This window comes from Paenibacillus sp. NEAU-GSW1, from assembly GCF_009737085.1.
Lineage (GTDB): Bacteria > Bacillota > Bacilli > Paenibacillales > Paenibacillaceae > Pristimantibacillus.
This window is the reverse complement of the sequence record NZ_WOVL01000001.1, coordinates 1-57,671: the sequence shown is the minus strand read 5'-3', so window position 1 is coordinate 57,671 and position 57,671 is coordinate 1. Positions and strand designations below refer to the sequence as shown.

The 57,671-nt window shown below is 49.7% G+C and carries 51 protein-coding genes and 2 riboswitches (1 of these 53 running past the window's edge); of the genes, 12 read left to right on the top strand and 39 right to left on the bottom strand.

Features of this window, described 5'->3' with window-relative positions:
- A protein-coding gene (locus GOM71_RS00250; RefSeq protein ID WP_156277185.1) for a sensor histidine kinase crosses the window boundary here: on the bottom strand, positions 1 to 770 show its 5' portion. It extends 241 nt beyond the left edge of the window; 770 of the gene's 1,011 nt are visible here — the first part of the coding sequence; it begins with the start codon at positions 768 to 770; its stop codon lies beyond the left edge, outside the window.
- Between the two features lie 6 nt (positions 771 to 776).
- Positions 777 to 1,802, bottom strand: a complete 1,026-nt coding sequence (liaF, locus tag GOM71_RS00245; protein ID WP_156277183.1) for a cell wall-active antibiotics response protein LiaF — start codon at positions 1,800 to 1,802, stop codon at positions 777 to 779.
- 268 nt (positions 1,803 to 2,070) lie between these two features.
- Between liaF and GOM71_RS00240 the strand changes: the two genes are divergently transcribed.
- On the top strand, positions 2,071 to 3,366 hold the full coding sequence (locus GOM71_RS00240) for an ammonium transporter (protein WP_156277181.1): 1,296 nt from the start codon (positions 2,071 to 2,073) through the stop codon (positions 3,364 to 3,366).
- A 116-nt stretch (positions 3,367 to 3,482) separates the two neighbouring features.
- Here the strand turns inward: GOM71_RS00240 and GOM71_RS00235 are convergent, their stop codons facing one another.
- From GOM71_RS00235 to metA, 10 genes are all read right to left on the bottom strand, one after another.
- Complete coding sequence (locus GOM71_RS00235) at positions 3,483 to 3,860, bottom strand: hypothetical protein (protein WP_156277179.1); 378 nt, start codon at positions 3,858 to 3,860, stop codon at positions 3,483 to 3,485.
- A gap of 91 nt (positions 3,861 to 3,951) precedes the next feature.
- Positions 3,952 to 5,370 (bottom strand): methyl-accepting chemotaxis protein, encoded by a 1,419-nt coding sequence (locus GOM71_RS00230; protein ID WP_156277177.1) that lies wholly within the window; start codon positions 5,368 to 5,370, stop codon positions 3,952 to 3,954.
- A 158-nt stretch (positions 5,371 to 5,528) separates the two neighbouring features.
- Complete coding sequence (locus tag GOM71_RS24635) at positions 5,529 to 5,654, bottom strand: hypothetical protein (protein ID WP_301539590.1); 126 nt, start codon at positions 5,652 to 5,654, stop codon at positions 5,529 to 5,531.
- Positions 5,655 to 5,718: 64 nt separating this feature from the next.
- Complete coding sequence (locus tag GOM71_RS00225) at positions 5,719 to 6,270, bottom strand: 3D domain-containing protein (RefSeq protein WP_156277175.1); 552 nt, start codon at positions 6,268 to 6,270, stop codon at positions 5,719 to 5,721.
- 63 nt (positions 6,271 to 6,333) lie between these two features.
- Positions 6,334 to 8,271, bottom strand: coding sequence for a threonine--tRNA ligase (gene thrS, locus GOM71_RS00220; protein WP_156277173.1), 1,938 nt, complete (start codon positions 8,269 to 8,271; stop codon positions 6,334 to 6,336).
- Positions 8,272 to 8,738: 467 nt separating this feature from the next.
- Positions 8,739 to 9,692: a putative sporulation protein YtxC gene (locus GOM71_RS00215; protein ID WP_173275013.1), complete on the bottom strand. Its 954-nt coding sequence runs from the start codon at positions 9,690 to 9,692 to the stop codon at positions 8,739 to 8,741.
- Between the two features lie 380 nt (positions 9,693 to 10,072).
- On the bottom strand, positions 10,073 to 11,209 hold the full coding sequence (mqnC, locus tag GOM71_RS00210) for a cyclic dehypoxanthinyl futalosine synthase (protein WP_156277169.1): 1,137 nt from the start codon (positions 11,207 to 11,209) through the stop codon (positions 10,073 to 10,075).
- 567 nt (positions 11,210 to 11,776) lie between these two features.
- Positions 11,777 to 12,949 carry a trans-sulfuration enzyme family protein gene (locus tag GOM71_RS00205; protein WP_156277167.1) on the bottom strand — a complete coding sequence of 391 codons (1,173 nt, stop codon included), beginning with the start codon at positions 12,947 to 12,949 and terminating at the stop codon, positions 11,777 to 11,779.
- Positions 12,950 to 12,953: 4 nt separating this feature from the next.
- The gene (locus tag GOM71_RS00200; RefSeq protein ID WP_156277165.1) at positions 12,954 to 14,114 is read right to left on the bottom strand and encodes an aminotransferase class I/II-fold pyridoxal phosphate-dependent enzyme; all 1,161 of its coding nucleotides are present in this window, start codon (positions 14,112 to 14,114) and stop codon (positions 12,954 to 12,956) included.
- A 46-nt stretch (positions 14,115 to 14,160) separates the two neighbouring features.
- The gene (gene metA, locus GOM71_RS00195) at positions 14,161 to 15,078 is read right to left on the bottom strand and encodes a homoserine O-acetyltransferase MetA (RefSeq protein ID WP_156277163.1); all 918 of its coding nucleotides are present in this window, start codon (positions 15,076 to 15,078) and stop codon (positions 14,161 to 14,163) included.
- 268 nt (positions 15,079 to 15,346) lie between these two features.
- A riboswitch (SAM riboswitch) is annotated at positions 15,347 to 15,451 on the bottom strand.
- A gap of 427 nt (positions 15,452 to 15,878) precedes the next feature.
- On the opposite strand from metA, the gene corA reads away from it, so the two are divergent.
- Positions 15,879 to 16,814, top strand: coding sequence for a magnesium/cobalt transporter CorA (gene corA, locus GOM71_RS00190; RefSeq protein WP_156277161.1), 936 nt, complete (start codon positions 15,879 to 15,881; stop codon positions 16,812 to 16,814).
- 61 nt (positions 16,815 to 16,875) lie between these two features.
- Here the strand turns inward: corA and GOM71_RS00185 are convergent, their stop codons facing one another.
- On the bottom strand, positions 16,876 to 17,235 hold the full coding sequence (locus GOM71_RS00185; protein ID WP_156277159.1) for a DUF3139 domain-containing protein: 360 nt from the start codon (positions 17,233 to 17,235) through the stop codon (positions 16,876 to 16,878).
- Between the two features lie 130 nt (positions 17,236 to 17,365).
- On the bottom strand, positions 17,366 to 18,301 hold the full coding sequence (gene cysK, locus GOM71_RS00180) for a cysteine synthase A (protein WP_156277157.1): 936 nt from the start codon (positions 18,299 to 18,301) through the stop codon (positions 17,366 to 17,368).
- Positions 18,302 to 18,679: 378 nt separating this feature from the next.
- Between cysK and GOM71_RS00175 the strand changes: the two genes are divergently transcribed.
- The 3 genes from GOM71_RS00175 (at position 18,680) to GOM71_RS00165 (ending at position 21,511) form a co-directional block, all read left to right on the top strand.
- Positions 18,680 to 19,582, top strand: a complete 903-nt coding sequence (locus GOM71_RS00175; RefSeq protein ID WP_156277155.1) for a LysR family transcriptional regulator — start codon at positions 18,680 to 18,682, stop codon at positions 19,580 to 19,582.
- 39 nt (positions 19,583 to 19,621) lie between these two features.
- The gene (locus GOM71_RS00170) at positions 19,622 to 20,431 is read left to right on the top strand and encodes a histidinol-phosphatase (RefSeq protein ID WP_156277153.1); all 810 of its coding nucleotides are present in this window, start codon (positions 19,622 to 19,624) and stop codon (positions 20,429 to 20,431) included.
- A 228-nt stretch (positions 20,432 to 20,659) separates the two neighbouring features.
- Entirely contained in the window at positions 20,660 to 21,511 is an 852-nt protein-coding gene (locus GOM71_RS00165; RefSeq protein ID WP_156277151.1) for an EamA family transporter, read from the top strand.
- Between the two features lie 62 nt (positions 21,512 to 21,573).
- On the opposite strand, the gene GOM71_RS00160 is transcribed toward GOM71_RS00165, so the two are convergent.
- Positions 21,574 to 21,975 (bottom strand): DoxX family protein, encoded by a 402-nt coding sequence (locus GOM71_RS00160; RefSeq protein WP_156277149.1) that lies wholly within the window; start codon positions 21,973 to 21,975, stop codon positions 21,574 to 21,576.
- A gap of 221 nt (positions 21,976 to 22,196) precedes the next feature.
- Here GOM71_RS00160 and GOM71_RS00155 point away from each other — a divergent pair, with 221 nt between their 5' ends.
- Complete coding sequence (locus tag GOM71_RS00155) at positions 22,197 to 22,490, top strand: winged helix-turn-helix transcriptional regulator (RefSeq protein WP_156277524.1); 294 nt, start codon at positions 22,197 to 22,199, stop codon at positions 22,488 to 22,490.
- A 227-nt stretch (positions 22,491 to 22,717) separates the two neighbouring features.
- Here GOM71_RS00155 and sdhB read toward each other — a convergent pair whose 3' ends face one another.
- The 3 genes from sdhB to GOM71_RS00140 are packed head-to-tail and all read right to left on the bottom strand — an operon-like array spanning position 22,718 to position 25,959.
- Complete coding sequence (sdhB, locus tag GOM71_RS00150; protein WP_156277147.1) at positions 22,718 to 23,479, bottom strand: succinate dehydrogenase iron-sulfur subunit; 762 nt, start codon at positions 23,477 to 23,479, stop codon at positions 22,718 to 22,720.
- A gap of 26 nt (positions 23,480 to 23,505) precedes the next feature.
- Positions 23,506 to 25,254: a succinate dehydrogenase flavoprotein subunit gene (sdhA, locus tag GOM71_RS00145; RefSeq protein WP_156277145.1), complete on the bottom strand. Its 1,749-nt coding sequence runs from the start codon at positions 25,252 to 25,254 to the stop codon at positions 23,506 to 23,508.
- A 33-nt stretch (positions 25,255 to 25,287) separates the two neighbouring features.
- A complete protein-coding gene (locus tag GOM71_RS00140) occupies positions 25,288 to 25,959 on the bottom strand; it encodes a succinate dehydrogenase cytochrome b558 subunit (protein WP_156277142.1) in 672 nt (223 codons plus the stop codon).
- Positions 25,960 to 26,175: 216 nt separating this feature from the next.
- Between GOM71_RS00140 and GOM71_RS00135 the strand changes: the two genes are divergently transcribed.
- Complete coding sequence (locus tag GOM71_RS00135) at positions 26,176 to 27,060, top strand: LysR family transcriptional regulator (RefSeq protein ID WP_156277140.1); 885 nt, start codon at positions 26,176 to 26,178, stop codon at positions 27,058 to 27,060.
- Positions 27,061 to 27,120: 60 nt separating this feature from the next.
- Here GOM71_RS00135 and GOM71_RS00130 read toward each other — a convergent pair whose 3' ends face one another.
- Positions 27,121 to 27,783, bottom strand: a complete 663-nt coding sequence (locus GOM71_RS00130) for a potassium channel family protein (RefSeq protein WP_156277138.1) — start codon at positions 27,781 to 27,783, stop codon at positions 27,121 to 27,123.
- A 17-nt stretch (positions 27,784 to 27,800) separates the two neighbouring features.
- Positions 27,801 to 29,141, bottom strand: coding sequence for a TrkH family potassium uptake protein (locus GOM71_RS00125; protein WP_156277136.1), 1,341 nt, complete (start codon positions 29,139 to 29,141; stop codon positions 27,801 to 27,803).
- Between the two features lie 65 nt (positions 29,142 to 29,206).
- A riboswitch (cyclic di-AMP (ydaO/yuaA leader) is annotated at positions 29,207 to 29,407 on the bottom strand.
- A gap of 293 nt (positions 29,408 to 29,700) precedes the next feature.
- Here GOM71_RS00125 and GOM71_RS00120 point away from each other — a divergent pair.
- Positions 29,701 to 31,335 (top strand): CPBP family intramembrane glutamic endopeptidase, encoded by a 1,635-nt coding sequence (locus GOM71_RS00120; RefSeq protein ID WP_156277134.1) that lies wholly within the window; start codon positions 29,701 to 29,703, stop codon positions 31,333 to 31,335.
- Positions 31,336 to 31,526: 191 nt separating this feature from the next.
- On the opposite strand, the gene uvrC is transcribed toward GOM71_RS00120, so the two are convergent.
- Positions 31,527 to 33,452 (bottom strand): excinuclease ABC subunit UvrC, encoded by a 1,926-nt coding sequence (gene uvrC, locus GOM71_RS00115; RefSeq protein ID WP_156277132.1) that lies wholly within the window; start codon positions 33,450 to 33,452, stop codon positions 31,527 to 31,529.
- Between the two features lie 168 nt (positions 33,453 to 33,620).
- On the opposite strand from uvrC, the gene GOM71_RS00110 reads away from it, so the two are divergent.
- Positions 33,621 to 33,767, top strand: a complete 147-nt coding sequence (locus tag GOM71_RS00110; protein WP_156277130.1) for a YqzM family protein — start codon at positions 33,621 to 33,623, stop codon at positions 33,765 to 33,767.
- An 84-nt stretch (positions 33,768 to 33,851) separates the two neighbouring features.
- On the opposite strand, the gene GOM71_RS00105 is transcribed toward GOM71_RS00110, so the two are convergent.
- The 12 genes from GOM71_RS00105 to GOM71_RS00050 form a co-directional block, all read right to left on the bottom strand.
- Positions 33,852 to 34,112 (bottom strand): YezD family protein, encoded by a 261-nt coding sequence (locus GOM71_RS00105; protein WP_156277128.1) that lies wholly within the window; start codon positions 34,110 to 34,112, stop codon positions 33,852 to 33,854.
- A gap of 84 nt (positions 34,113 to 34,196) precedes the next feature.
- The gene (gene cysW, locus GOM71_RS00100; RefSeq protein WP_156277126.1) at positions 34,197 to 35,081 is read right to left on the bottom strand and encodes a sulfate ABC transporter permease subunit CysW; all 885 of its coding nucleotides are present in this window, start codon (positions 35,079 to 35,081) and stop codon (positions 34,197 to 34,199) included.
- Positions 35,082 to 35,094: 13 nt separating this feature from the next.
- Entirely contained in the window at positions 35,095 to 35,943 is an 849-nt protein-coding gene (gene cysT / locus GOM71_RS00095) for a sulfate ABC transporter permease subunit CysT (RefSeq protein ID WP_156277124.1), read from the bottom strand.
- A gap of 39 nt (positions 35,944 to 35,982) precedes the next feature.
- On the bottom strand, positions 35,983 to 37,095 hold the full coding sequence (locus GOM71_RS00090) for a sulfate ABC transporter substrate-binding protein (RefSeq protein ID WP_156277122.1): 1,113 nt from the start codon (positions 37,093 to 37,095) through the stop codon (positions 35,983 to 35,985).
- A 292-nt stretch (positions 37,096 to 37,387) separates the two neighbouring features.
- Positions 37,388 to 38,371, bottom strand: coding sequence for an ABC transporter ATP-binding protein (locus GOM71_RS00085; protein ID WP_156277120.1), 984 nt, complete (start codon positions 38,369 to 38,371; stop codon positions 37,388 to 37,390).
- A 2-nt stretch (positions 38,372 to 38,373) separates the two neighbouring features.
- A complete protein-coding gene (locus GOM71_RS00080) occupies positions 38,374 to 39,387 on the bottom strand; it encodes an ABC transporter ATP-binding protein (RefSeq protein WP_156277118.1) in 1,014 nt (337 codons plus the stop codon).
- A complete protein-coding gene (locus GOM71_RS00075) occupies positions 39,354 to 40,295 on the bottom strand; it encodes an ABC transporter permease (RefSeq protein ID WP_483311015.1) in 942 nt (313 codons plus the stop codon). Before GOM71_RS00075 ends, GOM71_RS00080 begins: the two co-directional genes overlap by 34 nt.
- A 44-nt stretch (positions 40,296 to 40,339) precedes the next feature.
- Entirely contained in the window at positions 40,340 to 41,311 is a 972-nt protein-coding gene (locus tag GOM71_RS00070) for an ABC transporter permease (RefSeq protein WP_156277114.1), read from the bottom strand.
- 101 nt (positions 41,312 to 41,412) lie between these two features.
- A complete protein-coding gene (locus tag GOM71_RS00065; protein ID WP_156277112.1) occupies positions 41,413 to 43,146 on the bottom strand; it encodes a peptide-binding protein in 1,734 nt (577 codons plus the stop codon).
- Positions 43,147 to 43,590: 444 nt separating this feature from the next.
- On the bottom strand, positions 43,591 to 44,547 hold the full coding sequence (dnaI, locus tag GOM71_RS00060) for a primosomal protein DnaI (RefSeq protein WP_156277110.1): 957 nt from the start codon (positions 44,545 to 44,547) through the stop codon (positions 43,591 to 43,593).
- A 43-nt stretch (positions 44,548 to 44,590) separates the two neighbouring features.
- On the bottom strand, positions 44,591 to 46,108 hold the full coding sequence (locus tag GOM71_RS00055; RefSeq protein WP_156277108.1) for a replication initiation and membrane attachment family protein: 1,518 nt from the start codon (positions 46,106 to 46,108) through the stop codon (positions 44,591 to 44,593).
- A 129-nt stretch (positions 46,109 to 46,237) separates the two neighbouring features.
- Positions 46,238 to 46,525: a YuiB family protein gene (locus GOM71_RS00050; protein WP_156277106.1), complete on the bottom strand. Its 288-nt coding sequence runs from the start codon at positions 46,523 to 46,525 to the stop codon at positions 46,238 to 46,240.
- Positions 46,526 to 46,688: 163 nt separating this feature from the next.
- Here GOM71_RS00050 and hemQ point away from each other — a divergent pair, with 163 nt between their 5' ends.
- Positions 46,689 to 47,435: a hydrogen peroxide-dependent heme synthase gene (gene hemQ, locus GOM71_RS00045; RefSeq protein WP_156277104.1), complete on the top strand. Its 747-nt coding sequence runs from the start codon at positions 46,689 to 46,691 to the stop codon at positions 47,433 to 47,435.
- 452 nt (positions 47,436 to 47,887) lie between these two features.
- Here hemQ and GOM71_RS00040 read toward each other — a convergent pair whose 3' ends face one another.
- The 3 genes from GOM71_RS00040 to GOM71_RS00030 form a co-directional block, all read right to left on the bottom strand.
- Positions 47,888 to 48,550 (bottom strand): endonuclease domain-containing protein, encoded by a 663-nt coding sequence (locus tag GOM71_RS00040; RefSeq protein ID WP_156277102.1) that lies wholly within the window; start codon positions 48,548 to 48,550, stop codon positions 47,888 to 47,890.
- Positions 48,551 to 49,031: 481 nt separating this feature from the next.
- Positions 49,032 to 49,304 carry a hypothetical protein gene (locus GOM71_RS00035; protein WP_156277100.1) on the bottom strand — a complete coding sequence of 91 codons (273 nt, stop codon included), beginning with the start codon at positions 49,302 to 49,304 and terminating at the stop codon, positions 49,032 to 49,034.
- A complete protein-coding gene (locus tag GOM71_RS00030; protein WP_156277098.1) occupies positions 49,304 to 50,497 on the bottom strand; it encodes an NAD(P)/FAD-dependent oxidoreductase in 1,194 nt (397 codons plus the stop codon). Before GOM71_RS00030 ends, GOM71_RS00035 begins: the two co-directional genes overlap by 1 nt.
- Before the next feature lie 362 nt (positions 50,498 to 50,859).
- Here GOM71_RS00030 and GOM71_RS00025 point away from each other — a divergent pair, with 362 nt between their 5' ends.
- Positions 50,860 to 51,861, top strand: a complete 1,002-nt coding sequence (locus tag GOM71_RS00025) for an NAD(P)/FAD-dependent oxidoreductase (RefSeq protein WP_367649401.1) — start codon at positions 50,860 to 50,862, stop codon at positions 51,859 to 51,861.
- 319 nt (positions 51,862 to 52,180) lie between these two features.
- On the opposite strand, the gene sda is transcribed toward GOM71_RS00025, so the two are convergent.
- From sda to GOM71_RS00010, 3 genes are all read right to left on the bottom strand, one after another.
- Positions 52,181 to 52,324 carry a sporulation histidine kinase inhibitor Sda gene (sda, locus tag GOM71_RS00020; protein WP_156277096.1) on the bottom strand — a complete coding sequence of 48 codons (144 nt, stop codon included), beginning with the start codon at positions 52,322 to 52,324 and terminating at the stop codon, positions 52,181 to 52,183.
- A 340-nt stretch (positions 52,325 to 52,664) separates the two neighbouring features.
- Positions 52,665 to 53,336 (bottom strand): YheC/YheD family protein, encoded by a 672-nt coding sequence (locus GOM71_RS00015; RefSeq protein WP_253944607.1) that lies wholly within the window; start codon positions 53,334 to 53,336, stop codon positions 52,665 to 52,667.
- A 120-nt stretch (positions 53,337 to 53,456) separates the two neighbouring features.
- Complete coding sequence (locus GOM71_RS00010) at positions 53,457 to 55,613, bottom strand: DNA topoisomerase III (protein WP_156277092.1); 2,157 nt, start codon at positions 55,611 to 55,613, stop codon at positions 53,457 to 53,459.
- Positions 55,614 to 55,805: 192 nt separating this feature from the next.
- Here GOM71_RS00010 and GOM71_RS00005 point away from each other — a divergent pair, with 192 nt between their 5' ends.
- Complete coding sequence (locus GOM71_RS00005; protein ID WP_156277090.1) at positions 55,806 to 56,966, top strand: metallophosphoesterase; 1,161 nt, start codon at positions 55,806 to 55,808, stop codon at positions 56,964 to 56,966.
- Positions 56,967 to 57,671 lie beyond the last annotated feature (705 nt).

The window sequence follows — 57,671 nt, the reverse complement described above, 5'->3', positions numbered from 1 at the left end:
ATCGCTTCCTGAACGATAAGAAACAACTGATGCTCCTTCGCTTCCGTTAACGGCTCCTGAATCCGCCAATCGAAAGTGCCCTGCAGACTGTTCTGCCGGCAATAGTCCGGAAACCATTTGTCCAGCGCTTCCTGAAGCGTCCGGCCCTCCAGCTCTAGCGGCCGAAGCTGGGCGATAAATACGCGCATTTGCTTCTGGGCAAGCGTCGACATTTCGATAAGCTGACTCAATACGGACGCGGCTCGGCCCGGATCGATCTCCTGCAGCTTCGGCAGCGAGGAAGCGCACATATGCATCGCAAACAGCTGCTGGCTGACCGTATCGTGCAAATCGCGCGCGAGCCGCTTGCGCTCCTCAAGCACCGCCGCTTCATTGGAGGCGGCAACCATCACTTGCTCTTCGCCAGCCATCTGCAGCCGTTTCATACGCTCTTGCATTTGGGCAGCGAGCTCATTGAACTCCCGGTACAATTCCATAAAGCTTAAATCTCCGGTTTCCATTATGCGAACCTCATAATTTCCATTATTCGCTTGCTTGATAGCCAGCTGAAGCGTATCAATTCTGCGCTGCAGCCGCTGTCCGGCCCAATATCCGAAGGCGATGCTTACAAGCAGAAAGACGGAAGCGGCGCCAAGCCGCACTTCCGTCTGTCCTGCATCATTCATTAAACCGATCCATACAGCTGCTCCAAGCAGCAGGGAGGCAATCGAGGAAGCCGCAAACATGAGAATCAGTTCCCATTTTCCGCTTCGCAAAAAACGCACCATCATCCGCCGCTACCCCACCTTCGTAACGCGAACGTCGCCAATAAATGTGCTGACCACCAATTTGATTCTCTTGGTCGCTTCTTTATAGTCAGGTGAATAGATATTCATGTTTTTAAACAATCCGCCTTCTTGCTGTCCCAATATTTTTACATCGCCGACAAATGCGCTCGATACGACCTGGATGCCAATTTCGTAATCGTTCGGAACATACACCTTAACATCGCCTATAAAAGAGGAAATGCAAAGCTTTGTTTCGCCGACAGCAATTTGCGCTTTGGTCAAATCGACGACTGTATCTCCAATAAAGTGGGCGATGTTCATCGGTTTGAGCTCCCAATAGTCATGGCCGATATGAATGTCGCCGATAAATCCCGACCGGGTCTGTGCGTTCGGGTCATGATTCCAGTACTCTTCACGGTGATTTTTATGATGATGCTTGTGATAATGCTTTTTACGGTGATGATCCAAATGCTTCTGGTAATGTTTTTTATAAGACGGAACCTCCTCATATTCGGAGGAGTCTTCTTCCTTGTATGAAGATTCAGATTCGTAAGCATGCTGCACATCGTCCTCCGCTTTCGGCTTTGTCGGATCTGGATGCAGCGGCGGCGCCGGCGGCACATGACCGTCGTTGCCGGTGTACGATTTCCACTCATTTTTCGGACTATCATAATTGCTGCTGTCTTTCTTCGGCCTTCTAATCATGTTTATGCCGACTAAAATAATAGCTATCGGCCAAATATAAGAAATAATGTCGCCAATGGACCATGTAAACCAATCCAGGTTATGGCCGAGAAAAACAAAGCCCATTAACATCATGCCGGCTCCCCACCAGCCCGAGGCCGGACCGTTAAAGCCGGTTGTCAGCAACCCTTGCAGCCCTAAAAAAATAAGAATGACAGGCCAATAGGTTGAAAGCAATTGACCGATATTAACGTCAAATTCAATTTGACCCGTCTGCTTTAACAAAAACAGAATACCGATTCCAATGATGAAAATTCCAAAAAGTAGGCGGTTAATAAAAAATTTGTTCATCCGCTTCCAACTCCTGCCTTAACGTTTCACTTTGTAAATTTAGTATAACTAAAGACAGCGGGTTTCAAAAGGGGACGGCCGATTGAACTTTGCCTCCGTCTCTAGACTGAGACAGCGTAAAATCTTGCCATTTCAACGTTTATACCTTACATGTCATGAAACATTACGCATTGCCGTTGACATAGCTGACTTCACCTCATTATAATGGTCAACGGACTGAATAAAAGAGAGAAACCTTACATCATATTTAATAGAATAGGGGAATGCAATGGACATTAATGAACTTTCTCGAGGACTGGATACGATATGGGTCGTCCTGACCGCTGCAATGATCTTGCTGATGGAAGGCGGCTTTGCGTTGCTGGAGGCCGGTTTTGTCCGCCAAAAAAACGCAGTCAGCATCATTATGAAAGTATTCGTCGATATCGCGTTTGGCGCGCTTATCTTTTATATCGTTGGCTTTGGCATCATGTACGGCAAAGATGTCGGCGGCTTATTCGGTGTTAGCGGCTTTCTTATGAAAGGGGACTTGTCCCATATCGCGCTGACGATTTCAAACGAGACTTACTGGCTGTTCCAATGCGCTTTCGTCATTGCCGTTATTTCCATCGTATCCGGCGCGGTTGCCGAACGCATTCATTTCCGCGCGTATATATTACTGACAATTGCAATGACCGGTTTAATATACCCGCTGGCTGGCCACTGGGTTTGGTCGGGCAACGGCTGGCTTGGCAAGCTCGGCATGATCGACTTCGCAGGTTCCGCCGTCATTCACGCGTTGGGCGGGTTTGCGGCATTGGCCGCAGCGATCTTCATCGGCCCGCGCATAGGCAAATTTATGCCGGACGGAAAAATCAACATCGTTCCGCCGTCCAATTTGCCTCTCGCTTCCGTAGGCGCCTTTATTTTATGGTTCGGCTGGTTCGGCTTTAATGCCGGCAGCACGCTAAGCGCGACCCATTCGGGCATTGGCCACATCGCCATTACGACGATGCTGTCAGCAGCATCCGGCGGAGCTACATGCATTCTGTTTACCATGTTCCGCTATAAGAAAGCCGATCCGCCAATGGTCATTAACGGTTCCCTTGCCGGACTGGTCGGCATTACGGCAGGCTGCGCTTTCGTGTCTGACGCCGCAGCAATATTGATCGGCGCCGTATGCGGCGTTGCGATGGTGCTCGCCACTGAATTTCTGGAAGGGAAAAAGGTTGACGACCCTGTCGGCGCCTTTGCCGTGCATGGCATTAGCGGCAGTCTTGGAACGCTTGCTGTCGGCCTGTTCGCCGTACCGGAACTTACTGAAAACGTAGGACAAGGCTATTACGGCTTGTTTTACGGCGGCGGCTGGAGCTTGCTCGGCGTACAAGCGCTTGGTCTTGCGACTGTTGCCGTATGGGGATTCCTCACAAGCTGGGCGGCGCTTTCGGTCATCCGCAAAATGATGCCTGTCCGCGTCTCAAAGGACGAAGAATTGGTCGGTCTCGACGTCGGCATCCACGGCGTTCCCGCATATAGCGCAGACACCGATTTTATCGATTTGGAACAAGTGAAAAGCGGTAATTAATCTCACAAGCAGAACGGCTTCGCCATCTTTGGCGGTGAAAAACATATATAGCAAAAAAAACGTTGTTTCCTTTCGGAAACAACGTTTTTTTCGTGGTGCTGTTCGGTACCTTGTGGTTAGCGCATTTCATTCGCAAGCTCTGAGGATACCGATACGATATCGCTTGGCGACGAGCTTTGTTGAATCGAACGGGCTTTATCGATCTCTTGGCGAAGTTCGCGCACTTTCTCCATCGGCTTCTTCACAAAATGAATGTATTCCACGGCAAGGTGATGATCCGGCTTTCGGCCGGAAAGCAAGCGGCGCAGCGTAGACATCGACTGGTACGCGCGCTCTTCCTTCGCTCTGCGGTTCTCATAGCGTTCAACCATCTGCTCGATCTCCGCGATTTCTTGTTCCTTCTTGGCAACGTAAGCATCTATAAATGGCAGCACTTCAGCAGCCTTGCGATGATGGGCTGCAACATAATTTGTATAAATTATCGGATCCGTCATAACCGTTCACCCATCTTGATATGTCATATTTACTAACATATACAATCATACAATAAACGAGTATCACTTGAAAACTATTTTTTTTCGAACATTACGTGACCGAAATATCCGCTCCGATAACGCCGACTACTTTACCGTCCGCCGAACGAATCGGCACGGCGATCGTCACGCAAAGACGCTTCGTAATCGCCGAGACATAAACGCTCGATTCAAACGATTGCCCCGCCATCCCGCGCTTCCACCACTCTCGTCCCTTCGCATTGACTAGACCGGCTTCTGGCAGCGAGAAAATAAACGAACCATCTTCGCGATTGGACCAAATCGCCTCGATATCGGCCTTCGATCGCAGCATCTCTGTCAGCTTGCGCTGATGGCTTTGCTCATCCAGCACGATCAGCTCCGTTTCAGCCGCAGCATTTCGCAGCCAATTCTGTATAGCCGATGTATCCGTCGTCTTTGCTTTGGCAGCGCTTTGCGTTTGACCGGCCGTTCGCCCTGCATCCGCTTGTTCAATCGCCTTCGATAAATCGGCGGAAGACTTCTGCAAGTTTCTGCCGATCCGATTCAGCTTGCCGATTTGCTCTCGCTGCTTGTCCATCAAATGGAGCGTTCCTTCTACACTAACGAACGTCTCGTTAACGGAATCCACCACATCCTTGAGCATCTCCGTCGTGCCGTTCATATGTATCGTCTGTTCGCGGCTGGCCGAATTCGTCTGGTTCACTAGCTCGTTCACTTCATGAATTCGGGAAAATATAACGTCCATTCGGTCTCTGTTGACGCTCATTTCCGCGATGCCGCGATCGACCGCTCTTCGTTCATTTTCAACCGAGGCAACGACAAGCTTCACGCCTTGCTCAATTTGCTCCACCATCGTGGATGACCGGGTTACAGCAGCGTGGCTTTGCTCCGCAAGCTTCTTGATCTGCTGCGCAACGATCGAGAAGCCGCGGCCGAATTCGCCTGCATGAGCCGCTTCAATCGAAGCGTTGAGCGCGAGCAGCGACGTTTGCGCCACGATTTCTTGAATAAACTGATTGATCTCAGAAATATGCGATGTTTGCTCGATCAGCTGCGTAATATGCTGCTCCATCGCTTTGTTATGCGCGTTCAAATCGTTCATCACTTGATCCGTATTCGTTAACGAACGGACTACGTCGAGCACGATTTCTTTCGTCTCCGCACTCTTCTGATGCAAATGAGCAGAAGCGCCGCTTATTTGCTCTGCGGCCGAAGCGACTTCCTGGAGCGACGAGAACGTTTCCTCGATCCGGCTTGTCGCTTGCTCGCTTCTCTCCCTCAACGCCTTCTCCTGCACGGAGGAAGCATCCGCGATTGCGGTCAAATGGCCTATCGTCTGTTCGACCTCGTCAACAACGGCATTCAGCTGATCGAACAGCACGACCGATTCATTCCGCAGCTGCGTCAACCGGCTGTATTCCTCTTTACTGACCGACTCTGTTAATCCTTCCTGATTACGGCTTGCAAACCAACGATTCAACGGTTTCATGAATGAGTGCTCATCCCTTCTTAACTGCGAATATATTCCGGGTTACCGTATAGATGGAAATATTTATTGTGTAGTATATATCAGCATTCGACAAAAGAAAAGAGGAACCGCCGCGTTCTCGGTTCCTCTCTATGATGTTCATCGTTATTGGTTAACGGTTATTGCTCGTTTTTTTGCGAAGCGTTAGACTGCTTGTTTGCATTCTGGTTGCCAGCAAATTCTTGAGCGAATTCAGCGTTGAATTTGTTGTTTGGTTTTGCTTTGTTTTGCTTATTTTTAGCCATTGTTGTGCTCACCTCCTTATCGCTTCTAGTATGGCAAAGCCGATCTTTATTATGCGTCCGCTATTTACGATTCAAGATAAGCTTGAGGCAGCGTTTTGCTCGCTTCTACGGCCTTGTTCAAATCGTTCAGCCAAGCCTGCGAAAGCTTTCCCGTCCCTTTTCGAAGCACTTGCACCGACACCGATTTTTTGCCCCATTGCTCATATACCTCTTTAACCGTTTCAAAATAGAGATCCAGCCGATGTCCTTTGATCGCTGAACCGGTATCCGCCACGACGCCGTAGCCGTAGCCGGGAATGTACAGCAGCGTGCCGATCGGGAACAGCTTCGTATCGGCTGCTACAGTCGATACTTGTCCCCGGTGCACCTTGACGCCGGAATAGGTAATCCCGTACTGCGGGTGGCCGGGCTTTTTGCCTGTCGACTCTACGCCTGCCGTATAGCCGGTTGCTACAACCTTTACGGTAGCGGGCTCATTCTTCTCTATCGCTTCTTTGAGCGGATGCTTTGGCTCGGCATGCGAAAACGGCGAAGCCGTAAATGCGACGCATGCGAAAATAAGCAGAGCTGCTGCTATTCGTTTCGTTTGTCGAAAAAATAAAAAGCTTGTGACCATTTGGGCTGCTTCCTCCTCAGAAGAATATTTCCCATATGGCACAAGCTTTATTCCAGCTAAAAATTAGATCGTTTTAGATGCAATTTCTTCTTGCAGCATGGCGATCAGTTCAGCAACCGGCTTTGCGCCGATATCGCCTTCGCCGCGCTTGCGGACCGAGACGGAGTTCGTCTGTGCTTCATTATCGCCGACAACGAGCATGTACGGCATTTTCTCAAGCTGCGCTTCGCGGATTTTGTAGCCCAGCTTCTCGTTGCGCAGATCGCTTTCAACGCGAACGCCAGCTTCGCGAAGCTGCTCTTCCACTTGACGGGCATAAGCTTCGTAAGCGGTCGATACCGGAATGATCTTCGCCTGTACAGGCGACAGCCACAGCGGCAGCGCGCCGGCGAAGTTCTCCAGCAAGAACGCGGTCATGCGCTCCATCGTACTGATGATGCCGCGGTGAATAACGACCGGACGATGCTTCTTGCCGTCATCGCCGACATACTCAAGCTCGAAGCGTTCCGGCAGCAGGAAGTCCAGCTGTGCTGTAGACAGCGTCTCTTCTTTGCCGAGCGCCGTTTTGATCTGGACGTCGAGTTTCGGGCCGTAGAATGCAGCCTCGCCTTCTGCTTCGAAGAACGGAAGCCCCAGCTCCTCGACAACCTCGCGCAGCATGCGTTGCGACATTTCCCACATCTCGTCGTTTTGGAAATACTTTTCCGTATCCTGCGGATCGCGGTACGACAAACGGAAACGGTAATCTTTAATGCCGAAGTCCTCGTACACTTTGCGGATCAAGTTCACGACACGGGAGAACTCTTCCTTAATTTGATCCGGACGACAGAAAATATGCGCGTCGTTCAGCGTCATCGCGCGTACGCGGTGAAGGCCGGTGAGCGCTCCGGACATTTCGTAACGATGCATCGTGCCCATTTCCGCAATGCGGACCGGCAAATCGCGGTAGCTTCTCATTTCGCTTTTGAACACCATCATATGATGCGGGCAGTTCATCGGACGGAGAACGAGCTCCTCGTTGTCCAGTTCCATCTTAGGGAACATGTCCTCGCTGTAATGCTCCCAGTGTCCGGACGTTTTGTACAGCTCTACGTTGGCAAGCACCGGCGTATACACATGCTCGTAGCCGAGCTTTTCTTCAAGGTCAACGATATAACGCTCCAGCGTGCGGCGGACTTTAGAGCCATTCGGCAACCATAGCGGCAAGCCTTGTCCAACCTCTTTGGAGAACGTGAACATTTTCAGCTCTTTGCCGAGCTTGCGGTGATCGCGTTTTTTCGCCTCTTCGAGGAAGTGGAGATGCTCGTCCAGCTGCGCTTTTTTAGCGAAGGCTGTGCCGTAAATACGCTGCAGCATTTTGTTCTTCGAATCGCCGCGCCAGTATGCGCCGGCAACGCTAAGCAGTTTAAACGCTTTAATGCGGCCGGTGGAAGGCAAATGCGGTCCGCGGCAAAGGTCAAAAAACTCGCCTTGATCATAGATCGTGAGAACGGTGTCTTCCGGCAAATCGCGGATAAGCTCCAGTTTCAAATTATCGCCGATTTCCGTGAAAATGTTAATCGCTTCCTCACGGCTTACTTCGCGGCGGCGGATATCGACATTTTCATTAATGATGCGTTCCATTTCCTTCTCGAGCTTCGTCAAATCCTCAGGCGTAAGCGATTGGTCCATGTCGATATCGTAATAGAAACCGTCTTCGATAACCGGACCGATGCCGAGCTTAACGTTTGCGTCTTTATAAAGACGCTTAATCGCTTGCGCCAGCAAGTGAGCTGTACTGTGGCGGTATACTTCCAGGCCGTCAGCCGATTCCACGGTAACGATCTCGATAGCTGCGTCGGCGCTAATTGGCGTGTAGACATCAACTACCTTGCCGTTCAGCTTGCCGGCAATCGCATTTTTACGAAGTCCGGGACTGATCGATCCTGCTACTTCTTCAATCGTTGTTCCAGCAGCATATTCACGTACAGCGCCATCTGGAAAAGTAACTTGAATAGACATTTCATTCATCCTTTCTTCTGTTCCACACTGGATTTAAGCATGGCGCGAGGCTGCGGCTTTTTATGTCGCTATCGCATGACGATAACGAACGCCCAAAATGAACGCAAAAAAGCACGCATCCCGCAAAGGGACGAGTGCTTGTATACCCGTGGTTCCACCCTACTTCGACTGCCGCCATCATTCGAGGCGATTTGACTCGCTCTATCGTGAGGCAATCCTTGTAAATCCGATAACGGGGATATCCGGTGCAGCTTACTGGCAATTTATAATTGCGTTCAACCGCACAGCTACAAAGGGGTACATTTGCTCCAGCCATGAAGGAAATTCCAGCCAAGTTTCCTCTCTCTGTACCGGCAGTCGGGCAAATACATGTCTTTGTCGATGCTGTTCGCATTTCTCTTGGTTCATTATAAGGCTTTCGACGGCCGCCGGTCAATAGATGCAGTTGATCCGTTTGCTTCGCCTAATTATGGCTGAACGCCGTTATTAAACGCCTCAAAGCAAGGGTTGCAAGCGCTGCACTGCATGCACACTGAAACGCGGTTGTCAAAAATCGTCTCAATTGTACGAATGACCTGCATATCCGGCTGTCGCGTATGAATCATAATATGTTTGGGAGAGACGGCGATTAACGAGCTTATAACCATATCCTCGATATTCATTTCCGTCTCCAGCATCTCGGCTACCAGTCGGTCGGAATGCGGCTTTGGCTCGAAAAGCTGGAATTTGTCATTGTACATAACGAATTCATGATTTCCTTTGTGCACAAGATGTACGATCGGCACCTTGGAATCTTGAAGTCCGACAAAATATTTAAGCAACGAAATAAATTCTTGATATTGCTTGTCGAGAACATATTCATCCAGCGCATACTCTACAATTTCAGTCAGTTCCTTGCGATAGAGGCGCAGCCTGAACGTCGTTAAGCCGGTTAAATCCAGCCTGCTGTTTTCCTGTAAGAAGGACTTGATTTCGTCTGCTACTTTCGTTTTTCTGCGCTGGCGGTCCGCATCGAGAAATTTCGTGCCAAGTCCATCCCATTCTTTGCCGTGAAGCAGCTCATGGCAATATTTTTCAATCAAATGCGCTTCCGCAGAATAGCTGTTGCGGTATTTGCGGCGTATGATCGTCGCTAATATTTGCGTTTCCATATGCGAAATAATAAATTCGGCAATCGCCTTGGATGCGGCGCGATATACAACCGGGCTGTGCTCGCTTAATCGGAAATTAGGCAGAAGCCCCATGCAATTTATTCGGCTTCCATTTATTTCAGACAGTAAAGTAAACTGTATAAGCTGGCCATTTGGCTCCTCTGCTGCTTCGATATGTAAATCCTTACATACGCAATCTTCCAGCATTTTAACAAAATTGGCTGCTTCATGCTCCATTGACTGAGGCAGTGTTACTGTAAACAGCTCCATGAGCTCACCCCTTTCATTTCCCTTATCAGTATATGGCCCATGAAGGGGGGATATACGATGAAGAGTATTGGGAAGTAAAGTCATGTCGCTAGAGTAAAGGGCTGAATTTATTTCAGCCCCTCCTCATCAAACCGTACGTGAGGTTTTCCCTCATACGGCTTTCCGATGTTCGTCTTTCATGGGCATGCAGATTACAATAGCGTCTTTAATCCTAACTGTCTTGTTATGAATTTCACTTCAGCAAACGATCCCATCCAATTTCTTCGCTGTCTCTTCTTGGGCATACCATCGGGTGAATCGTTGCAGGGCACGCATTAATAAAAAGACGGACGCCAAGTAAACTTAGGCGTCCGTCCTGTATTTGAAATTTAATTATGATATTAGTTCTGCATAATGAAGTCTTGCGCGACAGTATCTGCCTCGTTGTACACTTTTAAGATATTGTATTTCGTGTCGCGTTGAGCCGGGATTTTGCCCGATTCTCGAATGAGCTTGAGAATAAGCTCGATGTTTACTTTATGCGTGGTACCGGCCGCAGATACGACATTTTCCTCGATCATCGTGCTGCCGAAATCATTGCAGCCGTACGAAAGCGAGAGCTTGCCCATTTCAGGTCCCATCGTTACCCAGGAGGATTGGAAATTGTCGATATTGTCCAGCATAATCCGGCTGACCGCGACCATTTTCAAATATTCCTCAGGCTTCGATTTTTCACGTTTCATGTTCGTATTGTCCGGTTGGAACGGCCAGGAAATAAATGCCAAGAACCCTGTCGAATCGTAGCCGTTAGCGATGCATTCATCCTGCGCGTCGCGGACGCGGAGCAAATGGAGCGCACGCTCCTCCATCGTCTCGCCAAAGCCGTATACCATCGTGGCCGTCGTGTTCATGCCGTGGCGATGCGCCGATTTCATAACGTCCATCCAATCGGTCCACGAGCCTTTCATCCGGCTAATTTTGCGGCGCGTGCGGTCATCCAAAATTTCTGCGCCGCCGCCCGGCAGCGAATCAAGCCCCGCTTCTTTCAGCTGGCGCACCACTTCGTCAAGCGAAAGGCCGTTCGAAACTTGCACCATTTTTTGAATTTCTGCAGGCGAGAAGGAGTGCATCGTAATCGATGGGAAATTCGCTTTAATTTTGCGAAGCAAGTCGGTATAGTAAGTGAACGGCAGATCCGGGTTCGTGCCGCCCTGCATCAAAATTTCCGTTCCGCCGACATCGATCGTTTCCTGAATTTTGCTCAGTACGACTTCATCCGGAAGCACGTAGCCTTCCTTCGAGCCCGGCGCGCGGTAAAATGCGCAAAACCGGCAGTAAACGTCGCATATATTCGTATAGTTTACATTCCGTCCCACTACGAACGTCGTTATCGGATCAGGATGCCTTCTCAGCATCAATTGGTTGGCGACATGCCCCATTTTCTCGATTTCGTCGGATTCGAAGAGCGTGACGCACTCCTCCAAATCAATCCGCTTGCCGCTAAGCGCTTTTTCCAAAATATCATTAACCGTTGCCATTGCAAGGCACCTCCTCATTTAAACCGTTCATCGCATATGAGTTCATCGTATCATAAGTGCTTCTGCTCCGTCACCCCTGATCATGTGGCAATTAAGCGAACGAGAGTTGCCGGACTTGCCGCAAGCTGGATGTTAGCGAACTTCGCGGGGCAATTATGCGAACGAAAGCGGCTGAATTAGCTGAAAGCTGCAATTAGCGAACCAGATTCGCTTAATTGCGAAAGTAAATTCGCTAAAACTCATGCTATCGAGGCACTTTGCAATACAGAGAAGCTAATTTCGCTATTCGAGAATCGGCACTCGCTAATAATGAAGCTGGCTTCGTTATTGCAATTGCATTCGTCCGAAACGCAGCTTTTAGAGAAATGAATTTCTTTATTTAGCGAAACAGCTTCGCTAACTTATTAAATTTCGCTTTATCGCACTCTTATGCGCTCTATCGCAGCTGCTCTGATTGAAGCAAGAGCCGAATGCCGATTTAAGCAAGAAGAGAAGGCGCGTTCGAGAGCGTAATAAGCAGACAAAAAAATACAACCGCCAAACGGCGGCTGTATCCACAATCATAATTTAAGCGCGGAGCGCGGCATCCAAGTCCGCGATCAAATCCTCGACGTCCTCGAGACCGACCGAATAGCGGACGAGGCCGTCCGTAATGCCCCGCTGCAAGCGGACCTCGCGCGGCATAGACGCATGAGACATCATAGCCGGGTAGGATAGAATGCTTTCCACAGCGCCTAAGCTAACCGCTACAAGCGGAAGCTCAACGCGGTTAAGCATCGCTTTGGCGCGTTCGCCGCTGCCAACGTCGAAGGAGACGACGGCACCGTAGCCTGCCGATTGACGCTCATGTATTTCGCGTCCCGGATGGTCTGCCAAGCCCGGGTAGTACACCCGCTCAACGGCAGGATGGCTCGACAGCCATTCGGCGAGGCGGCGCGCGCTGCGCTCGCTGTGCTCCATGCGAGCTTGCAGCGTCTTCATGCCGCGCATCAGCAGCCATGCTTCATGCGAGCTCAGTACGGCTCCCAGCCCGTTTTGAAGGGCGTACAATCTTTTGCCCAGCGCTTCGTCCTTCGTTACCGCGAGGCCGGCAAGCACGTCGCTGTGACCGCTCAAAAACTTCGTCGCGCTGTGCAGCACGATATCGATGCCAAGCTCGAACGGGCGCTGATGGTAAGGCGTCATAAACGTGTTGTCGAGCAGCGACAGCAAGCCGTTCTCTTTCGCCCATGCAGCAACTAGAGCAATATCGGTAATTTTAAGCGTCGGATTGGATGGCGTCTCAATGAATACCGCTTTCGTATTCGGCTTGATCGCCGCTTTTACCGCTTCAAAGTCAGTCATATCGACGAACGTCGTTTCGATTCCCAGCCGTGTAAGCACAGTAGTCAGCAAACGATAGGTTCCGCCGTATACATCCTCCGTTACGATCAAATGATCGCCTGCCGAGAAGAGCAGAAACGTCGTAGAAATCGCCGCCATGCCGGAAGCAAACGCAAAGCCGCGAGTGCCGCCTTCAAGCAGCGCGATATAATCTTCAAGCGCTTCGCGCGTCGGGTTGCCGGAACGGCTGTAATCATAATGCGGCGGATTGAACACATCGTGATGGTGGAAAGTCGAAGCCTGGAAAATCGGCGTGCTTGACGCTCCTGTTGCTTCATCGATTTCCGCGCCGAAATGAAGCAGCTTGGTCGAGAAGCTTCGTCCCGCTATTTTTTCCTTATTCGTTCTGTCTGCCATTTCCCTATTCCCCCTCGATTTCCCGTTTTGCCGCAGCGAGCGCCTGCTCAAGGTCTGCAATCAAATCGTCAGCATGCTCAATGCCGACCGAGAACCGAAGAAGCTTATCGTCAACACCGATTTTTTGGCGAATTTCTACCGGAATATCCGCATGCGTCTGAACAGCCGGATACGTCATCAGCGATTCGACACCTCCAAGGCTTTCGGCAAATGCGATGAGACCGATGTGACGCAAGATCGGCTCCACATAACGAGCGTCTTTAAGACGGAAAGAGAAAATGCCGGTGTTGCCCGAAGATTGCTTGCTTTGAATGTCATGCCCAGGGTGATGCGGAAGCGCCGGATAATAAACGTCTTCTACGGCTGGATGTTCCATTAAGTATTCAGCAATGCGTGTTGCGTTATATTGATGACGTTCCATTCGCAGCGCCAGCGTTTTCATGCCGCGCATCAGCAGCCAGGAATCTTGCGGTCCAAGGACGGCCCCGATCGAATTATGAAGGAAAGCCATTTGTTCCGAAAGCTCTTTGCCTTTCGTTACGATCAAGCCGGCAAGAACGTCATTATGTCCGCCCAAATATTTCGTTGCGCTATGGATGACAATGTCTGCGCCAAGCTCAATCGGACGTTGGAAGAATGGCGTCAGCAGCGTATTGTCGACAATCGTCAGCAGACCTTTCGCTTTCGCCCACGAAGCGACGCGTTCCAAATCGGTAATCATCATCAGCGGATTCGTCGGCGTCTCAATGAGCACCGCTTTCGTGTTCGGCTGAAGCAACTCGTTCATTGCGTCGATGTCGTTCGTATCTACATAGGAAGCGGTTACGCCGAATCTCGACATAATTCGCTCCAGCAAACGGTAAGTTCCGCCGTAGAGGTCGAGCGATACAATGAGATGGTCGCCTTGGCTGAACAGCGCAAAAATCGTTTGCAGCGCTGCCATGCCGGAGCTACAGGCAAAACCTGCATCTCCGGATTCGAGCTTTGCCGCCGCTTCTTCAAGTACTGTGCGAGTCGGGCTTTTTGTGCGGGCATAATCAAAACCGGTGCTTTGTCCAAGTTTTGGATGGCGAAACGCCGTTGCTTGATAGACCGGGAAACTAATCGCTCCTGTGACAGGTTCCTTAATAGAACCGATTTGAGCTAATTGACTTTCGATTTTCATCTGATTCGTTACGCCCCTTTTGAATAGTGGAATGAAAATTCTTCTTTTAAATGCCTGCGCCCAAATCAAACGGCGTCTGTTGATAAACGTAATAGTTAAGCCAGTTCGAATACAGCAGGTTGGCATGTGCGCGCCATGTCGAAAGCGGAAGCCGTTCCGGGTTATCACCCGGGAAATAGTTTTTAGGCACGTCAATGCGAAGTCCTTTAGCTTTGTCGCGATCGTATTCGAACTTCAGCGACAGTGGGTCGTATTCCGAATGACCGCTTACGAAAATTTGCTTTCCGTCTTTGGAAGCGACAATATACACGCCGGATTCTTCCGATTCCGACAAAATTTCGAGCTCCGGTATGTGCTCGATATCCTCCCTGCGAACCTCGGTATGGCGGGATTGCGGGACATAGAACATTTCGTCGAAGCCCCGAAGCAGGTTCACGTTGCGCTTCTCAATCGTATGCGGGAACACGCCGAACACTTTGTTGTCCAAGTCATATTTTTTAATTCCGTAATGATGATACAGTCCAGCCTGCGAGGCCCAACAAATATGGAAGGTCGAAGTAACGCGGCGTTTACTCCATTCCATAATTTCTTTCAGCTCATCCCAGTAATTGACGTCTTCGAACTCCAAGTGCTCGACAGGAGCTCCCGTTATAATCATGCCGTCATAATATTCGTGGGAAATGTCGTCAAACGTTTTGTAAAAAGACTCCAAGTGCTCCGCCGACGTATTTTTCGATGTGTGCGTCTTAGGATGAAGCAATACTGCTTCCACTTGAAGCGGCGTATTGCCGATCAAACGCAGAAGCTGCGTCTCGGTCGTTTCCTTGGTCGGCATCAGATTCAATATGACAATTCGCAACGGACGAATGTCTTGATGGAACGCGGTGCTTTCGTCCATTACAAAAATGTTCTCATTATTCAATACTTCTTTCGCTGGCAAATTGTCTGGTACTTTAATCGGCATGCGAATCAACTCCTTACATCAGGATCTTTGTGTGGAGCACAAAGTCACTCATTAGCTACATCAGGATCTTTGTGTGGAGCACAAAGTCACTCATTAGCTACATCAGGATCTTTGTGTGGAGCACAAAGTCACTCATTAGCTACATCAGGATCTTTGTGTGGAGCACAAGTCACTCCGCTCTTTGTTTCAGTATGGCACTTAAAGCGCAAAAAAGACCTTTTCTGTCATGAGAAAAGGTCGTACGCTCAATTAAAATAAGCCTTCGCCTCTCTCATCTCTCAGAAACCAAAATGTTTCCGCAAGAATTAGCACCGTGCTTTCGCCGGTTGCCGGGCTTCATCGGGCTAGTCCCTCCGCCTGCTCTTGATAAGAAAGTAGATCTATTCGGTTGTCGCCGCAAAAACCGCTGCGCTTTTTTCATGTCTTACTTATTGATAACTTTAATGGATTCCGGCATTCGCGTCAAGATGGATTACAGCATAAACTAAAGAACGCTCCCGCCTGTTTTTCTTCTTGAATGTAAATGTGCTGCGGGAGTATACTAGACAAGGATTATCGGACTTTTTTTTCATTTTACTGAGCAAAGGAGTGCAAACGGACATGGAAGGCGACAGACCTAAGCCTGAAAACAACCGAATACGGCAACTGCCGGATCGTAAACGCAACTGGGCTTACGTCAACGCAATCTCTTCGTAACCGTCCGCTGCAATTCATCCGGCAGTTCTCCGTTCAAAGATTCTTTTTGGATAAGGAGTGACTTTGAGCAGCGCTCAAAGATCCTGAAGTTAGGAGATGCTGAGATGAAAATTCGTCATGTGAACAATGGAGTATTCGCTCCGCTTGAAGATATTAATGAAACGTTGCTTCCGCCTGCCGAAGGCTTCTATTGGATAGACGCCGACGTCGAGGATTTATCAGTGCTGCAGCCCCTATTCGGCATGCATGATCTTGCTGTAGAGGACTGCTTGAGCGAAGAGGAGCAACGGCCTAAAATCGAAATTTATGAAAGCCATTATTTTATCGTTATAAACAGCATCCGATTTGACGATGAAGAAATTTTTCTGCGGGCGCTGAACATCTTCCTTGGACGCCATTATATTATAACCGTTACGAAACAAAAAATTAACGAGCTTCGCTCCTTAAAGCCGGTACTTTGGGAGCAAGAAGTAAACCGGCCCGACTATTTCCTATACCATCTCGTCGATATCGTCGTCGACAACTACTTCCTCGTCGGAGACCGGATTGATACTCGGATCGAAACGCTGGAAGAAGATATCCTCATGCACACGAAAAAATCGCATCTGAACGAAATTATCGGTTTGCGCGGTGAAATATTGTGGCTCAAAAAAGTGCTCGGTCCGCAAAAGGACGTTATCGCGACATTAAATAAAAAGGATTTAAAGCTGATCGACGATCAGCTGCAAAAGTACTTCAGCGACATTTACGAGAATGCCGTCAAAATCGCCGAGTCTTTCGATACGTATCGAGAGCTGATGGGCAACTTGCGAGAAGCTTACCAGTCCAGCATCTCCGCCCGGGCGAATGAAATCATGCGCGTGTTTACCGCAATGACGACGATCTTCATGCCGCTGACGTTTATTACGGGTATATACGGGATGAACTTCGATTTTATTCCAGGCATGCATATGCGCGGCGGCTCTTACATTCTGCTCGGCATTATGCTTCTGCTCGGATTCGGGATGTTCTTCATTTTCCGCAAAAAAAATTGGCTGTAACTTGGAGCCATATTACGAAATTTGACCAAAAGAAGCCGCCTTTGGATAAAGGCGGTTTTCTTTATTCCGTATGTTTAAAATTTTTATCTTCCCTATTGTTCATTGGAGCGACGCCGCTTTGAGTCACTTCTTTGATCTGCGATTTATAATGATAGGTATAATGGTAACTTACATCGGGCTCATCTTTGAAAACCACTTTAATAATATAGGGGTTATAGCCTAACAGCTTACTATCCCAACGATAACTTATTTCTAAATCGTATTTTTCTTGCGATATTCCTTTACTATGAAGATGTTTCACAACATCTTGCTCTACTGCTTTACTATCTATTGGAGGTTTAATGATTCCAATATATAGTGAAATCGCTATGATTGCTAGGATGAGTAGACAAACACTCATAATGATTGTCATTTTTTTCATAAAAATTTCTCACGTCCTGTTTCTTGTATTTGCCGCATTAATTCCAACGAAACCAAGCCCGATAATGTTGCAAGTATTTGGATAATAAAAAAGCGGCGGAGGAACGGTTCCTGCGCCGCTTTTTCTGTCATTAATCTTCCTCGAACAGATTCGTCGACAAATATCGCTCGCCTGTATCGGGCAGCAAAGCGACGATCATTTTGCCTTTGTTCTCAGGCCGTTTAGCGAGCTCGGCAGCCGCTTTAACTGCGGCGCCGGATGAAATGCCGATAAGCAGCCCTTCCTCGCGGGCCAGACGCCGAGCCGTATGAATAGCGTCCTCATTTTTTACCGTAATGATCTCATCAACGACGGAACGGTCAAAGTTGCCTGGCACGAAGCCTGCGCCAATCCCTTGAATTTGATGTACGCCGCGAGTGCCGCCGGACAATACCGGCGAACTGAACGGCTCGACCGCTACGATTTGCACCTCTGGCTTAAGCTCCTTCAGCCTCCCGCCGACACCGGAAATCGTCCCGCCTGTGCCTACGCCGCCAACGAATATATCGACTGCGCCGTCTGTATCTTTCCATATTTCCTCGGCTGTCGTATGACGATGAATAGCCGGATTGGCCGGATTCTCAAATTGCTGCGGAATGAACGAATTCGGAATTTCCGCAGCCAGCTGGTCAGCTCGCTTGATTGCGCCCATCATTCCTTCCGAAGCCGGAGTGAGCACGAGTTCCGCGCCAAGCGCGCGCAGCAGCTTTCTCCGTTCTATGCTGAACGACTCGGGCAAAATAATGATAAGCCGATAGCCAAGCGCCGCCGCAGCGAACGCAAGGCCAATGCCGGTATTGCCGCTCGTCGGTTCGATAATGACAGAGTCCGGCTTTAAGAGCCCTCGCTTCTCGGCATCCTTAATCATCGCAAAGCCGATCCGGTCCTTTACGCTCCCCGCAGGGTTATAGTATTCGAGCTTTGCTACGATTGAAGCTCCGATTTCTTCATTTCTCATGTAATTGGCCAACTCTAGCAATGGAGTTTGGCCGATTAGTTCTGTTAAGTTGCGTTTAATGTTCGCCATTGTAGCATCCGTACCTTTCACTGGATAATAACCGTAAAACTGCGGTTTACAATTAGTATAGCACTTTATGGTATGATGCCCAAAATTGTTTTATTCAAGCTTAGCCTTGCGTTTGGCGAACGTATAACGATAAGGCAGCGGTTTTCGCCTGATGCAGAACCATTCGGCCTTAACTGTCGTCAATGTCGGCGCCATCGCGCCTTAGCGATTTGCACCCGATAAATTCAGCCAATTTATTTAAAATTCCGACCGTTTTCGGATTAAGCCTGCTGTGCGGAAGACATCTGCCGTTTTTTTGCCCATTCGGGCCAATTCCTTTATAATGTATAGTTATAGTGTTATGATCCGAAATGGTTTGTCCCAAGGGGGGAGATCAAATTGAATATTAGCCAGTTGGAGACGCTACTAACGATTTCCAAAACGATGAGCTTCCGCAAAGCAGGAGAACTGCTTAATTTGACACAACCTGCCGTATCCGCGCAAATTCGGACGCTGGAGGACGAATTCAAAACGGTGCTGATCGACCGCAATCAGCCAGTTACGCTAACCGACCACGGTCAAGTATTTCTCGAGCACGCGGAGCGCATATTAGCAATTGTTGAAGAGCTTAAGCAGAAGCTTTCCGATCTTAGCTCGACACCGCAAGGACATATCGTGCTCGGAACGACGTCCTCGATTGCCATCCAATTTTTGCCGCGTGTGCTGTCTTATTTTCAAGATCAATTCCCGCTTATTAAATCGACGATTCATACAATGCCTTCTTCCCAAGTCATGACTAGCGTCGAGAACGGCTCGGTCGATATCGGCATTACATACTTGTCCGAGAAAAATCCGAATGTGGATTCTTCGACGCTTTACTACGATACGTTCGAGCTTGTCGTCTCGCCCGCTCATCCGCTAAGCCATTTGACTCATGCAAAATTTGAAGATCTGAAAGACATCCCGCTAATCATGCTTGCGCCGGACACGCTTGGCCGCCGCTTTCTGGACCAAATATTCCGCAAGTACAACATGGAACCTAATATCATCGTAGAGCTTTCCAGCAGTGAAGAAGTTAAACGGATGGTCGAGATTAATCTGGGCGCGGCCGTCGTATCCAAGCTTTCGATTTTCGATGAATTGAAACGCGGGTCTCTTCGCATGATTAAAGTAAAAGAACTCGAAATCAGCCACCCTGTAGGGGTCGTGTACAAATCGGGCCGATATTTGAATACGGCGATGCAGCAATTTTTGAGCGATTTGAAGGGCATGCCTGAACATCAATTTATTAGCAGCGAATAAGCTTAGCCCGCGACAGCATAATTTTAGGAGGAATCGCGAATGAAATTCGATTTGCATACCCATAACGAAAGATGCGGCCATGCGACAGGCACGATCGAGCATTATGTACAAGCCGCGATAGACGCAGGACTGCAAGTGATCGGAATATCGGATCATTCTCCCTATTTTGCCGATGAGAAAGATCAGCCTTTTCCCGGCATCGCGATGGCGCGAAGCGAATTCAGCAACTATGTGGCTGAAGTGCAGCGCCTGAAGCAGCAGTATGAAGGAAAAATTGAAGTGCTGCTCGGCATGGAATCCGATTTCTTCCCCGATCGTTTTGACGCCTATCGCAAAGCTTATGAAGGCATCCCTTTTGACTATATTATCGGCTCCGTCCATCAAGTAAGCGGCGTAAGCATTTTCAACCGCAATCGTTGGAAAGGGCTGTCTGAAAAACGGCATATTGAAGAAAAACAGCTGTATTACAATTTGATCCGCCAATCGGCGCGCACCGGCTTATTTCAAATACTCGGTCATATCGACGCAATGAAAGGCTATTATCCGCAATTTTCCGAAATACCTGCGCATGAAGATATCGACGAAACGCTGCGCATTATCGGCGGCGAAGAAATCGCGATCGAGATCAACACGTCCGGCAGCACAAAGGATGTTGGCGGCTGGTACCCTTCAGATGAAATATTGGAGAGGGCGCTGCATTTCGGCGTGAACGTCACTTTCGGCTCTGACGCCCATATTCCAAGCCGAGTCGGCGATGATTTCGAGCTTGTTCAGAAAAGGCTGAAAGAAATTGGCTTTAAGCAGTGGGTGTTCTACAGAAGAAAGCAACGAATTATCGTTCCGCTATAAGGATGTCGACAAGGCTGCCCCGTCCGAGCAATGTTCGGAAACGGCGGCTTTTTCGTTTGGATTGGGACAAAAAAAGGGGACCTGCGCAATCGCAGGTCCAAAAGAGATATATTAAAAGGGGGTCTTGTTAATTATAATAGCCCATTAATGTGTATACACCGTTTCAGTACTATTTCATTTGTGTAACAAATTTTGATCTTTTGTGACTTTGACATGGAGTGACTCGTCATGTGGCTTATTCTTGCAATCGGCAGCGCGCTGCTGTTCGGACTGGCGGGCTGGTGGATGAAAGTCAGCCAGATGCGCGGCGGTTTAACTTCCGTCATGCTCTTCGGGCTGTATGTTTCCGGCACAGCCGGATTCGGCATCCATTCCGCAATAGAAAATCAACTCAGTCTGTTAGCCGACTGCCGGATCTGGCTTTCCGGGCTAATCATCGGCGCGGGCTCCGCTTTTGGCAATGCGATATTTATGAAGGCGCTTGATCACGGTCCGGCATCCCTTACCTCTCCGTTAACAAATGCAAATATTGTGCTCGTTGTCATGCTGGGCACTTTCGTATACGGAGAGCCGCTTGGCTGGTCGGAAGCAACGGGAATCGCGCTGCTCCTGCTGGCAGTCGTTCTGATCGCCATGAAAGGAACGGGCAGCAACAGCAGCATCGACAAGCAATGGTACTTGTATATTGTTGCGGCAATATTGCTGTTTACGTTCCGCAATGGAGGATTAAAGGTAACCGAGGAAATTGGGTTGCCCAGCGCCCCCATTCTGTTCGTCGGTTACGGTTTCTCGCTGCTCTGGTTTGCAAAACCGCTATTTCAATGGAGGAGCGTATCCTCCCCGGCAGCCGCAACCGGTTTAATACTTGGATTGCTGGCTGGACTATTCTCGTATGGCGGTCTGCAAATGTATGCGGCATCTCTCGCTTCCGGACCGGCCAATCTGGCCGCTCCGATCTTCGCGACAAACAGTCTGGTCGTTGCCGCAGGCGCTATAGTTGTCTACAAAGAACGGTTAAATGCGCTGCAATGGTTCGCTTTCTTATGCATGATTGCCGGGCTGGCCGTCATTAAACTGTAAGCAGCAAAAAGGATCGGCCGAAGTTGTTCGCAATGAACTTCTTTGGCCGATCCTTCTTTTTATTAATTAAACCACACCGCATCGAGCGAAAAGCTGCCCGCGCCAGTGAATGCAACGCCAAGTGCGATAACGATAAGCACCAAATTGTACTCGTAGCCGTTCTGCGTTACCCAAAGTCCGTTCGCACCGTGTACTTTTGCAATCGCCATGACCATCGTAACGATAATCAGCGCTGCGCCAACCCAAGTAAACAAACCTGCGGCAAACAGCAAACCGCCCGCCAATTCCCCGAAGCCTGCGGCAAAAGCCATCAGTACGCCTGGTTTCAAGCCAATCGATTCCAGCCAGCCGCCTGTACCTTTCAAACCGTAACCGCCAAACCAGCCAAACAATTTCTGAGCGCCGTGCGCTGCCATTAGCAAACCAATAACAACCCGAATAATTAATAGTCCTGTGTCTAACATTATAACCCTCACCCTTCAATTTTTTTTAGTTTGTAAAAACTCGCGTAATTCGTATTTTTGAGCGGCCGCTCTTGTTGATACTTATAATATATTAAGTTACTTACTTTTGTCAAGCATATATATTTTAATTGGGTAACTAATCATTTCAACTTACTTTTCCTAAGTACATATGCTACAATAAAGAAACAGAAAGCGGGGTGATCGCGTTGGATTATACGACAATGTGCCCAAAATATGAGGCTGCAGCAGATGTATTAGGCAAAAAGTGGACGGGTCTCATCATTCGGGTGCTGTTAGGCGGACCGAAGAGGTTTAAAGATATTAAAGGACAAATAGCTGACATGAGCGATAAAATGCTTACCGATCGAATGAAGGAACTGGAAGCGCAAGGCATTGTAAAGCGCACTGTGTTCCCGGAAATGCCCGTTCGAATCGAATATGAATTGACTGAAAAAGGCCGAGAGCTTCAGCCGGTCATTGAATCGATTCAAAAATGGGGAGAACAATGGATGTAACCGCGCCAAAGCTTAAAGCTTCGCGCATTGAGAAGCCGCGCAAGCGGCTTTTTTCATTCCGGCAAAAGGTGAGCTTGAACTTATGTTGAAAGTCATGTTTGTAGACGGAAGTGGGTCGGCGCACTCTTTCCTGCAACAAAAAAACAGCCCCTAGGGCCGATTCTTCGGCCTTAGGGGCTGTCTCTTACTTCTATGGTGACGGGAAGGCAGTTACTGCTCGATCGTCACTACATGCCAAGCCATTTTTTGAACAAGTGCACCGTTGTATCTTTGTTGATCGCTGCGATTGAAGTTGTAAGCGGAATGCCTTTCGGACATGCGCGCACGCAGTTTTGCGAGTTGCCGCAGCCTTCGATGCCGCCGTCTTCCATCAAAGCGTCAAGACGTTCTTCTTTGTTCATTTCGCCCGTCGGGTGAACGTTGAACAAACGAACCTGGGAGATCGCGAACGGACCGATAAAGCTGTTGCGGTCGTTTACGTTCGGACAAGCTTCCATACATACGCCGCATGTCATGCATTTCGAAAGCTCGTATGCCCATTGGCGTTTCGATTCTGCCAGACGCGGGCCAGGACCAAGATCGTACGTGCCGTCGATCGGAATCCACGCTTTAACGCGTTTCAATGCGTTGAACATGCGTTGGCGGTTAACCACAAGGTCGCGAACGACCGGGAATGTGCGCATCGGCTCCAGACGAACCGGCTGCTCCAATTGATCGATTAGCGCGCTGCACGCTTGGCGCGGCTTGCCGTTGATGACCATCGAACAAGCGCCGCAAACCTCTTCAAGACAGTTCGATTCCCAGCATACCGGCGCCGTGCCAGCGCCGTCCGCTTTTTTCGGATTGCGCTGAATTTCCATCAGGCCGCTGATCACGTTCATGTTCGCGCGGTACGGAATTTCGAACTCTTCTTTGTAAGGAGCAGAGTCCGGCGTATCTTGGCGTGTAATAATGAACTTAATTGTTTTTGTAGCTGTTGCTTCTGCCATTGTCGTTGTTCTCCTTTCTTTCTATCTTAGTGTTTATTTGTTGTATAGTCGCGCTTACGCGGTGCAATCAGCGATACGTCAACGTCCTCGTACGAAATTTGCGGACCTTCAGGCGTCCAAGTCGCTTTCGTCGTTTTGAGGAAGTCCTCGTCGTTACGATCAGGGAACTCTGGCTTGTAGTGCGCGCCGCGGCTTTCGTTGCGGAGCAATGCGCCAAGCGTCATCGCTTCTGCAAGCTCAAGCATGTTCCACAACTGACGGGTAAACGACAGGCTGGAGTTGTTCCATTGCGCCACGTCGTTAATGTTGATTTTCGTATAGCGCTGTTTCAGTTCTTTAATTTTGTCAATCGTTTGCTCCAGCTTGTCGTTGAAGCGTACAACGGTCATGTTGTTCGTCATCCACTCGCCGAGCTCTTTCTGAATGACATATGCATTTTCGTTGCCGTCCAGGCCGCGAATCATGCTGATTTTATCCGTCTGGCGTTTTTTCTCGCGATCGAATACAGAGGACGCAACATCGTCAGCCGATTTTTTAAGCCCTTTAATGTATTCAACCGCTTTTGGACCGGACACCATGCCGCCGTAAATAGCGGAAAGCAAGGAGTTTGCGCCGAGACGGTTCGCGCCGTGATATTGATATTCGCATTCGCCGGCTGCAAACAGACCGGGAATGTTCGTCATTTGGTTGTAATCGACCCACAGACCGCCCATCGAATAGTGGACTGCAGGGAAAATTTTCATCGGAAGCTTACGCGGGTCGTCGCCCGTAAACTTCTCGTAGATTTCGATAATGCCGCCGAGCTTAACGTCAAGCTCTTTCGGGTCTTTGTGAGACAGGTCGAGATAAACCATGTTCTCGCCGTTGATGCCGAGCTTCTCGTCTACGCAGACGCTGAAAATTTCGCGTGTTGCGATATCGCGCGGCACAAGGTTGCCGTAAGCCGGATATTTCTCTTCAAGGAAGTACCATGGCTTGCCGTCTTTGTACGTCCATACGCGTCCGCCTTCGCCGCGAGCGGATTCGGACATCAGACGGTTTTTGTCGTCGCCTGGAATCGCCGTCGGGTGGATTTGAATAAACTCGCCATTTGCGTAATGTACGCCTTGCTGATAAATCGCGCTTGCCGCCGTACCTGTATTGATAACAGAGTTCGTCGTTTTGCCGAAAATGATGCCAGGACCGCCGGAAGCCATAATAACCGCATCGCCCGGGAACGTATGAACTTCCATGGAACGCAGATCTTGCGCCGAAATGCCGCGGCATACGCCGTCGTCATCGATAACAGCGCCGAGGAATTCCCAATGCTCGTATTTCGTTACGAGGCCGGCAGCTTCCCAGCGGCGAACTTGCTCGTCCAGCGCGTACAGCAGCTGTTGGCCGGTCGTTGCGCCGGCGAATGCCGTACGGTGATATTGCGTGCCGCCGAAACGGCGGAAGTCAAGCAAGCCTTCCGGCGTACGGCTGAACATAACGCCCATCCGGTCCATCAAGTGAATAATGCCAGGCGCCGCCTCGCACATTGCTTTAACTGGAGGCTGATTCGCAAGGAAGTCGCCGCCGTATACCGTATCGTCAAAATGCTCCCATGGGGAGTCGCCTTCGCCCTTTGTATTTACAGCGCCGTTGATGCCGCCTTGCGCGCAAACGGAGTGGGAACGCTTCACCGGCACGATCGAGAACAGATCGACGTGAACGCCCGCTTCCGCCGCTTTAATTGTAGCCATAAGGCCAGCAAGGCCGCCGCCTACGACGATTACTTTATTTTTAGCCATAACGTTTCGCTCCTTGTCTTCAAACTAACCGAACTAACCGATATTCGTCCATGCTAAAGCGGCATTAGCTGCTTCTTTGAATTCATCGCCTTGGAATGCCACAAGCGAAAGAATGAACAGCGCAGCCACGAGTACAAACACGATCATGCAAATATATGAAGAAACTTTTTGCGCTCTTGGAGAAACGGTAATGCCCCAGCTGATCAGAAACGCCCACAGGCCGTTGCTGAAGTGGAATACCGCAGCCAACACGCCTACGACATAAAAGATGAAGAAAAGCGGATTGGTTGCAATATCATGCATCGTCGAGCCCAGCTCTTCATGCGTGACGTTGCCTAAGTATACTTGAAGGCGGGTTTGGAAAACGTGCCAGAACACGAAAATGAACGTAATCACCCCGGTAATGCGCTGAAGGGTAAACGCCCAGTTGCGGCCGTACGAATATTGACCCGAGTTTAAGTTGGACTGATAAGCCATATACAGGCCGTAAATGCCGTGGTACAAAATCGGAAGGTAAATCCCGAAGATTTCAAGGATCGGCACGATTGGCAGGCTGTTTATGAAATGTACGCCATTTGCGAATCCTTCCGGCCCGCGTTCGAACGCCTGGTAGTTGGTCAACGCATGCACAAGAATAAAGCCTCCGAGCGGGATGACTCCAAGCAACGAGTGCAGCTTGCGCCAGTAATACGAATTTCCTTTCATTAAATACTGCTCCTTTCTAAACTGTAGATGCTCTTTTCATTTGAACAAACCATCGTACATTGTACCCCCGGTCCTAACACCCGTCAACAAAAGCTGACACGAATTATTCACACTTTCCATCCTACTCCTTTTCAGCTTATAATGGAATTGCATATTTTTTATAATTTATAATAACTATTTTGCATAAGCAGTTTTTGCAGCAGGAGGGGTCTCACTATGATTGATGAACTCGATATGTTTGCTGTCATCGTCGAGCAATCCAGCATGAACAAAGCGGCTTCGATATTAAATCTGTCGCAGCCGGCGCTCTCCCGCAAGCTCGCCAAGCTGGAAGAGGAGCTTGGCGCCCAGCTTTTCCGCCGCGTAGGCAAACGGCTGGAGCTGACCCGGATCGGACAGCTCGCTTACGAGTATGCTGTGGAGCTGCGGCACTCGCACCGCCGTTTTCTCGACACCGTATCGGAATATGCGACGGAAGGCCGGACGTCCATTACGATTGGCGCAAGCTTAACGACGCTGCAGACGACGCTCCCTGACTTCATTAAGGCGCTGAATGCCAGCCATCCCGAGTTCGACATTAAAGCGATCACCGGCAAGACGCATGAAATCGTCACGCTCGTCCGCGAGAATAAAGCCGATATTGCGATCGTTGCTTCCCGGATCGAGGATGCCCAGCTGCATTGCGTGCCGCTGTTCGACGATCATTTGATGCTCGTGCTTCCGTCCAGTATCGTCATAGAAGGTAGAGACAAGCTCGGTATTCAAGATTTGAACGGCTTGCCGATGATCTTGTTTTCCCGCGGCACCTGGTATCGGATGCTGACCGACGAAGTATTCGCCCGCCACCATCTGCAGCCCGATGTGCGAATGGAGATCGACTCGTTCGAGGCCATACTTCGTCTGCTCCATACTTGCCGCGCGGCGACGCTGCTGCCGCAATCTTACTTGCGCAAGCAGCTGTTGGAAGACAATGAGCTCACTGTCGTCTCGATCTGCGAGCTAGAGCGAACCAAACGCACAACATGCCTCATCCATGGCGATCCGGCAAGCCTAAATCCTGCCGTTCGGCAATGGATAGAAGAGCTCACTGAGCTTCAATGAGAGAATACCTCTATACGAAATAAGGACAGCGGCTTATTGTATACGCCGCTGTCCTTATTTTCACCTAATTACCGCTTCTTCAAACTGCTCGATTTGATTATTCGTGCCGATGACAACCATGACATCGCGTTCCGATAAAATATCGGTCGCTGTCGGCGCGATAATGATGCCTTGCGGCTTATTGATCGCTACAATGCTGCAGCCGAACCGAGCCCGTGGATTGATTTCGCTTAGCGATTTGCCGTTTAAGCATTTCGGCACGGCAAGCTCGGCAATCGTGTATTCTTTCGACAGCTCGATATAATCTAGCAAGTTCGGCGATACGAGCTGATGCGCCACGCGAATGCCCATATCCCGCTCCGGGTAGACGACGCGGTCGACGCCGATTTTTTCCAACACTCGTCCGTGAAGCTCGCTCATCGCCTTGGCAACGACTTTTTTCACGCCTAAATCCTTCAATATAATAGTTGTAAGAATGCTGGATTGGATATCGTCGCCTATCGCGACAACGCCGCAGTCGAAGTTGCGCACGCCAAGCGAGCGCAGCGCCTCCTCATCGGTACAGTCCGCCGACACTGTATGCGTCAGCACATCGCTCATTTCTTGCACAGCCTCTTCGTCGCGGTCGATGCCGAGCACTTCATAGCCTAATTGAATCAGCTCTCTCCCCAAGCTGGAGCCAAATCGGCCAAGGCCAACAATTACAAACTGTTTGTTCTTCATTTCTTTTTCCCCATTCTCTATCCGATTGTAATTTTGCCTTCTGGATACCGGAACAGCTCTTTCTCTGTTTTTGGCCCAAGCGCATAAGCAAGCGTCAATGGACCAAGCCTGCCGGCAAACATCGTTAACGCGATGATGATTCGGCCTATATCCGTCAACTCCGGTGTCAGTCCGGCGGATAAGCCAACCGTACCGAACGCCGAAGTCGTCTCGAACAAAATTTTAATAAACTGCTGGTCCTCCGTAGTTGAAAGCACCATCGTTACGCCGATCACAAGTGCAAGCGACAGCATCGTAATCGTCAGCGCCTTGAAAATCCGGTCTTTCGCGAGTCGGAAACGGAACATGACGATGTCCTCGCGGCCGCGGGCCATCGCGATGACGGCGCCGATCAGCGTCGTAAACGTCGTTGTCTTGATGCCGCCGCCGGTCGAGCCTGGCGATGCGCCGATAAACATTAAGATGACGGTGAAAAACAACGTCGCTTGCCTTAACGCGGTATAATCGAGCGTATTGGCTCCAGCTGTACGCGGCGTAACCGATTGGAACAATGATGCCCATAATTTGTCGCCCCAGCCTAGCGAACCAAGCGTCTTCGCATTCGAAAATTCAAATATGAAGATGACGATTGCTCCGACAACGATCAATGTTCCGGTCATCGACAACACGACTTTGCTGTGCAGCGACAATCGTTTATTTTTACGGAATTCAAGCAAATCGGAAATAACGATAAAACCAAGACCGCCCGAAATGATAAGCAGCATCGAAACGATATTGATAAGCGGATCGCCAACGTACATCGTTAAGCTTCTAAAATTGCCGAAAATGTCAAACCCGGCATTGTTAAAAAAAGAGACGGCATGGAAAAATCCGAAATAAGCCGCTTTTCCAATTGGCATATCGAAAGAGAAACGGAGCGCAAACAGAACAGCGCCAATCGCCTCGATCGACAGCGAATAAATAATGACTTTACGAATCAGCCGAACAATGCCCTCCATGCTCGATTGATTCATCGCTTCCTGAAGAATGAGACGTTCCTTCAGCGATATTTTTTTTCGCAGCATAAGCGCAATTAATGTACTCATCGTCATGAAGCCGAGACCGCCGATTTGGATAAGCAGCAGCAAGATCAGTTGTCCCGCTTTGGAGAAATAAGTGCCCGTGTCAACGACAACCAGTCCAGTTACGCAAGTTGCCGAAGTGGCCGTAAATAAAGCGTCCAGAAACCGCAATCGAGAACCGTCGCTTGATGCGAACGGCATAGTAAGCAGAAACGCGCCGATAAAGATGATGAGCGCAAAGCCGAATACGAGAATGCGCGGCGGCGACCATTTGCGAACATCGAGAAAATTAAGCATTTCTACGCACCTCTTACATTTTTTGGAATAAAAAAAAGCACTGGATACCCAATGCTGCAGCGATGAGTCCTGTTCCATACAGCCTGCGAGGTTAGCTGACGGATTCGGGCCTGGAAAGGCAGCCCTATTCTGCGGGAATCAGCAGCCGCTCGTGCGGACGATACTGATTTCGCTGAAATTCACCCCATGCTGTCGAACAAAAGAAATAATGTCCGGCAACGTTATGGTTCCCCCGTTTTCTTGCGGAAATTCGGCTGTTTGTATGCAATTAACAATAACGTACCGATTATAATCCTATTTCAACTGCAATACAAAACAAGCAATACGGATAAAATAGGCTCAATTCATTCAAAAAGCGTCTTGGTCGCCGTACAAGACAGCCCTTGCTCTGCGCATCTCGTTATTTCTCGCGTTTGCAGGCGCGTTTTATAACATGATTATATTTCTTAATGATTTGTCCAACCGTTAGCATTGGATAATACAGGGATTCATATGTTATTGTTACTAAAGAACTTTTTAGCCGTACTACCTATTATATTTCCGACAATTGAGGTGAATTATGGTCAATTCCATCGCCCCCGGAACCTGGAAAAGGTTTGTTTGGGCCGCCGTTATCGGCGTCATCATTTTCATCGTTACACAACTCTCCCCATTTCAAAGCAGCTCGATGGAAGACCCTACGCAAACTGGCATTATAAGCAAAGAGATGGCTGAGCAGACAGCTATTCAGTTCGCAAAGGAGCAATTCAAGCAAACATCGGATACGGCAAATACGATCTATCAAACGGACAGTCTGGCTGCCGGTTATTTTTCCAAACAGAAGCTGTCCTCGGAGTACGACAAAAAATATGGACGGGATTTTCCATATGATACGTATCAAGTTACGCTAAAGCTTGCCAATGGGGACGACGCATTCGTCTATGTCCATATGAACAGCAACAAGGTTGTCGGCTGGCATCGTCCGGGCGGCGCTCAATATGCTGAAGAACAGGCTTACATCAATGCCGCCAAACAATTTGCCGTGACGAAAAACTTTCGCGAGTCAGAGCTCGCCGACGCAAAGCTGGGCAACAACGGAGAAGTCTTGTTTCACCCAACCGGATATAAGCTTGGCGAAGCTTCGCTTGAATTGACAGTCGCTCTCTCTGAAGACGCATCCGGCAAACCGTTTGTTATCCGCTATAAGGCAGCATTTATACCGCCTGAAGGCTATGCAGACCTCATCGATAACCAGAAAAGCAAGGCAAATATTCTTTCGATCGTCAGCTTGTTGTATATGAGCTTAATGTCGCTCGTGCTGGCAATCATCTATGCGGTGCTCTATCGAAAGCATACGACGTTCAAACGCGGCCTGTTTATAAGCGCTCTATTTACCGTATTTTATTTGTACCTCAATGTCAGCATGGTCGACGGCATGATGGCGGAATACGGCGAGGTTGCAAGCGGCAGCCAAGAAAAAATAGTTATGCAGTTCATCACTGTACTGCTGCTGCTCCCGGTCGTCATCGCCGTCTATTTCTCGCTCGTCGCCGGCGACGGCATGTGGCGCTCGTGGAAGCGTCCAATCTGGCCGGGCTTCCGTGAACGCGGCTATGGCGAGCATGTATGGCGCAGCGTCGGCCTGTCCTATTTGCTCGCTCTCATCTTAATGGGCATCCAAAGCGTTATTTTTCTTATCCTGGAAAAATCGATCGGCTCCTGGGTTACGACCGATGCGGCAACATCGACTTACAATATGGGCGCGCTGTGGCTTATGCCTACACTCGCTTGGTGCGCCGCTATTTCCGAGGAAGCAATCTACCGGCTGTTCGGCATCGCGATCTTCAAACGCTGGCTGAAAAATACGTTTGTCGCCGCGTTGATCCCGACGATTATGTGGGCGCTAGGCCATGTCGGCTATCCGATCTTCCCTTATTACACAAGGCTGATCGAGCTGCTCGTTATCGGCTTGCTGTTCTGCTTCATTTTCTTGCGCTTCGGCTTTATTACGGCTGTATTCACGCACGCGATATTCGATACGTTCCTGATGGATCTGTCGTTGATTGCAACCGGAGATCCGTTTAACATCGGGGCGGCAATCGTCTATGCGGTGCTTCCCGTTATTATCGCCTGGGTCATTAAATACTGGTATAACAGACGGCAGGCTCCCGCTTCGCCGGTATGGAACCAAAGCTCTCCTCCAGACGCTACTTAGGTTAAAACAACAAACTGTGCATTCGAATGTTCTTACGATCGCCATTGCTCGGGGGGTTCGCTCGCTGGAGAAACGGCAGCATCAGTAAATAAAAGAAGTGATTTTCATAAAAATAGCGTTGCAGAGAGCTATCCCTGCAACGCTATTTTTCGATTTTGATCCTTTGCAGCCTTCTACAGCAAAAGCATGACTTATGGGCCAGCCTCTTCGTTTAATGCCGCAATAATTTGTGCGGCAAGTTTATCGCCTATAGAGAGCGGGCGGAAATCTTCAACAGATGCCTCGCTTATTTTTTTGATGGAGCCGAAGTGCTTGAGCAGCAGCTTGCGGCGCTTCTCGCCAATGCCGGGAATTGCATCAAGCCGCGACGCGATCATCGATTTGCCGCGCTGCTCGCGGTGGAACGAAATCGCGAAGCGATGCACCTCTTCCTGAATGCGCTGGAGCAAATAAAACTCTTGGCTGTCGCGCGGCAGCGGCACAACCTCCGGCGGATCGCCGCTCATCAGCTGCGCGGTCTTATGCTTCGCATCCTTGACCAGGCCGCATACCGGAATGTTCAGCCCAAGCTCGTTCTCCAGCACGTCAATCGCCGCTGATATTTGACCTCTGCCTCCGTCTACGACGATGAGGTCAGGCGCTTCCAGACCTTCCTTCAGCACACGCTCGTAGCGTCTGCGAACGACCTCGCGCATCGTCTCGTAATCGTCCGGCCCTTCCACCGTTTTGATTTTATATTTGCGATACTCTTTCTTATCCGGCTTCCCGTCTGTAAAAACAACCATCGCCGATACCGGGTTTGTGCCTTGAATGTTGGAGTTGTCAAACGCTTCAATTCGGCGAACCTCAGGCAGGCCAAGCCAGCCGGCAAGCGCTTCGCTCGCCTTTACGCTCCGCTCCTCATCCCGCTCGATCAAGCGGAACTTGTCGGAGAGCATAATTTTCGCATTGTCGGTCGCCATGGATACGACTTCGCTCTTCTTGCCGCGCTGCGGCATCAGCACTTTGACCTTTAGCCAATTGTGCAGCGAAGCGACCACCTCATCGGCGTAATTGGACGCCGTCTCCTCGGATGTGCCGGTGGAAGCTGTCGTTGCGTCGTCTGCGGCTTCAGACAGTTCCGCCGCTTCCTTCTCGGATTCCGGCGGCAGCGGCAGCAAAATCTGTTTCGGAAGCGCTGGGTTATCGCTGTAATATTGCGTAACGAACGTCATAAAATCGTCGTATTCCTCGCCGTAATAAGGGAAGGTTGTGCCTCGGCGCTCAATCATTTTTCCTTGCCGCATGTACAGAATTTGCACGCACATCCAGCCCTTCTCGACCGCATAGCCGAAAATATCGCGATCCAGCGCATCCGCCATCGTAATTTTTTGCTTCTCGATAATGGCATCGATCGCAATAATTTGATCGCGGTACTCTTTCGCCCGTTCGAATTCCAGCTGCTCCGCCGCTTCCGCCATTTTGCGCTCAAGATCCTGCTTCACGACATCATGCCCGCCGTTTAGAAACTTCGTTATTTCTTGAACCATCGACTCGTAGGTGCCCGGCTCAACTTCGAATTCGCACGGTGCGATGCATTGCCCGATATGATAATACAGGCAAACCTTATCCGGAAGCGTGCCGCATTTGCGCAGCGGATACAGCCGGTCCAGCAGCTTTTTCGTTTGCTGCGCGGCGAACGCATTCGGGTACGGCCCGAAATATTTGCCTTTATCTTTAACGATCCGCCTCGTTACTTCCAGTCTCGGATGCGCTTCATTCGTTATTTTTATATAAGGAAAGGTTTTATCGTCCTTCAGCAGCACATTGTAACGCGGATGATGCTGCTTGATTAGATTGCACTCCAGAATGAGCGCTTCCATATTGCTGCCTGTCACGATAAAATCGAAATCGCGAATTTCGGAGACAAGCCGCTGGGTCTTGCCGTTATGACTCCCGTTGAAATAGGAGCGAACCCGATTTTTCAGCACTTTAGCTTTTCCTACATATATAATAGTGCCTTCAGCATTGCGCATTAAATAACAGCCCGGCTGATCGGGCAGCAGAGCCAATTTGTTCCTTATCCGTTCCGCAGCTTCGACCTTGCTACCGCCGCCGTTTTGTTTTTGCTCGTTCATGCCGCCCTCCCCAATTACTCCATGAGCAATCGTTTTAAGATCATATGTTCCATATTATCATATCCGCTCTGCATTTCGCCTTACATTTGTCACGCATATTGCTTTACAATTATTCGGAAAGTTGGGTATACTATAAAAAGCGAATTGTGTTTTGAGGGAGGCGTCACCATGGAAAACGTAAGAGATCCACGGGAACATTACAACGAAGAACCGCGCGACGACTTGATGGATGTCGTAGTTGGCTTCGGCGGCATGCTCGGTCTTATGACTGTCATCTTCGCTGTTGCGGTCATCGTTAAATTCGTTATTTCTTAATTCGAATCAGAAACGATTTGAAACAAAAAGCTCCGTTCGGATCAGATCCGGCCGGAGCTTTTTACATTTTTCGAAATTAGACTGTTATTGGACAATGCGCAGCGCTTCTCCCGCAGCGTTTTTGCTGTTGTTTTTCTCGTTAGCGTTATTGTCACGGCTTTTCGCTTGCTGATCGTTATTTGTTTGCTTATGAGAAGGCTGATCGAAACGAGTCCGTTCCGTCCGGTCAATCTGTACGATTCGTCCGTCATGAACGGTAATGTTCACCGAACCATACTGCAAGCCGCTTACCTGATCGATGATTCTCTCCACCCAAAGTTGATCCAATTCCAATGGTTTAGCCATACCCAATCCCTCCATAGTCTACCGATATACTCGGGTTTGTTTGTTGAAGAAAGGACTCTAGCGAGTCCAGTATTCATCCAACGATTATTCATCATTCAGGCGAGGCGCTCGTTGCGCCGTCTTCCATTCAAACAAAGCTTTGACCAGCAATGTAATTACAGCCAGCATAACAAGCAGCGATGCAACCGCAAACGATGCGGAAAACTGATACTCGTTATACAGGATCTCGATATGCAGCGGCAACGTATTTGTCTCTCCGCGAATATGGCCGGATACGACCGAAACGGCGCCAAACTCTCCCATCGCCCTTGCATTGCTTAAAATTACGCCATAGAGCAAGCCCCATTTAATGTTCGGAAGCGTTACCCGCCAAAAAATTTGCCACCCTTTAGCGCCTAAGCTTGCCGCCGCCTCTTCCTCCTGGACGCCTTGCGCCTGCATGAGCGGAATAAGCTCGCGTGCGACAAACGGTACAGTAACAAAGATGGTTGCCAACACCATGCCCGGCAATGCGAAAATGATCTGGATTCCGTTTTTATCGAGCCATGGCCCGAAAAACCCTTGCGCGCCAAACAGCAGCACGTAGATTAACCCTGAAATAACCGGCGATACAGCAAACGGCAAATCAATAAGCGTAATGAGAACGTTTTTTCCTCTAAACTTGAATTTGCTGATTGCCCATGCGGCCGCCACGCCAAAAACAGTATTGAGCGGAACCGCAATGATCGCCACGATAAGCGTCAATCGAAGCGCCGACAGCGCGTCGGGATCGGTAATAGCCGCTTTGTAAACATCGAACCCTTTCTTGAATGCTTCCACAAAAATCGAAACGAGCGGAAGCAAAACGACAAGCCCCAGAAACAATAATGCAATGCCGATCAGAAACCATTGTACGCCTCTCGGCTCCGTAATATGCCTTGGCCGCTTTGACGCTTCTTCGGATAAATGCGCTGTGATTGCGCCTGCCATATTGTCCGCCCCCTTAGTCCGCTATCGTCCGGCGGTTGATCCGCCATTGGAAGAAATTAATGAGGAGCAGCAACAGAAAGGAAACGACTAGCATCACTGCCGCAATTGCCGTAGCGCCGGCATAATCATACTGCTCCAGCTTAGTCATAATAAGCAGCGGAGCGATTTCCGTCTTGAGCGGCATGTTGCCCGAGATAAATACAACCGATCCATACTCGCCGATCCCCCGGGCGAATGCCAAGGCGAACCCTGTTAACAGCGCTGGCATAAGCTCCGGCAAGACCACTTTCCAAAACGTTCGCAGCCGATAGGCTCCAAGCATGACTGCCGCTTCCTCTGTATCCTTTTCGAAGTCTTGCAGTACAGGCTGTACGGTCCGTACAACGAATGGAATACCGATAAATATAAGTGCTATTGTAATGCCGAGCGGCGTATACGCAACCTTCAGCCCCAGCGGCTCCAGCAGCGAACCGACCCAGCCGTTAGGCGCGTAAATCGCAGTCAGCGCGATGCCTGCGACAGCTGTCGGCAGCGCGAAAGGCAGATCGACAAGGCTGTCAATGATCTTTTTGCCCGGAAACCGGTAGCGTACGAGCACCCAAGCGACCAGCAACCCGAAAACCAAATTGACCAGCGCCGCGAAGAAAGCGGTTGAGAAGCTGACCCGGTAAGAAGCCAGCACTCGAGGATCTAAAATAACTGCCCAAAACTCGCTCCAGCTCAGGCCGGAGGTTTTGATAAACACACCGGCGAGCGGAATCAGGACGATTAAGCTCAGATAAGCAATAGTAAAACCTAATGACAATCCGAAGCCTGGCAGCACGTTTTTCGATCTTACTTTTCCCGTCCTGGAACCTTTCATGTGAAGTCAGCTCCAATCATTCCTGTAGAATTCATTTAATTATTTACCAGGCGTATAAATTTTCTCGAAAATGCCGCCAGCGTTAAAGTGCTTCTCTTGCGCAGCTTTCCAGCCGCCGAAATCTGCGTCGATCGACAGAAGCTCAAGATCTTTGAACGTATCTTTGTATTTCGCGCCAATCGTTTCGTTGATTGGGCGGTAGTAGTTTTTAGCCGCAATTTCTTGGCCTTCATCCGAGTACAGATATTGCAGGTAAGCTTCCGCCACTTCGCGCGTTCCGTTAGCGTCAGCCGTTTTGTCAACAATCGCTACCGGAGGTTCAGCCAGAATGCTCAAGCTTGGATAAACGATTTCGAATTTGTCCGGGCCAAGTTCGTTAAGCGACAGGAAAGCTTCGTTTTCCCATGCGAGCAGAACGTCGCCGATTCCTTTTTCTACAAACGTTGTTGTCGATCCGCGTGCGCCGGTGTCAAGAACTGGAACATGTTTGTACAGCTCTTTAACAAACTCTTGCGCTTTCGCTTCATCGCCGTTGTTTTGCTTCAGCGCATAGCCCCATGCCGCGAGGTAGTTCCAGCGTGCGCCGCCGGAAGTTTGCGGGTTCGGCGTAATCACTTCCACTTTGTCTTTGATCAGGTCGTTCCAGTCTTTAATTCCTTTTGGATTGCCTTTGCGAACGAGAAATACGATTGTCGATGTGTAAGGCGAGCTGTTGTGCTCGAATTGCTTCTGCCAATCGGCGTCCAGCAAGCCCGGCTCCACAAGGGAATCGATATCATAGCCGAGAGCGAGCGTAACAACATCGGCTTTCAAACCGTCGATTACGGCGCGCGCCTGCTTGCCGGAACCGCCATGGGATTGCTTCACTGTAACTTCCTGGCCTGTTTTTTCTTTCCAATATTTAGCGAACGCTTCATTATAATCAACATATAATTCCCGAGTTGGATCGTAGGAAACGTTAAGCAGTTCAACTGGACCCTTTGGCTTCTCCGTTTCTTTTGGAGCTTCAGTCGCTGCCGCTCCTGCCTCCGCTGACGGCGATGGGGAAGCTTCTTTGTTGCCTCCATTGTTTCCGTTCGAGCCGCAAGCCGCAAGCACCAAGCTCAATGCAAGAATAAGTACGAGCGAGAATACTGATGTACGTTTTTTCATAGTCAACACACCCCTTATTTTTGTGCGGTAGACCAGCGTGAACGGCTATGCAGCTTTGACGCATCAGCAATCGTTTCACGTTGATATGAAAATGCTTGCGGCTCCGGTAGTCCGGTAGTTTTTGCATTATTCCTACCTGTTTAGTTGGTTATGGATGAATAATACCAGTGCTCCATTATCCTGTCAATAGGAAAATGGAAAAAAAAGATATCCCCCTGCGTTAACGAAACGAGGAGGATACCCTTTCAAACCTATTCATGAAATTCTTCTCCCAATGGAAGCCAATTCTTGTTTATGTCAGTGGAAAGTGGCAGGCGACTTGCCTGCCGCCGTCTGCCTCTTGCAGCGGCGGCTCTTCGATGCCGCATCGCTCTTGAGCGGCTGGGCAGCGCGGATGAAACCGGCAGCCGGACGGCGGATTTGCCGGCGACGGGACGTCGCCCTGGAGCACAATCCGATCCAGCTTCCGGCCTGGCGTCGGTCGCGGAATGGACGACAACAGCGCCGCCGTATAGGGATGCAGAGGTTTTTCGAATAAAGCCTCTGTCGGCGCGACCTCGACGATTTTGCCAAGATACATGACGCCGATTCGATCGGAAATATGCCGAACGACGTTTAAGCCATGGGCAATAAAGAGAAAGGTTAGTCCAAGCTCCTTTTGCAGCTTCATCAGCAGATTGAGCACCTGTGACTGAACAGATACGTCAAGCGCCGATACCGCCTCATCAGCCACAATGAACTCCGGATTCAGCGCAATCGCCCGGGCGATGCCGATTCGCTGCCGCTGTCCGCCGGAAAATTCATGCGGATACCGGTTGCGCCTATCCGCGTCCAAGCCGACGAGCTCCATAAGCTCGACGACGCGCTTATCCACTTCTCTCGCTGGCAGCCGCTCGTGCAGCCGCAGCGGCTCGCCGATAATATCCCGGACAAGAAAACGCGGATTCAACGACCCGAACGGATCTTGAAAAATAATTTGCATCTGCCGCCGCAGGCCGCGAAGCTCTCTTGCGCTGACCTGCTGCACATCTGTGCCATGGAACAACACTTGTCCTTCCGTCGCCTTTTGCAAATTCAGAACGACGCGTCCAAGCGTCGATTTCCCGCAGCCGGATTCTCCGACAAGGCCGAATGTCTCGCCCTTGCGTATCGCAAGCGACACGCCGTCAACGGCTTTGACTTGCCCGGCAACCCGGTTAAGCAGCCCTGTCCGGATCGGAAAATACTTCTTGACGTTGTGAAGCTCCAATACGTTTTCCTTTTTCGTTGCTCCCATAGTCAAATCCTCCGATTCGTTTCCAGGGTCCATTCTCCGCCGCCTTGCTCATAGATCCAGCATGCCGCCTGATGGTCGGCATTCACTTGAAAAACGGGCGGCTCCTTCTGCTTGCAGCTTTCCTTCACATGCGGACAGCGCGGGTGGAATCGGCAGCCGGACGGCAGCTGGCTTAAGCTCGGGATTTGGCCGCGAATCGTGTATAGCTCGTCGCCTCGCGCGCCTTCAAGCCCCGGCACCGACTTCAACAGGCCAATCGTATACGGGTGGCTGGGCCGATTAAATATTTCCTCGGCCGTCCCTTCCTCTACAATCGCCCCTGCATACATAACCGCAATCCGATCCGCCATCTCGGCAGCCACGCCCATGTCATGCGTAATGAGCAGTATTGACATGCCAAGCTCCTGCTGCAGCCGATGCAGCAACTCTAGAATTTGCGCCTGCACCGTCACATCAAGAGCGGTGGTCGGCTCATCGGCGATGAGCAAATCAGGATCGCACGCCAGCGCGACCGCAATGACAACGCGCTGGCACATCCCTCCCGACAGCTCATGCGGATATTGCTTCGCCCGCATTTCCGGCGCCGGAATGCCGACCAACCGAAGCATTTCTACGGCGCTTCGCCGCGCCTCGCTTTTCGATTTATGCTGATGCAGCATAATACTTTCGGCGATTTGATCGCCCACCGTATAGACCGGATTAAGCGCAGACATCGGGTCCTGAAAAATCATCGCGATTTTATTGCCGCGAATGCGCATCATTTCATTCTGGGACCGGCTTGTAAGCTCTTCTCCTTGAAAGCCGATGCCGCCTTCCAGAATCGCCCCGCCCGCATACTCGACCAAACGCATAACGGCGAGCGAGGTCACGCTCTTGCCGCTTCCCGACTCGCCGACAAGGCACACCGTCTGCCCTTTGCCAAGCGACAAGTTAACGCGGTCCGTCGCCTTCACTACGCCGTTCTCCGACTGAAAACCGACGGTCAGATTTTCGATTTCAAGAAGCTTTTCCGCCATTTGTCCAGCCTCCTTCCGGATTTTGCCCGCGGATTTAGCGCATCTTGAATACCGTCGCCAATAAAATTAACCGCGAGAACGACGAGCAGAATGCACATGCCTGGATAAACAGCCTGCATCGGATCGACCAGCATATACTCTTGCGCATTGCTCAGCATCAAGCCCCAGCTCGTCTTCGGCGCCTGTATTCCTAAACCGAGGTAAGAAAGCGCCGATTCGCTAAGAATCGCTCCGCCTACCATCAGAGTCGCATTCACAATAATCGGAAAGCTCGAATTGCGAAGCAAATGGCGAAAAATAATGCCCCAGCTGGATACGCCGATCGCCTTCGCCGCCTCCACATATTGCATTTCCCGCAGCTGCAGAAAGGTTCCGCGCACAAGTCTTGCAACGCTCATCCAGCTCGTCAGAACGAGCACGAGAATCATATAGCGGAACTCCGTGCCGAAGATCGCCAATACAAGAATGTTCAAAAACAACAGCGGCACCGAATTCATCACATCGACAATTCGCATAAAGCAAGTGTCAATAAAGCCGCCGAAATAACCGGAAATCGCACCGACAATCGTTCCGATCAGCACTGCGCCAAGCGCAACAGAGAAGCCGACCATCAGCGATATTCTTGTGCTGTACAGCAGCCTCGCAAAGATATCCCGGCCAAGCGTATCCGTCCCAAGCAAGTGCCCGTCGCTTCCCGGCTTTAAATTAGCGAACATCAAATCGATTTTAGCCGGATCGTATCGGGTAAAGAGCGGAGCAAAAACAGCCAGGACGATAAAAATAAGAAGAACGGCCAGACCGCTCATCGCATACGGATTGAGCCTAAACTTCGACCATGCCGTAAGCCATGGACCTGGAAGGCGCTTCAGCTTCCGCAATCTGTCCGCTGATTTCCCGCCTGCTGACATTGGGACGCCTGCCCGGTCGTCCCGTTCTTGCAGCTTCATCGCTGTCATGCCGCTCTCCCCCCTTTCTTGCCGAGCTGAACTCTAGGGTCGACGACGGCATAAAGCAAATCTGCCGCTAAATTGCCAACAATGACAATAACAGCAGTGATCATCGTAATGGCCATTAATACGGAGTACTCTCTCGCGATCGCCATCTCCACATAAAGCCGCCCCATTCCCGGCCAGTTGAAGACATTTTCCGTTAGCGCCGCTCCTCCGACAAGCAAAGGTAGATCCAGCGCTATAATCGTAATGATCGGTATAAGAGCGTTGCGCAGCGCATGCTTGTAAATGACCTTGCCTTCCCTGACGCCTTTCGCTCTCGCCGTTCGAATATAATCCTGATGCAGCACCTCCAGCATGCTGGAGCGCGAATATTTCACATAGGCGGCAAGAAAACCGAGCGTCAATACCGATACCGGCAAAATAAGATGCATGAGCAAATCGCCGATTTGCCCTTCCTTGTCCATCGAATACATATCGGCTAGCGGCAGCCAGTCCAGCTTTAGCGAGAAAATTTGCTGCAAAATAATGCCGAACCAAAATGTCGGCATCGCAAATCCGATATACGACACGAAGGATGCAGTTTGATCGGACAAGCTGTATTCCCTCGTACTGTTGTAAATGCCCCATGGAATCGCAATGAGCATCGTCAGCAGCCAAGCCGATCCCATCAATACAACCGTATTGCTTACCGTCGGCCAAATAATATCCCCGACCGGAATGTTGTTTTTAAACGTATGTCCTAAATCGCCCTGCAGCAAATCGCCGAGCCATCTAAAATATTGCACGACAATCGGATCGTACAGCCCCATATTTTCCGCTTGCGTCTTTAACGCCTCGGGCGACAGCCCAGGCGCGAGCATAATTTGAAATGGCCCGCCTGGAGCCGCATGGATGAGGCCAAACGTTACAATTGTGATGAGGAACAGAACCAGAATCGATTGAAGCAAGCGTCTAATGATGAATTCGGTCATCGCCCATCCTCCCGGATCGTTCGCCGGAAATGCGCCGCGCGGTCCTTTGCAGGATGCGCAGCGCATAGAGGCAAACTATTATGCTTCTGCTCGCAAGTGCTCTACACGGTCAGCCACCATTTAATAATATGGTAGAAGTAGCCTGTTTGATGGGACGGCTCCGGCGCATCCTCTTCGGCATACTTAACCTTCGGTCCGACACCCTGCGGATTGCCGTATTGGTACAAGAAGATGTAAGGGAGATCCGCCGAAATTTCTTTGGCGATTTCATCGTAAATCGTTTTGCGAGCGGCTTGATCGACGACGGAATAGCCGTCTACCCAAAGCTTGTCGAGCTTTTCGTTTTTGTACCAGCCTACGTTTTGGCCTGTCGGCGGGAAGTATTTCGACGAGAAAATGCTTTCCGCATCCGGATCCGGATTGCTGAGCGACCAGCCAAGCAAAATGGCAGGGTATTTGCCTGGCGTAATATTTTGATCGATCCAAGTAGCGAAATCCATCGCTTTCGGAACAACCTCAATGCCCACATCCTTCAGGTTTTGCTGAATAATCGTTGACACTTGCTCACGGCGGCTGTTGCCGGAGTTATATTGCAGCTCGAAGGAGAACCGCTTGCCGTCCTTCTCCAGAATGCCATCCTTGCCCGCTACCCAGCCGTCTTCGGCAAGCAGCTTTTTCGCTTGTTCGGCATCGTAGCTGTAATTAACCGCGTTCGGGCTGTCCGCCCACGATCCCGGCATAAATGGCGAATTCATCAGCGCGCCTGTGCCTTTCAATACATTGTCAACCATGCCTTGTCGGTTAAGCGCATGCGCGATTGCCTGTCTCGCCTTTTGCGATGCGAACGGCACGAACTTGCCGGGATGGTTGTTCGGATCGAAATTGAAGGAGATATACTCATACGAGGACGAGCGGCCGGTAACGAGCTTAATTTTGTCATTGCTCTTCACCGCATCGATTTGCGGAATCGGAATGGCAAGCGTCGTATCGACTTCGCCTTTAATTAACGCTTGCACCTCTGTATTTTGATCCGCATAAATTTTGTACACAATTTTTTGAATGTTCGGCTTCACCTCTCCCCAATAGTTCGGATCGGCTTCGACGCTTACATATTGCGCCGTCTTCCATTCCGACCATTTCCATGGACCGTTTGTTACGGTCTGGGCAGGATCTTTGCCGTACGGATGCGCCTGCAGCTCCTCTACCTTCACATCCTTCAAGATGTGTGCCGGAACCGGGCTAAGCATTAGCGAGTATTGGAACGGCGCATACACCTGCTTAAGCGTAATTTTCAATGTGTAATCGTCGACTTTTTCAACTTTATCGATTTTATCGAGCGTAGCGATCGCCGGCGAACCTGCTGCCGGATTGATCGAGGTATTAATCGTATATACGACGTCGTCAGCGGTAACCGGCTGTCCGTCGCTCCACTTGGCGGTATTTTTCAATTTAATGGTGTAGGTTTTGCCGTCTTCGGAGATTTGCGGAAGCTCGGCTGCGAGGGACCACGGCTCGGCGACGATGTTGCCGGAACGGTCCAGATTATAGAGGCTGGAGTAGAGCAGATAGCCGATGTCGCCGGATGCTGTATCCTGCACGTACAACGGATTGACGGTTACGATATCGCTAAATGTACTGACGGTCAGCGTGCCGCCTACTCTAGGGGCATTGTCGTCCTTAGGCGATTCCGTCGGAGCTGTTGTTGCGGCCGTATCGCTCGGTTTCGGCGACTCGGCGTCATTGCCTCCATTATTGTTGCTTGTACATCCTGCTAACAAAATGACAACCATAAGCAGCGCGAGAACATATCGGGATGATTTCCTCTTTAATACCATCTTAACGCCTCCTCTATAGTTATTGCTTTTCAAGGGCACATGCCTTTCGCTTGGCAGATCCGGAACGTTTTTCTGTTTCACATTAGTTCTGTAAACACAAAACTTGCTTAACATTCTTACGCTAATTCGGTCGATTTGTTTAACTATTTGCAATTTTCAGACTATTTTTGTCACAGCTATTGCTTTCCCTCTAAAACACTCCTACTATGGAAATATTGACGGGCCCTGTTCATTCCGAATTGTAAAATGCTGAGATCGTTCTCCTCCTATGTATCCGCCTGATTTGGAACATATTCTCACTCCCCTTCCTTTGCCAAAGAGTATACAACATTATATTAACGCGGTAAATGGTTAAAGTAATATTTTGTTTACAAATGCTTCATGCAAAATAAAGCAGCTCCGAAGGCCCTGTTTCCTTGCCTTCGGAGCTGCTTTATTTTTACGCTATCGTTTTCCCCGTTTATTTTCCCCGGTAACCATGACAACTTGCACGTACGGGCGGATCCGGTCCATTAAACGCTGGCCTTTATGCCGCTCATCGCCATCCTTGCTTGTAAAGCTAAAGTGCTGTTCCAACGCATCGAGATCATAATTGGACGTGTAGAGCGTCGGTTTCCTGTTCATGCGGTAATTCAAAATCGAGCCGAGCACATGATCGCGAACCCAAGGATTCAAATTTTCCGCGCCGATGTCGTCGAAAATAAGAAAATCGGTTTCCTTCATCATCTCCGTCGTCTCTCGCAGCTTGCCCGGCTCATGCATCATCGATTTCAAATCCTCGACGAAATCCGGCATGTAGACGATAACGCCGGAATAGCCCGCTTTCGCAAGCTCGTGAAGCAGATAGCACATCAGGAACGTTTTTCCGGTTCCAAAAGTGCCCGCCAAATAGAGCCCTTCCTTCTGCAGCCCTTCTTCTTTCGCGCGGTCAATATAATTGAGCACTTCGTAAGCCGCTTCCGTGCGATTAGGATCGTTGAACAATATTTCGTCAGCTGAATAACCGTTTTGCAGCGCCGTTTCATCAACGTAATAGCTGCGGACACGGCTGCGAATCTGCTCCTCGCTGCGGCGGGCGATAAACTTTTTGCAGGATACTTTACGGTCGATAATTTGCGGCTGATCGGCTACAATTTCGCACGACAGCAACGTATAATGCCCTTCAAAATCGTTCGGGCAACGATCCAGACCCGGACAATTGGAGCAATTGCGGTATTCCGTCACATATTGATAAACACGGTTCAGGTTGAGACGAACCGCTTGCTCGTCGAGCTCAGGATGTTTGGCAAACAGCCGCTCGACCAGCGGATCGACCATCAATTCCGTTAACCTCTGCTCCGCCTGATCGGTCATTTTCCGTCCGGTCGGCCAAGATTTCAACAAATCGCCTAGCGATTCCATTCTCTTCACCCCGCATTATAAAATTGAAAAAAATTAAACCTTGTTACTTGCCGTCCAGCTTTCGCGCGAGCTTGCGCATTTGCTCCAGTTTCTCCGGTGTTATCGCCGACTGCTCCGCCCTTGCGCCGCTGTCTTGAACGATAGGAATGGACGGCTTCCGCGAAGCGCCGCCGCTGCGGCCCGTTCCCGCTCGGCCAGTCGCACGGCTTCCGCCAGGCGATTCTTTGCGCCGTTCCTTCTCGGCTTCTACCTTCGCTTGCTCGCGCACATAGAGAACCGCTTTTTCGAAATCGTCGATTTGTTTCATAAGCATATTGGATACGACCGCTTCTATAAACGTTTTCGTTACCCGCTGCGAATCATTCGATCCAATCACATAATGGATAAGGACGTTAATTACCGGTGCAGGCAGGCGATAATTCAGATCGATCCGCTCAAAGGTGCGTTCCATCCAATCGGGCACCGCCCCCGGGAAAAACCGGTGTAAAAACCTTGTATGCGGCTCGTTCCGCATAAGCATATTGTACTGCTGGATATCGCAGCGTCCCTGAAGCTGCGCAGGAACGTTCAAGTAGTATTCCTCCTGAACGCCAACCTCTTCGATTTCCGTTTCGGCATCCGCTTCATTCGCCGCTTGAATTCGGGCCATATTCCGCTGACGGTCGCCTTCCCGCTTCTTATCCTGGCGGTAGAGCTGATTGGCGCGAAGCCCCAGCTCATCCACATCAAGTCCTGTTTCATGCGTAAAAATGCCGTCTTCATCCAATAGCCGGCAAATATCGGCTACGGACAAACTATATTTATAAGCGACATAATTAATTTGCGCGAGCTCTTCCGCATTGTTGCGCAGCCGCTCTACAAAGCTGCGGTTAGCTGAATTGCGCGGAAAACGCAAAATGATATCGCCGTATGGAATGCCCGCCGTCTCGAGCTGCGGCCGCTTGGCCGCCTGCCTTGTTGGAGCGACTTCAGTAAGCGCCTGCTCGAGCTCGAAATCAACGGACTGTGCGTTTAACTGGAACAATTCATAGAACGGAACCGAAATGTTTTCCTTCGATAACTTGAGCTTCGCATCCGCCAGCTCATCCGGCTCTTGCGCGCCGAACTGCTCGCGCAGCGCTATGACGGCATACTTGCCGATTTTGTCGCGAAGCAGCAGCGTCAAATGCTGATTGCGGAAAAACTCTCCCGGCGACAACGGCTGTGACAGCTCATATTCATAAATGACATCAGCTTGATCTGGCATGCCAAGCCGCGACGTTTGCAGCAGCCCGACCGCTTCCAGCCGCGACGTTTGCTCGATCAAATATTTGCGGCCTTTCTCATTCATATCGAGGCCTAGTCCAAGAAACAGCTTGCGCTGAGGCTCGATCGGCGAATAGCCGGTCGTGCCCTCTGCAATTCCGTGATACAGCTGCTGGAATAAGGCCACAGCAAACGCGCCGATCATCGGTTGATAGATGAGCGACAGCATTTTGTAATCCAGGCTGTTTAGCGAAAAATCACGGAATATGTAATAACGATGATGTTCCGTATATTGTAAAAGATTGCCGATGCGCATGCATCTACTCTCCATCCCTTAGCCGTACTTTCTATCATTCTATCATAAAAGAGCCCGCTTAGGCGGAGTCGAAAAATAGAAAAATCCCCCGAATGAGGGATTTTTAAAAAGCGATATCGATTATGCTAACTAGAACATTTTGTAGCCGCCGCGGCGCAGCGCACGAATCGCCCATCCGCTTATATAAGCGCCTGCCAGAGCGCCGATTACCGGAATCAAGTCAATAATCGTAAAGGCGGTGAAATTGCCAACAAACGATTCGGAATCATCCCATGTTTGCCATATATATAGCGGAATAAGTACGATAATGAACACGTAAATCGGAAACCAGGTTGTTTTCAAAAGCATATTCAGAATAAAGCCGATGCCGAACATCATAACCAAAAACAGCACCGTCGCTACAATCAGTTGAAGCATGCATAATTCTCCTTTATATTCAGGCTCTCGCTCTTCAGTTTAAATAATGGCATGGATGAAGTCAATTGGACTCGTCCATTTGTCACAAGTCCGCCATTTGCTCTGAACTGAAATTTTAGGCTACAATATGGAAAGCGAATGAACGAGAGGAGTATGACATGCAATGAGTGAAGTAGCATTGACATTAGAAGGCTGGTACGCGCTGCACGACTTCCGTACTATCGATTGGACCGCTTGGCGCAACGCGAGCGACGCGGAGCGCAGCCGCGCACTGGACGATTTGCAATCGTTTTTGAATGAATGGGCTGAGGTAGACGCGAGCAAGCAAGGCAGCACTGCCGTTTACTCGATCGTCGGACAGAAAGCCGACTTCGTATTTATGCATCTGCGCGAAACGCTGGAAGAACTGAACGCGGTAGAAATCGCATTTAACAAAACGCTGTTCGCCGAATTCACCGTACCGACTTACTCCTATGTAAGCGTCGTTGAGCTGAGCAACTACGTAAATCAACCGGGAGCAGACCCGATGCAAAATCCGGAAATCGTTGCGCGCCTGAAGCCGACGCTTCCGAAAGCGAACCATATCTGCTTCTATCCGATGAACAAACGCCGCCAAGGCAACGACAACTGGTACATGCTGAGTATGGACGAGCGCCGCACTATGATGCGCAGTCACGGCATGATCGGCCGCCAATATGCGGGCAAAGTGAAGCAAATCATTTCCGGCTCCGTCGGCTTCGACAACTGGGAGTGGGGCGTTACGCTGTTCGCGGATGACGCGCTTCAATTCAAGAAGCTCGTTTACGAAATGCGCTTTGACGAAGTAAGCGCGCGTTTCGGCGACTTTGGCGACTTCTACATCGGCAACCTGCTGACGCCGGACAAATTCTCCGCAATGCTTCAACTGTAAAACAACAATGAAGCCCTCCGCATAGCGCACTTGCCTATGCGGGGGCTTTTATGTTCAATCCTCCCCATCCACCGCGCCCGCGTCTTTGCCTTTCACATTCACCATTAGCGAAGCTGTTTCGCAATTTAGCGAAGCCATCTACTTTATTTTGACCCTTTACCGCTTGAATTCATGCGACAACGAACCGAACTTCGCAAATCATGAATTGAAATTCGTTATTCTCGAAGATAAGTTCGTTATTACTCTTTGTCAGGCCGTTTCACTCTCCGGCAGCGAAGTTACTTTCGCTATTTTGCGAACCGGCTTCGCTCCGCTCCCAGCTCCAGCTGATTACGCAAACCGCACTGCTTAAATGAACACACCATACAACGCGCCATCTTTGTCTTCTGGCACCATACAGCAAAAGCACAGACTAGGTAGAACGCGGGGCATACGACGAAGAAGCTTTCCAACTATTGAACGTAATTCGCAAGCCGATAAGATGTAACCCGATATGGGGACGGGATTGGAACAATCGCGCCGTCAGACTCGAATCTTCTTAACCAGTTGGACGCCGAACGATTGCTGATTTGAAAAGGGCCGGCCAGATCGGAAGCTTTAATTTTCCCATCCTTTCGCATCGCCATTTGGATGACAAGCTGCTTGCGCGACTCCCAAACTTGACTGCTATGATCAAATTCTTGCCTGTACGCTTGAGACCACCATTGCCCGATCGCCTGCTTGATTTGCCGCTCGCATTGCTTCGGCTGATTCTCCACCTGCCAAGCCGAGAAGCGCAGCACCATCCATCCGGACAGCACGAGATCGTTTTGCCGTTGTAAGTGGTCATTGAATTCGCCAGGCGACACATCTCGCGCATGCGTAGTAAAGCCGTCAATTTCAATGACAAGCCGAACGCCATGCTTAACAAATACAAAATCAGCAAATCGTTGCCCGCCTTTATAATCGATAAACGGGTGTTCCGCTTTCAATCCTTCATAACTGAAATCAAACGCCGGCCCCCACACCGTCTCCAAAAAGCGCAATTCAATTTTCCCGAGCTTGTTGCGGTACTTTCCGTTTAACGCAGCTTCCCTGTTGAATTGTTCGATAAAACGATCGGTATTCGGATGCATGACTTTCCTCCACTTCCTATTTTAGTTCCTGAAAACAAAAAACACTCTGACCGCGGCGCTTGGGCCCGCAATCAGAGTGTGCTTCACTCCAGAATACTGGTTACTTATCACCAGTATAGTTACCTCTTCTTTATTTAGCAACCATTTCTTACAAATACATCCAACAACGAAGCTGTTTCGCAGATTAACGAAACAATATTCGTTATTTGGAGCAACCAAGTTGGCTCATTCTTTAATAAAGAACCATTTTTCGCAATCCAACAACTTGTATTCGCTAATAGCGAAGTTAGATTCGTTCTCTTCTGCAGATCAGCGTAAAGAACTGTTTTAGCGAAATTTGCTTCGTTATTTAGCGACTCCGCTTCTCTAAAATACGCTGAAACTCAAATAAGCTGGCTGGGTAGGCGACCAAACTGCGTAATATAAGAAAGACTTTCGCCGCAATGGCGAAAGCCTTTTTTCATAACCTGCCTAGCAGGACTTAGTTATCATCTTCATCCTCGTCCTCGTCATCCAACGATGTGAGACGTTTGGATTCCAAGTACTCTTGCGTCGCGCGATCGCGTTCCCGGCTCTTGTCTTTTAAACGCTCAATCGCAGGCTGGATCAGCAGATCTACTTCCTTCTGCACGGTGTAAGCGAGATCATAACGATTCTGCGATTCCAGAAACGAGCCGACCTCCATTAACGCGTTGTAGCGATCCAGCTCATCTCTCGTCAGCAATCCCCGTACCTGTACGCTGCAATGACGCATTATAGAAATTTACCTTTGCGCAGGACGAGCGGAATGCCGCCGATAATGAACAGATAGCGAAGGTCGATCAGCTTTTTCAGCCAAGCGGCTACGCGGCCTTTATATTTCTTGCCGAACGCAATGCCGATCGCTTCGCCTTTGCCAAGCGATGCCACGGTTCCTTTGTTGCTGAAAACAAAGCCTTTAAGCGGCTGGTTGCGAATCGATGCTACCAGGTTGTGCGCGCATACGACGCCTTGCTGCATTGCGATTTGCGCAGTTGGCGGATATGGACGGCCTTCCGGGTTGAACATCAGCGAATTGTCGCCAACGATATAGATGTTCTCATGGCCCGGAGCGCGCAGGTTGTCGTCGATTTTAACCCGTCCACGCATCGTTTCGAAGCCTGCGTCCTCAATGAGACGGTTGCCGCGAATACCGCCGGTCCAAATCACGGTTTGCGATTTAATTTCTTCACCCTCGCCGACTACAACGCCATCCGGGGTGCACTCTTTAATGGCAGTACCGATGCGGAACGTAACGCCTTTTTTCGTAAGAACATCCATCGCATACTCGACAAGCTCTGAATCGAAGCCCGGCAGCGCTGTCGGCGCCGCTTCGATGTTGTAAATTTTAACGAGCGACGGGTCAACGTCGAATTGCTTGCAAAGCTCCGGAATACGATCCGACAGCTCGCCGATAAATTCGATGCCGGTAAAGCCCGCGCCCCCTACAATAAATGTCAAATAGTCCGTACGATGAGGCTCGCGTTTGTAGCGAGCAAATTGGTATTCAATATGTTCACGGATCAAACGAACCGAGTTGATGCTGCGAATGTTCATCGCATATTCGCCAAGTCCAGGAATACCGAACGTTTCTGGCTCTCCACCGAGACCGATAACGAGATAGTCATAAGAAAGCGTGCCGTCTTCAAGAATTACCTTTTTATCTTGCGGGCGAATTTGTACGACAGTCGATTTGACGAAATCGATTTTGAACTCGTCAATCAGCTTCGAAATGCTGACTCGTGCGTTTTCCGGATTATCAGTACCAGCTGCAGGCATATGCAAATGGGTTGTAATATAATGATAGTCATGCTTATTTACGAGAGTGACGTCCGCTTCATTATAATTTAGCTCTTTCTGCAAACGCAGCGCTGTCAAAACTCCGCCGTAACCAGCTCCTAAAATAACGATCTTCGGTATGTTGCTCATCGTATGATCCCATCCAATCCTGTCTTTATAATTTTTATCTTTTCTTTGTGAAAAATTACACAATCCCGTATGCAAATTTATAATTATTGTCCGGTAGTTTGTGCAATTCGGTTCCTCTTTATAATAACGAAACTGACCTCATATCTCTCCATATGAAACGGACCGCAAACTTGGCTATTTTCGCTCTAATCTCCGGTGTTTTCTAGTCAGCGCCTTATATAATATACATCAGAAATATTACATAGTTTTCATTAAAAGTTCAAGAGCAAAATATACGAAAAACTTTAGAGGGGCATACAAATTCATCCCTCCAACACTTATAATAAAGGAAGTGTTTTATTATATTGTTGGAGGTGTTTTTCGTGACTAATTCCGATGCTGCCATTGTTGATATTGCCATTATTGGCGGCGGCCCTGCCGGCCTGTTTGCCGCTTTTTATGGAGGGATGCGCCAAGCTTCCGTATTATTAATAGAAAGCATGCCTCAGCTTGGCGGTCAATTGGCCGCCCTGTACCCTGAGAAATATATTTATGATGTAGCCGGTTTTCCTAAAGTAACCGCGCAAGAGCTGGTCGACCGTTTGATTGAGCAAGTCGATCTGTTCAAGCCGGACATACGCCTCGAAGAAAAGGTAGCCGAAGTCAACAAAAAGGATGAACGTCTCTTCGAAATCGTCACCAACAAATCAGCCTATTATGCTAAAGCTGTCATTATTACAGCTGGCGTCGGCGCATTCGAGCCGCGTCGCTTGGAATTGCCGGAAGCGGCACAATACGAAAAAACAAATCTTCATTATTTTGTCGGCGATCTACAACGTTTTAAAGGCAAAAACGTGCTTATTAGCGGCGGCGGCGATTCAGCCGTTGACTGGTCGCTCATGCTCGAGCCGATCGCGCAATCGGTCACGCTCATTCATCGCCGGGATAAATTCCGCGCGCACGAGCACAGCGTGCAAAATCTTATGAACTCATCGGTAAATGTCGTTACACCTAAAGAAATTACAGCGCTCCATGGCGACGGCAGCGGGCATATTGAACGCGTCACTCTGGCCGACGTCAAAACAGGCGAAACGTCTGAGCTTGCTGCTGACGCCGTGATCGTCAATTTCGGCTTTGTTTCCTCGCTGGGGCCAATCTCCGATTGGGGCATACAGATCGAAGGCGGCTCCATTGCCGTCGACACTCGGATGGAAACGAATATTTCCGGCATTTTTGCTGCCGGCGATATTACGACCTATCCCGGCAAGCTCAAGCTTATCGCAGTCGGCTTTGGCGAAGCTCCAACCGCGGTGAACAACGCCAAAGTATACATCGATCCTAGCGCTAAGCTGTCGCCGGGCCATAGCAGCAATATGAAGTTGTAAGGCTATAATTATAAAACAAAAAGGGTATCCTATCCTTGATTTGAATGGACCGCATGACGGTCCTGGGTTCACTCAAGGAGGGATACCTTTATGTTTTGTCCAGTATGCAACGGCCTGCAGACCTTAACGGCAAATTGCGACAACTGTCGCGCGCCATTAAGCGATCTGGGACGAATGGCAGATTTGACAGGGCCTTACGCCCCTTACGAGCCATTAGATATATTGGAGCAATCGGAAAGTATGGCAATTTGCAATCATATGGCTTTCTGCCTGAATTGCGAGCAGTCCATTAACGTTTCAATAATGGAATGGTCCTAACTTAAGCAGTAACGCGATCCTCGCGCAAACCGAGCTTCCGTCTTTTCATTTCCAATTGCAGCATGTAAATAAATTCTGGCTCCAGCTCAAATTGGACGGCCGCAAAATAGGTGTCTTCCAACAGTTCATCGGATAGCAGCTCCATAGCGACACTTCCTTTCTTTTCGGGTTTTCCTAATTTCTTCCTCATATTAGCATTGATTTTTATATAGAACAACCGTTCCTGTTATTCACAACAACCTGTGGACAGGCTGTGCACGATTTGTGGACATACGTCGAAAAATGAGAGAAATCAAGGTGGATGATGTGGATATTGTTATACACAGGTAATTTCAAGCCACTTGTGATAAAAAAGTTTAATCATATTCTATTACCCCATTAATAGAATATATAGGTTTCACAAGCATATAATGATTGGTTCCGTTCGTTCGGGACCCATTCTTGCCGCATGTTTCGCACAAAAAAATAAACCCAATCGGGTTTATTTATTGCGGCCGCGTATTCACTTCAAAAATCCATATATTCCCCTCAGTGTCAATGCCGTAATCGAATCCTAACTGTCCAATGCCGGGAAAACGCATCTCCAGCAATTGCGTAGACAATACGGTAAGCTCGCGCATTTTACGCTTTTTTACACCAACCAATGAAGGAGATAATGACATCCGAATGCCTTGGGCAGCCGAAACTAAAGTCCCGCCCCGGCAAATATTCGTCACAAACAAGCCTGGCTTCGCAATCCGCCCGACAATAGCACGATATACCCAGCCTTTTTCTGTCTTTACATATTTTACGCGGTAATCGATCGGACGGCCGTTTACCGTTGCGAGCCGAATGCCCTTTTGAATTAAATAGGCGCGCTTTTTCTTGCATTTGTCGAGAGAACGCTTCATGCTCTCGAAACTCGAAAAGCTGCGCGTTTTTGCATAGTAAGAATAAGAATAGCCTACGTCCGTTTTTGATACTTTTATAACCCCATGTCCGCCAGCTCCGCGCACCGGCTTCACAACAACCATTTGATGCGTATTCAGCATGCTTCTTAAATTTTCGCTCGAATACCTTTTTGTAGGAGGAATATGCGGCACAATAGTGGGATGGGAGCGAAGCACGGCCGTTTTGGTCCATTTGCTGGCCAATTGCCTGCCTTGTTGTTCACCCAATGCTGTCAATCTCCTTTCCTGCGGCTTCATCCATAGCATATGTCGGAATGACGTTTGTCTCTTGGATGAATGCCGCAGGCCAGGAGCCCTTTTACTGAAAATCGCCTGATCTGTGCATCATTACTTCTTGTTGTTGTCCATTGCCGCTTTAAGCGCATCGGCCAAGCTGTTCGACAACGAAACGTTGTCGCTGTACTGGTCGATCAGCTTTCGCTGCTGATGCTTGTTCACGCGGCCGCTCTTGTTGTCGTCCAGCATTTCGATCACATTGCACGGTCGGCATTGCGCATATTTGCCTGCTTTGCCCGTATGAATTTCCATTTTCTTGTGGCATTGCGGACAACGCTTGTTGGACAATACAGGCTCAGCAGCTCTTCGATAGCTGCATTCCCGATCTGAGCAAACGAAAGACTTCCCTCTTTTGCCCTTCACTTCCATAAGCAGCTTGCCGCACTCCGGACAACGGGAATGCGTCAAGTTATGCGGCTTATATTCCTTCGTTTCGCTTTTCACTTCGGACACCCATTTGCTTGCTTGCTCGCGAATGACGGCCATAAACTTAGCCGGATCGCCTTTGCCTTGGGCAATACGCTCCAGCTCGCGCTCCCACTGCGCCGTCAGGTCGGGACTGCGCAGCTCGTCAACAACAAGCTCGATAAGCTGTTTTCCTTTGCCAGTCGGAATAAGCCGGTTTTGCGACCGTTCAATTGTATCCGTCGACAGCAGCTTCTCAATAATATCGGCGCGCGTAGCCGGCGTGCCCAGGCCGTGCTTCTCCATCTTGGAAAGCAATGCGGCTTCGGTATAACGAGGAGGAGGCAACGTGCGGAGTTCTTTCAATCGACTTTGCTTAACGGCAAGCGTTTGACCGGCAGCAAGCTCCGGCAGCAGCTGTTCAGGCTGGCGATCCACTTGCCCCCCGTTCTCATCTTCATCCTCGTCATCAGCCGCGCCTTGCGCATCCCCGCTTCCGCCGTAGAGCTCCTTCCAGCCGTAATCTTTCCGCACTTTGCCTTTGGCATACAGCCTGTCTCCGCCAACAGCAAGCACGACGCTCGTCTCGTCATAACGATAAGGCGGATAGAACAAAGCGATAAACCGGCGAACGATCAGATCGTAAAGCTTTCGTTCGTCATTGCTTAGCGCAGACAGATTGACGAATTGCTCGGTCGGGATAATCGCGTGATGATCGCTTACTTTACTGTCATCGACAAAACGCTTCGTAACCGGCAGCTGACCTTTAAGCAGCTTTCGAGCATGCTGGGCGTACGGACCGACTGCTATGCTTTCCAGCCGTCCCTTTAAGGTCGGAACGATGTCGCTGGACAAATATTTAGAGTCCGTGCGCGGATAGGTTACAAGCTTATGCTGCTCATACAGCTTTTGCAGTACGTTAGACGTCTGCTTGGCGGAAAAGCCAAGACGTTTGTTGGCATCTCGCTGAAGCTCCGTCAAATCATAGGCCGACGGATGCGGCTCCGATTTTTCCGTTGTGCGCAGCTTGTCTACCTTGGCTTGTTTACCATTCAATCGCGCAACGATCGCATCTGCTGCCTCACGGCTCCACACACGCCCGTCCTGCGAATCATTCTCTCGCCAGATAGCCTGGAAAGCGCCAAGATCGGCCGAAACCGTCCAATAGGGCTGCGATTGAAATTGCTGAATCTCGCGCTCCCGATCCATCAACGCGCCAAGCGTAGGCGTTTGCACCCTGCCTGCCGCAAGCTGAGCATTATATTTAACGGTCAACGCCCGCGTCATGTTCAGACCGATCAGCCAGTCCGCTTCCGCTCTGCAAACCGCTGATGCGTACAAGTTGTTGTATTCCTTTCCTGGCTTAAGCGAATTGAAGCCGTCTTTAATCGCTTTATCCGTCTGCGAAGAAATCCAAAGCCGTTTGAACGGCTTTCGCCAGTGAACAAGCTCCATAATCCACCGCGCCACCAGCTCGCCTTCGCGCCCTGCGTCAGTCGCTATTATAAGCTCGCCAATGTCCTGCCGCCGGCAAAGCTGCGCGACAGCCTTATATTGATGCGACGTTTCCTTCATGACTTTCAAATTCATTTTTTGCGGGAGCAGCGGCAAATCTTCCAAGCTCCATGTTCGATACTTGGCATCGTATTCTTCTGGCTCAGCTAACGTAACAAGATGGCCAAGCGCCCATGTGACGACATATTGCGGTCCTTCGATGTAGCTTTTATTTTTTTGGCTGCAGCCGAGCACGCGGGCAATTTCTTTCGCTACGCTCGGTTTTTCCGCCAGCACTAATGACTTCATTGCGATTCTCGCTCCAATCCTTTGCTTTATTCTCTATCAGGCTTGCGGCCAGTTGCCGCGTACAAGCTTTCTCCTATTCTAGCACATGCTAACCGCGAACATGGCGCTCGATTTTACCCGGGAAATCTGAGTGTGCTATATTAGTTCCATTATGTAAAGATCTCATATTTTGCGGCAGGGGTGTTTAAATCAATGAAGCTTCGTTTTGTTGCAGTAATCTCGGCAATATTGCTCTTATTCGGCTTAATTAACTGGTATATCGGCTGGAACGGCTGGGCATACTTGTCTGCCTTGTTTGGATGGGAACGGCCGCTTGTGTACGGCGTTGTCATTGCCATACTAGCTCTCAGCTATATATTGGGACGACTGGGTCAAAACTATTTTATCCGTCCGCTAGCCCGTCCTATCAAACTGATCGGCTCCTATTGGTTTGCGATTGTCGAGTACGGCATATTGCTGTTGCCGCCGGCTGATCTCGCCTTATGGCTGTTGACTAAAGCTTCCGTCTCGCAAGAAGACGCCGTCATCGCCGTCGGAACGATTGTCGCCGTCATCCTCGCCGCCATTCTCATCCGCGGCTCCTGGAATGCATGGACGCCAATCGTGCGCAGCTATGAAGTAAGCCTTGCTAAAAGCGCGGGCAGCATTAAGGGGCTGACGATCGGCGTTGCCTCCGACATCCATCTGGGAACGACAGTCGGAAACCGCCATTTGCAGCGACTCGTCGATGAAATGGAGCGCATGAAGCCGGACCTGATTTTGCTGCCGGGCGACGTGCTCGATGATGATATCGATCCTTTCATCCGTTACAACATGGCTCAAGTCATGAAAAAGCTGCAAGCCCCGCTGGGCGTGTACGCCGTTCTCGGCAATCACGAATATATTGGCGGCCATATCGAGCGTTTCGTTGCCGAAATGGATGCGATCGGCATTCGAGTCCTGCTCGACGAAAATGTGCTCATTAAGGACAGCTTCTATATTATCGGCCGCAAGGACGCAGCAGTCAGCCGCTTAGACAAGAATGGCAGAAAAGCAATCAGCCAGCTCGTCTCTGAGGTAGATCATTCGTTGCCGATTTTTATGATGGACCATCAGCCTTCCGATCTTTCGCAGGCAGCAGCTAACGGCATCGATTTATCGCTCTCCGGCCATACCCATCGCGGACAAATGGCTCCGAACCACCTTATTACGCGTAAGCTGTTTGAGCTGGACTGGGGCTATATGAAAAAAGCGAACCTGCATGCCATCGTCTCATCGGGCTTTGGCAGCTGGGGACCTCCGATTCGGATTGGGAGCCGTTCGGAAATCGTTCGGGTGGATGTTCGTTTTGAGACGGTGAATTTGAATTCATAACACCGCGCAAACTGCGCAAGCGAATGTTCTTACGATCGCTGTTGTATCCCGGATTCTTTCAACTAGTCCTATCGGGTGGAATCCGGAATACAAAGGCGAACGCTGCCGCTTCTCCAGAATCATTCGCTTTCTCCGTTTGTGGTGTTAGGCCATTTCTCTTCAAAAGCTCAAATACGAACATCTAATGATGAAAAAACATAACACCGCGCAAACTGCGCAAGCGAATGTTCTTACGATCGCTGTTGTATCCCGGATTCTTTCAACTAGTCCTATCGGGTGGAATCCGGAATACATAGGCGAACGCTCCGCTTCTTCAGAATCATTCGCTTTCTCCGTTTGTGTGTTATGCCATCTTTCTTCAAAAGCTCAATTACGAACATCTAATGATGAAAAACATAACACCGCGCAAACTGCGCAAGCGAATGTTCTTACGATCGCTGTTGTATCCCGGATTCTTTCAACTAGTCCTATCGGGTGGAATCCGGAATACAAAGGCGAACGCTGCCGCTTCTCCAGAATCATTCGCTTTCTCCGTTTGTGGTGTTAGGCCATTTCTCTTCAAAAGCTCAAATACGAACATCTAATGATGAAAAAACATAACACCGCGCAGACTGCGCAAGCGAATGTTCTTACGATCGCTGTTGTATCCCGGATTCTTTCAACTAGTCCTATCGGGTGGAATCCGGAATACAAAGGCGAACGCTG

Coding starts and splice junctions, on each gene's coding strand:
- liaF (WP_156277183.1), bottom strand. CDS start 1,802: ATGAACAAATTTTTTATTAACCGCCTACTTTTTGGAATTTTCATCATT.
- GOM71_RS00240 (WP_156277181.1), top strand. CDS start 2,071: ATGGACATTAATGAACTTTCTCGAGGACTGGATACGATATGGGTCGTC.
- GOM71_RS00235 (WP_156277179.1), bottom strand. CDS start 3,860: ATGACGGATCCGATAATTTATACAAATTATGTTGCAGCCCATCATCGC.
- GOM71_RS00230 (WP_156277177.1), bottom strand. CDS start 5,370: ATGAAACCGTTGAATCGTTGGTTTGCAAGCCGTAATCAGGAAGGATTA.
- GOM71_RS24635 (WP_301539590.1), bottom strand. CDS start 5,654: ATGGCTAAAAATAAGCAAAACAAAGCAAAACCAAACAACAAATTCAAC.
- GOM71_RS00225 (WP_156277175.1), bottom strand. CDS start 6,270: ATGGTCACAAGCTTTTTATTTTTTCGACAAACGAAACGAATAGCAGCA.
- thrS (WP_156277173.1), bottom strand. CDS start 8,271: ATGTCTATTCAAGTTACTTTTCCAGATGGCGCTGTACGTGAATATGCT.
- GOM71_RS00215 (WP_173275013.1), bottom strand. CDS start 9,692: ATGGAGCTGTTTACAGTAACACTGCCTCAGTCAATGGAGCATGAAGCA.
- mqnC (WP_156277169.1), bottom strand. CDS start 11,209: ATGGCAACGGTTAATGATATTTTGGAAAAAGCGCTTAGCGGCAAGCGG.
- GOM71_RS00205 (WP_156277167.1), bottom strand. CDS start 12,949: ATGGCAGACAGAACGAATAAGGAAAAAATAGCGGGACGAAGCTTCTCG.
- GOM71_RS00200 (WP_156277165.1), bottom strand. CDS start 14,114: ATGAAAATCGAAAGTCAATTAGCTCAAATCGGTTCTATTAAGGAACCT.
- metA (WP_156277163.1), bottom strand. CDS start 15,078: ATGCCGATTAAAGTACCAGACAATTTGCCAGCGAAAGAAGTATTGAAT.
- corA (WP_156277161.1), top strand. CDS start 15,879: ATGAAAATTCGTCATGTGAACAATGGAGTATTCGCTCCGCTTGAAGAT.
- GOM71_RS00185 (WP_156277159.1), bottom strand. CDS start 17,235: ATGAAAAAAATGACAATCATTATGAGTGTTTGTCTACTCATCCTAGCA.
- cysK (WP_156277157.1), bottom strand. CDS start 18,301: ATGGCGAACATTAAACGCAACTTAACAGAACTAATCGGCCAAACTCCA.
- GOM71_RS00170 (WP_156277153.1), top strand. CDS start 19,622: ATGAAATTCGATTTGCATACCCATAACGAAAGATGCGGCCATGCGACA.
- GOM71_RS00165 (WP_156277151.1), top strand. CDS start 20,660: ATGTGGCTTATTCTTGCAATCGGCAGCGCGCTGCTGTTCGGACTGGCG.
- GOM71_RS00160 (WP_156277149.1), bottom strand. CDS start 21,975: ATGTTAGACACAGGACTATTAATTATTCGGGTTGTTATTGGTTTGCTA.
- GOM71_RS00155 (WP_156277524.1), top strand. CDS start 22,197: ATGTGCCCAAAATATGAGGCTGCAGCAGATGTATTAGGCAAAAAGTGG.
- sdhB (WP_156277147.1), bottom strand. CDS start 23,479: ATGGCAGAAGCAACAGCTACAAAAACAATTAAGTTCATTATTACACGC.
- sdhA (WP_156277145.1), bottom strand. CDS start 25,254: ATGGCTAAAAATAAAGTAATCGTCGTAGGCGGCGGCCTTGCTGGCCTT.
- GOM71_RS00140 (WP_156277142.1), bottom strand. CDS start 25,959: ATGAAAGGAAATTCGTATTACTGGCGCAAGCTGCACTCGTTGCTTGGA.
- GOM71_RS00135 (WP_156277140.1), top strand. CDS start 26,176: ATGATTGATGAACTCGATATGTTTGCTGTCATCGTCGAGCAATCCAGC.
- GOM71_RS00130 (WP_156277138.1), bottom strand. CDS start 27,783: ATGAAGAACAAACAGTTTGTAATTGTTGGCCTTGGCCGATTTGGCTCC.
- GOM71_RS00125 (WP_156277136.1), bottom strand. CDS start 29,141: ATGCTTAATTTTCTCGATGTTCGCAAATGGTCGCCGCCGCGCATTCTC.
- GOM71_RS00120 (WP_156277134.1), top strand. CDS start 29,701: ATGGTCAATTCCATCGCCCCCGGAACCTGGAAAAGGTTTGTTTGGGCC.
- uvrC (WP_156277132.1), bottom strand. CDS start 33,452: ATGAACGAGCAAAAACAAAACGGCGGCGGTAGCAAGGTCGAAGCTGCG.
- GOM71_RS00110 (WP_156277130.1), top strand. CDS start 33,621: ATGGAAAACGTAAGAGATCCACGGGAACATTACAACGAAGAACCGCGC.
- GOM71_RS00105 (WP_156277128.1), bottom strand. CDS start 34,112: ATGGCTAAACCATTGGAATTGGATCAACTTTGGGTGGAGAGAATCATC.
- cysW (WP_156277126.1), bottom strand. CDS start 35,081: ATGGCAGGCGCAATCACAGCGCATTTATCCGAAGAAGCGTCAAAGCGG.
- cysT (WP_156277124.1), bottom strand. CDS start 35,943: ATGAAAGGTTCCAGGACGGGAAAAGTAAGATCGAAAAACGTGCTGCCA.
- GOM71_RS00090 (WP_156277122.1), bottom strand. CDS start 37,095: ATGAAAAAACGTACATCAGTATTCTCGCTCGTACTTATTCTTGCATTG.
- GOM71_RS00085 (WP_156277120.1), bottom strand. CDS start 38,371: ATGGGAGCAACGAAAAAGGAAAACGTATTGGAGCTTCACAACGTCAAG.
- GOM71_RS00080 (WP_156277118.1), bottom strand. CDS start 39,387: ATGGCGGAAAAGCTTCTTGAAATCGAAAATCTGACCGTCGGTTTTCAG.
- GOM71_RS00075 (WP_483311015.1), bottom strand. CDS start 40,295: ATGTCAGCAGGCGGGAAATCAGCGGACAGATTGCGGAAGCTGAAGCGC.
- GOM71_RS00070 (WP_156277114.1), bottom strand. CDS start 41,311: ATGACCGAATTCATCATTAGACGCTTGCTTCAATCGATTCTGGTTCTG.
- GOM71_RS00065 (WP_156277112.1), bottom strand. CDS start 43,146: ATGGTATTAAAGAGGAAATCATCCCGATATGTTCTCGCGCTGCTTATG.
- dnaI (WP_156277110.1), bottom strand. CDS start 44,547: ATGGAATCGCTAGGCGATTTGTTGAAATCTTGGCCGACCGGACGGAAA.
- GOM71_RS00055 (WP_156277108.1), bottom strand. CDS start 46,108: ATGCGCATCGGCAATCTTTTACAATATACGGAACATCATCGTTATTAC.
- GOM71_RS00050 (WP_156277106.1), bottom strand. CDS start 46,525: ATGCTTCAACTGATTGTAGCGACGGTGCTGTTTTTGGTTATGATGTTC.
- hemQ (WP_156277104.1), top strand. CDS start 46,689: ATGAGTGAAGTAGCATTGACATTAGAAGGCTGGTACGCGCTGCACGAC.
- GOM71_RS00040 (WP_156277102.1), bottom strand. CDS start 48,550: ATGCATCCGAATACCGATCGTTTTATCGAACAATTCAACAGGGAAGCT.
- GOM71_RS00035 (WP_156277100.1), bottom strand. CDS start 49,304: ATGCGTCATTGCAGCGTACAGGTACGGGGATTGCTGACGAGAGATGAG.
- GOM71_RS00030 (WP_156277098.1), bottom strand. CDS start 50,497: ATGAGCAACATACCGAAGATCGTTATTTTAGGAGCTGGTTACGGCGGA.
- sda (WP_156277096.1), bottom strand. CDS start 52,324: ATGGAGCTGCTATCCGATGAACTGTTGGAAGACACCTATTTTGCGGCC.
- GOM71_RS00010 (WP_156277092.1), bottom strand. CDS start 55,613: ATGAAGTCATTAGTGCTGGCGGAAAAACCGAGCGTAGCGAAAGAAATT.
- GOM71_RS00005 (WP_156277090.1), top strand. CDS start 55,806: ATGAAGCTTCGTTTTGTTGCAGTAATCTCGGCAATATTGCTCTTATTC.